Origin of the sequence: Blautia wexlerae DSM 19850, from assembly GCF_025148125.1 — a bacterium.
GTDB classification, from domain to species: Bacteria; Bacillota; Clostridia; order Lachnospirales; family Lachnospiraceae; genus Blautia_A; species Blautia_A wexlerae.
The window spans coordinates 35,001-92,671 of record NZ_CP102267.1 but is presented as its reverse complement, the minus strand read 5'-3'; the positions used below and the strand labels follow the sequence as shown (position 1 = coordinate 92,671).

At 40.9% G+C, this 57,671-nt stretch carries 47 protein-coding genes, 8 tRNA genes, 1 rRNA gene and 2 pseudogenes (1 of these 58 only partly in view); 6 read left to right on the top strand and 52 right to left on the bottom strand.

Annotated elements, in window-relative coordinates; all coding sequences use genetic code 11:
- Positions 1–19 precede the first annotated feature (19 nt).
- On the bottom strand, positions 20–961 hold the full coding sequence (locus tag NQ550_RS00440; protein WP_008707794.1) for an SPFH domain-containing protein: 942 nt from the start codon (positions 959–961) through the stop codon (positions 20–22).
- A 2-nt stretch (positions 962–963) separates the two neighbouring features.
- Entirely contained in the window at positions 964–1,398 is a 435-nt protein-coding gene (locus NQ550_RS00435) for an NfeD family protein (protein ID WP_008707795.1), read from the bottom strand.
- A gap of 284 nt (positions 1,399–1,682) precedes the next feature.
- Here NQ550_RS00435 and NQ550_RS00430 point away from each other — a divergent pair, with 284 nt between their 5' ends.
- The gene (locus tag NQ550_RS00430) at positions 1,683–2,897 is read left to right on the top strand and encodes an IS110 family RNA-guided transposase (RefSeq protein WP_025581337.1); all 1,215 of its coding nucleotides are present in this window, start codon (positions 1,683–1,685) and stop codon (positions 2,895–2,897) included.
- A gap of 133 nt (positions 2,898–3,030) precedes the next feature.
- Here NQ550_RS00430 and NQ550_RS00425 read toward each other — a convergent pair whose 3' ends face one another.
- The 13 genes from NQ550_RS00425 to NQ550_RS00365 form a co-directional block, all read right to left on the bottom strand.
- Positions 3,031–3,804, bottom strand: a complete 774-nt coding sequence (locus NQ550_RS00425) for a TrmH family RNA methyltransferase (RefSeq protein ID WP_025579019.1) — start codon at positions 3,802–3,804, stop codon at positions 3,031–3,033.
- A gap of 9 nt (positions 3,805–3,813) precedes the next feature.
- A complete protein-coding gene (locus tag NQ550_RS00420) occupies positions 3,814–4,467 on the bottom strand; it encodes a potassium channel family protein (protein ID WP_022380134.1) in 654 nt (217 codons plus the stop codon).
- A gap of 74 nt (positions 4,468–4,541) precedes the next feature.
- On the bottom strand, positions 4,542–5,936 hold the full coding sequence (locus NQ550_RS00415) for a TrkH family potassium uptake protein (protein ID WP_025579017.1): 1,395 nt from the start codon (positions 5,934–5,936) through the stop codon (positions 4,542–4,544).
- Positions 5,937–5,939: 3 nt separating this feature from the next.
- Positions 5,940–6,938: a 6-phosphofructokinase gene (gene pfkA, locus NQ550_RS00410; protein WP_025579016.1), complete on the bottom strand. Its 999-nt coding sequence runs from the start codon at positions 6,936–6,938 to the stop codon at positions 5,940–5,942.
- A 72-nt stretch (positions 6,939–7,010) separates the two neighbouring features.
- Complete coding sequence (locus NQ550_RS00405; RefSeq protein ID WP_025579014.1) at positions 7,011–10,478, bottom strand: DNA polymerase III subunit alpha; 3,468 nt, start codon at positions 10,476–10,478, stop codon at positions 7,011–7,013.
- 58 nt (positions 10,479–10,536) lie between these two features.
- Positions 10,537–11,376: a CvfB family protein gene (locus NQ550_RS00400; protein WP_008707806.1), complete on the bottom strand. Its 840-nt coding sequence runs from the start codon at positions 11,374–11,376 to the stop codon at positions 10,537–10,539.
- A 235-nt stretch (positions 11,377–11,611) separates the two neighbouring features.
- A complete protein-coding gene (locus tag NQ550_RS00395; RefSeq protein WP_025579013.1) occupies positions 11,612–12,430 on the bottom strand; it encodes an alpha/beta hydrolase in 819 nt (272 codons plus the stop codon).
- Positions 12,420–13,646, bottom strand: coding sequence for a hypothetical protein (locus tag NQ550_RS00390; protein WP_025579012.1), 1,227 nt, complete (start codon positions 13,644–13,646; stop codon positions 12,420–12,422). Before NQ550_RS00390 ends, NQ550_RS00395 begins: the two co-directional genes overlap by 11 nt.
- Positions 13,647–14,066: 420 nt before the next feature.
- Entirely contained in the window at positions 14,067–14,759 is a 693-nt protein-coding gene (locus tag NQ550_RS00385) for an L-ribulose-5-phosphate 4-epimerase (RefSeq protein WP_008707810.1), read from the bottom strand.
- A gap of 153 nt (positions 14,760–14,912) precedes the next feature.
- Positions 14,913–15,743: a rhamnulose-1-phosphate aldolase gene (rhaD, locus tag NQ550_RS00380; RefSeq protein WP_022380127.1), complete on the bottom strand. Its 831-nt coding sequence runs from the start codon at positions 15,741–15,743 to the stop codon at positions 14,913–14,915.
- A gap of 207 nt (positions 15,744–15,950) precedes the next feature.
- A complete protein-coding gene (locus NQ550_RS00375; protein WP_008707812.1) occupies positions 15,951–16,661 on the bottom strand; it encodes an acyl-[acyl-carrier-protein] thioesterase in 711 nt (236 codons plus the stop codon).
- 135 nt (positions 16,662–16,796) lie between these two features.
- Positions 16,797–19,478 (bottom strand): sensor histidine kinase, encoded by a 2,682-nt coding sequence (locus NQ550_RS00370; protein WP_025579009.1) that lies wholly within the window; start codon positions 19,476–19,478, stop codon positions 16,797–16,799.
- 84 nt (positions 19,479–19,562) lie between these two features.
- Positions 19,563–20,258: a response regulator transcription factor gene (locus tag NQ550_RS00365; protein WP_025579007.1), complete on the bottom strand. Its 696-nt coding sequence runs from the start codon at positions 20,256–20,258 to the stop codon at positions 19,563–19,565.
- A gap of 655 nt (positions 20,259–20,913) precedes the next feature.
- On the opposite strand from NQ550_RS00365, the gene NQ550_RS00360 reads away from it, so the two are divergent.
- The 3 genes and pseudogenes from NQ550_RS00360 (at position 20,914) to NQ550_RS22735 (ending at position 21,984) form a co-directional block, all read left to right on the top strand.
- Positions 20,914–21,558 carry a phosphoribosyltransferase gene (locus NQ550_RS00360; protein WP_022380834.1) on the top strand — a complete coding sequence of 215 codons (645 nt, stop codon included), beginning with the start codon at positions 20,914–20,916 and terminating at the stop codon, positions 21,556–21,558.
- Positions 21,559–21,621: 63 nt separating this feature from the next.
- Positions 21,622–21,867, top strand: a pseudogene (locus NQ550_RS00355) (alanine:cation symporter family protein); the annotation flags it as partial.
- A gap of 27 nt (positions 21,868–21,894) precedes the next feature.
- A complete protein-coding gene (locus tag NQ550_RS22735) occupies positions 21,895–21,984 on the top strand; it encodes a hypothetical protein (RefSeq protein ID WP_242832751.1) in 90 nt (29 codons plus the stop codon).
- A 117-nt stretch (positions 21,985–22,101) separates the two neighbouring features.
- On the opposite strand, the gene NQ550_RS00350 is transcribed toward NQ550_RS22735, so the two are convergent.
- From NQ550_RS00350 to NQ550_RS00320, 7 genes are all read right to left on the bottom strand, one after another.
- On the bottom strand, positions 22,102–23,376 hold the full coding sequence (locus NQ550_RS00350) for an AGE family epimerase/isomerase (protein ID WP_096788337.1): 1,275 nt from the start codon (positions 23,374–23,376) through the stop codon (positions 22,102–22,104).
- A gap of 199 nt (positions 23,377–23,575) precedes the next feature.
- Entirely contained in the window at positions 23,576–24,667 is a 1,092-nt protein-coding gene (locus NQ550_RS00345) for a PD-(D/E)XK nuclease family transposase (RefSeq protein ID WP_025579002.1), read from the bottom strand.
- A gap of 51 nt (positions 24,668–24,718) precedes the next feature.
- Positions 24,719–25,186, bottom strand: coding sequence for a tyrosine-type recombinase/integrase (locus tag NQ550_RS00340; RefSeq protein ID WP_025579000.1), 468 nt, complete (start codon positions 25,184–25,186; stop codon positions 24,719–24,721).
- Between the two features lie 13 nt (positions 25,187–25,199).
- Positions 25,200–25,412, bottom strand: coding sequence for a hypothetical protein (locus tag NQ550_RS00335; protein ID WP_025578998.1), 213 nt, complete (start codon positions 25,410–25,412; stop codon positions 25,200–25,202).
- Positions 25,413–25,491: 79 nt separating this feature from the next.
- Positions 25,492–26,715, bottom strand: coding sequence for a DUF4179 domain-containing protein (locus NQ550_RS00330; RefSeq protein WP_025578996.1), 1,224 nt, complete (start codon positions 26,713–26,715; stop codon positions 25,492–25,494).
- On the bottom strand, positions 26,712–27,266 hold the full coding sequence (locus tag NQ550_RS00325) for an RNA polymerase sigma factor (RefSeq protein ID WP_025578994.1): 555 nt from the start codon (positions 27,264–27,266) through the stop codon (positions 26,712–26,714). The genes NQ550_RS00330 and NQ550_RS00325 overlap by 4 nt, the downstream gene beginning before the upstream one ends.
- 182 nt (positions 27,267–27,448) lie before the next feature.
- Positions 27,449–27,520, bottom strand: a tRNA-Gln gene (locus NQ550_RS00320).
- A 316-nt stretch (positions 27,521–27,836) separates the two neighbouring features.
- Between NQ550_RS00320 and NQ550_RS00315 the strand changes: the two genes are divergently transcribed.
- On the top strand, positions 27,837–29,300 hold the full coding sequence (locus NQ550_RS00315; protein ID WP_025578992.1) for a nicotinate phosphoribosyltransferase: 1,464 nt from the start codon (positions 27,837–27,839) through the stop codon (positions 29,298–29,300).
- A 92-nt stretch (positions 29,301–29,392) separates the two neighbouring features.
- Here NQ550_RS00315 and NQ550_RS00310 read toward each other — a convergent pair whose 3' ends face one another.
- The 13 genes and pseudogenes from NQ550_RS00310 to NQ550_RS22330 all read right to left on the bottom strand — a co-directional run bounded on the left by NQ550_RS00310 (position 29,393) and on the right by NQ550_RS22330 (position 46,155).
- Positions 29,393–30,595, bottom strand: coding sequence for a metallophosphoesterase (locus tag NQ550_RS00310; RefSeq protein WP_025578990.1), 1,203 nt, complete (start codon positions 30,593–30,595; stop codon positions 29,393–29,395).
- A 137-nt stretch (positions 30,596–30,732) separates the two neighbouring features.
- Positions 30,733–31,281, bottom strand: coding sequence for a stage V sporulation protein T (gene spoVT / locus NQ550_RS00305; protein WP_025578988.1), 549 nt, complete (start codon positions 31,279–31,281; stop codon positions 30,733–30,735).
- A gap of 156 nt (positions 31,282–31,437) precedes the next feature.
- On the bottom strand, positions 31,438–34,845 hold the full coding sequence (locus tag NQ550_RS00300) for a DEAD/DEAH box helicase (RefSeq protein WP_243153711.1): 3,408 nt from the start codon (positions 34,843–34,845) through the stop codon (positions 31,438–31,440).
- A 167-nt stretch (positions 34,846–35,012) separates the two neighbouring features.
- Positions 35,013–37,037, bottom strand: a complete 2,025-nt coding sequence (locus NQ550_RS00295; protein WP_025578984.1) for a beta-galactosidase — start codon at positions 37,035–37,037, stop codon at positions 35,013–35,015.
- 195 nt (positions 37,038–37,232) lie between these two features.
- Positions 37,233–38,396, bottom strand: coding sequence for an RNA-guided endonuclease InsQ/TnpB family protein (locus tag NQ550_RS00290; protein ID WP_044996456.1), 1,164 nt, complete (start codon positions 38,394–38,396; stop codon positions 37,233–37,235).
- Complete coding sequence (locus NQ550_RS00285) at positions 38,350–38,982, bottom strand: IS607 family transposase (RefSeq protein ID WP_172680008.1); 633 nt, start codon at positions 38,980–38,982, stop codon at positions 38,350–38,352. The genes NQ550_RS00290 and NQ550_RS00285 overlap by 47 nt, the downstream gene beginning before the upstream one ends.
- A 222-nt stretch (positions 38,983–39,204) precedes the next feature.
- On the bottom strand, positions 39,205–39,981 hold the full coding sequence (locus tag NQ550_RS00280) for a TraX family protein (RefSeq protein WP_025578980.1): 777 nt from the start codon (positions 39,979–39,981) through the stop codon (positions 39,205–39,207).
- Between the two features lie 4 nt (positions 39,982–39,985).
- Positions 39,986–40,840 carry a sugar ABC transporter permease gene (locus NQ550_RS00275; RefSeq protein WP_025578978.1) on the bottom strand — a complete coding sequence of 285 codons (855 nt, stop codon included), beginning with the start codon at positions 40,838–40,840 and terminating at the stop codon, positions 39,986–39,988.
- On the bottom strand, positions 40,840–42,300 hold the full coding sequence (locus tag NQ550_RS00270; RefSeq protein WP_044996454.1) for a carbohydrate ABC transporter permease: 1,461 nt from the start codon (positions 42,298–42,300) through the stop codon (positions 40,840–40,842). Before NQ550_RS00270 ends, NQ550_RS00275 begins: the two co-directional genes overlap by 1 nt.
- A 137-nt stretch (positions 42,301–42,437) precedes the next feature.
- Positions 42,438–43,703 carry an extracellular solute-binding protein gene (locus NQ550_RS00265; RefSeq protein WP_025578975.1) on the bottom strand — a complete coding sequence of 422 codons (1,266 nt, stop codon included), beginning with the start codon at positions 43,701–43,703 and terminating at the stop codon, positions 42,438–42,440.
- Positions 43,704–44,102: 399 nt separating this feature from the next.
- Positions 44,103–45,110, bottom strand: coding sequence for a LacI family DNA-binding transcriptional regulator (locus NQ550_RS00260; RefSeq protein WP_025578973.1), 1,008 nt, complete (start codon positions 45,108–45,110; stop codon positions 44,103–44,105).
- A 78-nt stretch (positions 45,111–45,188) separates the two neighbouring features.
- Entirely contained in the window at positions 45,189–45,374 is a 186-nt protein-coding gene (locus tag NQ550_RS00255; protein ID WP_008707826.1) for a hypothetical protein, read from the bottom strand.
- Positions 45,365–46,155, bottom strand: a pseudogene (locus NQ550_RS22330) (ParA family protein). The gene NQ550_RS00255 and the pseudogene NQ550_RS22330 overlap by 10 nt, the downstream one beginning before the upstream one ends.
- 249 nt (positions 46,156–46,404) lie before the next feature.
- On the opposite strand from NQ550_RS22330, the gene trhA reads away from it, so the two are divergent.
- On the top strand, positions 46,405–47,067 hold the full coding sequence (gene trhA / locus NQ550_RS00245) for a PAQR family membrane homeostasis protein TrhA (RefSeq protein WP_020993331.1): 663 nt from the start codon (positions 46,405–46,407) through the stop codon (positions 47,065–47,067).
- Between the two features lie 120 nt (positions 47,068–47,187).
- Here the strand turns inward: trhA and NQ550_RS00240 are convergent, their stop codons facing one another.
- The 17 genes from NQ550_RS00240 to NQ550_RS00160 form a co-directional block, all read right to left on the bottom strand.
- On the bottom strand, positions 47,188–47,919 hold the full coding sequence (locus tag NQ550_RS00240; RefSeq protein WP_025580984.1) for a transglutaminase domain-containing protein: 732 nt from the start codon (positions 47,917–47,919) through the stop codon (positions 47,188–47,190).
- Between the two features lie 12 nt (positions 47,920–47,931).
- On the bottom strand, positions 47,932–48,159 hold the full coding sequence (locus NQ550_RS00235; RefSeq protein WP_025580985.1) for a hypothetical protein: 228 nt from the start codon (positions 48,157–48,159) through the stop codon (positions 47,932–47,934).
- Positions 48,160–48,187: 28 nt separating this feature from the next.
- Complete coding sequence (locus tag NQ550_RS00230) at positions 48,188–48,430, bottom strand: GIY-YIG nuclease family protein (RefSeq protein WP_025580986.1); 243 nt, start codon at positions 48,428–48,430, stop codon at positions 48,188–48,190.
- Positions 48,431–48,715: 285 nt separating this feature from the next.
- A complete protein-coding gene (locus NQ550_RS00225; protein WP_025580987.1) occupies positions 48,716–50,155 on the bottom strand; it encodes a glycoside hydrolase family 32 protein in 1,440 nt (479 codons plus the stop codon).
- Complete coding sequence (locus tag NQ550_RS00220; protein WP_025580988.1) at positions 50,152–52,056, bottom strand: PTS sucrose transporter subunit IIABC; 1,905 nt, start codon at positions 52,054–52,056, stop codon at positions 50,152–50,154. The genes NQ550_RS00225 and NQ550_RS00220 overlap by 4 nt, the downstream gene beginning before the upstream one ends.
- Positions 52,057–52,477: 421 nt before the next feature.
- A complete protein-coding gene (locus NQ550_RS00215; protein WP_022379868.1) occupies positions 52,478–53,470 on the bottom strand; it encodes a LacI family DNA-binding transcriptional regulator in 993 nt (330 codons plus the stop codon).
- 257 nt (positions 53,471–53,727) lie between these two features.
- On the bottom strand, positions 53,728–54,621 hold the full coding sequence (locus NQ550_RS00210; protein WP_020993335.1) for a M23 family metallopeptidase: 894 nt from the start codon (positions 54,619–54,621) through the stop codon (positions 53,728–53,730).
- Positions 54,622–54,682: 61 nt separating this feature from the next.
- Positions 54,683–55,516: a SpoIID/LytB domain-containing protein gene (locus tag NQ550_RS00205; protein ID WP_025580989.1), complete on the bottom strand. Its 834-nt coding sequence runs from the start codon at positions 55,514–55,516 to the stop codon at positions 54,683–54,685.
- Between the two features lie 203 nt (positions 55,517–55,719).
- Positions 55,720–55,965, bottom strand: coding sequence for a hypothetical protein (locus NQ550_RS00200; protein WP_020993336.1), 246 nt, complete (start codon positions 55,963–55,965; stop codon positions 55,720–55,722).
- A gap of 221 nt (positions 55,966–56,186) precedes the next feature.
- A tRNA-Lys gene (locus NQ550_RS00195) sits at positions 56,187–56,259 on the bottom strand.
- A 30-nt stretch (positions 56,260–56,289) separates the two neighbouring features.
- Positions 56,290–56,362, bottom strand: a tRNA-Phe gene (locus tag NQ550_RS00190).
- 4 nt (positions 56,363–56,366) lie between these two features.
- Positions 56,367–56,440: transfer RNA gene (locus tag NQ550_RS00185), tRNA-Met, on the bottom strand.
- A 21-nt stretch (positions 56,441–56,461) separates the two neighbouring features.
- Positions 56,462–56,534: transfer RNA gene (locus tag NQ550_RS00180), tRNA-Thr, on the bottom strand.
- A 17-nt stretch (positions 56,535–56,551) separates the two neighbouring features.
- Positions 56,552–56,633, bottom strand: a tRNA-Tyr gene (locus NQ550_RS00175).
- A 5-nt stretch (positions 56,634–56,638) separates the two neighbouring features.
- A tRNA-Val gene (locus NQ550_RS00170) sits at positions 56,639–56,711 on the bottom strand.
- 42 nt (positions 56,712–56,753) lie between these two features.
- Positions 56,754–56,827, bottom strand: a tRNA-Asp gene (locus NQ550_RS00165).
- Between the two features lie 71 nt (positions 56,828–56,898).
- Positions 56,899–57,671 (bottom strand): 23S ribosomal RNA (locus NQ550_RS00160) (it continues 2,111 nt past the right edge of the window).

Sequence of the window (57,671 nt, the reverse complement as noted above, 5' to 3'; positions counted from 1 at the left end):
TGTCATTTATTCTCTTTTGTTATTTGTCTGTCTCCGCTTTCGGATCAGTGACGATCTCTTTCAGCGAACTTGCCAGACCTGCGATTCCCTGAATATCCGACGGAATAATGATCTTGGTTGCCTTACCGTCTGCTGCCCTGGCAAATGCTTCCAGACTCTTCAGTGTCAGAACTGCCTCATCTGCTCCTGCCTCTCTGATCATGCGGATACCCTCTGCATTGGCATTCTGAACTTTCAGAACTGCCTCAGCCTGTCCTTCTGCCTCCTTGATCATACGCTCTTTCTGAGCCTCTGCGCGGAGGATTGCTGCCTGTTTCTCAGCTTCTGCATCCAGAATTGCGGATTGCTTCTTACCTTCTGCAACAAGGATCGTAGATTTCTTCTGACCTTCTGCGATCAGGATTGCTTCACGACGTTCACGCTCAGCTTTCATCTGTTTCTCCATTGCATCCTGGATAGCTGCCGGAGGAATAATGTTCTTCAGTTCCACACGATTGACCTTGATTCCCCATGGATCAGTAGCTTCATCAAGAGAAGCTCTCATCTTAGTATTGATCGTCTCACGTGATGTAAGTGTCTCATCCAGTTCCATGTCACCGATAATATTTCTTAATGTTGTTGCGGACAGATTCTCGATTGCCATGATCGGATTCTCCACACCGTAAGTATAAAGCTTCGGATCTGTGATCTGAAAGAATACGACAGTATCGATCTGCATGGTTACGTTATCCTTTGTGATAACCGGCTGCGGTGGAAAATCCACTACCTGTTCCTTCAGATTTACCTTTCTGGCTACTCGTTCAATAAACGGAACCTTGAAGTGAATTCCTGTACTCCAGGTTGCCTGATAAGCTCCCAGACGTTCCAGGATTACTGCATATGCCTGTGGTACAATGCGGACGCAGGATGCAAGGACCCATACCGCAATAACGATAATAACTATCAGAAAAACCACGCCCATAACTAATCCTCCTTATTCTGTTTTACGATAAGTTTCACACCTCGGATCTCTTCGATCGTTACAACGGTGCCTTCGCCGATTTTTTCGTCATCAGCAGAACGTGCAGTCCATTCAATGTCATTGATACGAACCTGGCCTGTCTGCGCCAGATTGTCAATCTCCTGAATCACAACTGCTTTCTTTCCAATCAGACTGTTTGCATTGGTCTGTATGGTTTCTTTGTTGAAGTACTTCATTGCCAGTGGTCTGGTAAAGATGAGAAGTACCAATGAAACACACAGAAACAGCAATATCTGTACAGTGAGGTTCGCTCCTGCATAACATGCAATAGCAGCGACCAGTGCGCCGCCGGCAAACCAGATGGTGGTCAGTCCTGCCGTAATTGCCTCTACAACAAGCAATAACGCAAGAATCCCAAGCCAGATCAAAGGCTGCATGAAACTCCTCCTCCTAATATATAAGTGTAGGGTTTCAGTACCCAACAGCCAGTTGGGACTTAATCCTCTCATTGTTTAAGCTGTATAATGATTAGGCATCGGTCTGACGACACCTCCTAGGACCATTGGCGTCCGTACGAAAGCCTGTCAGCCAGCCTGTCATTGCAGCCGTTCGATTTATGCAGGTTGAACTACTACTTCACGTTCGTTTGATACCCCAGGAGATTGAATAGGCAATGAGAAATGCTGGAATCCATGCAAATTCACTTTTGGAGGTACGTAGAATGTACAACGCAGTAGGTATTGATGTTTCAAAGGGTAAAAGCACCGTTGCAGTCCTGCAGCCTGGCGGCACTGTGATCCGCAAGCCCTTTGATGTCTCCCACACATCCCAAAACCTCAATGAACTGGCAGATTATTTGAGTTCATTAGACGGCACCACAAAGATCGTTATGGAGTGTACGGGTAGATATCATGAGCCTATGATAAAGGCTCTATCCGAGGCTGGATTGTTTATTTCCATTGTAAATCCTCACCTGATTAAAAACTTTGGCAACAACTCCCTGCGCAAGGTGAAATCGGATCCGGCGGATGCCCGCAAAATTGCCCGCTATACGCTTGACAACTGGACGGAACTGCGCCAATATTCAGGTATGGACAATACACGTACTCAGTTAAAAACTTTAAACTCTCAATTCAGCTTCTTTATGAAACAAAAGGTTGCCGCAAAAGCAAATCTGATTGCACTGTTGGATAATACTTATCCTGGTGTAAACAAACTCTTTGACAGCCCCACCCGTGAGGACGGGAGTGAAAAATGGGTTGACTATGCTTATTCTTTCTGGCATGCGGATTGTGTCCGCAAGATTGGGTTAAAGGCATTTACAGAACGCTACATGTCTTTCTGTAAGAAGCACCACTATATCTTTCAGCAGGACAAGCCAGAAAAACTGTTTAATGCCTCGAAGGAGTTGGTTGCCGTCTTTCCAAAGGAGAAGACTTATAAGCTGTTGATCCAGCAAAGCATCCAGCAGTTAAATCTTGCCTCCGAACATGTAGAACGACTCCGCAGGGAAATGAACGAACTGGCATCCACACTTCCAGAATACAGCACCGTAATGGGCATCTATGGCGTTGGGAAAACCTATGGTCCCCAGCTCATCGCTGAGATCGGCGATGTATCCCGGTTTACCCACAGGGAAGCACTGACCGCCTTTGCGGGCGTAGACCCCGGTGTTGATGAATCCGGCCAGCACAAGTCAAAGAGCAACAGGGCTTCAAAGGTCGGATCCGCAAGGCTGCGCAAAACATTGTTTCAGATCATGACAACCTTGTTGCAAAATGCTCCTGAAGCCGATCCGGTGTACCGTTTTCTTGACAAAAAACGGTCTCAGGGAAAGCCTTACTATGTCTACATGACAGCCGGAGCGAATAAGTTCTTACGCATTTACTATGGTAAAGTCAAAGAATGTCTGCGGAACTTAGAACAGACAGAATAACACCCTTTTCTATATCACCACTTTCAAAGCCGGCATTTCTGGCGGCTTAAAAGTTATGCACAAAATATCAAATCGGATTTTTGAAATTTTCTTCAAAAAAACACTTGACTTTTTATTAGCAGGCTTTCGTCTGCTATCGTCTCTGACGAGCAGCTTCATACATGAGAATTCCGGATGCCATGGCAGCATTCAGAGATTCTACTTTTCCACACATAGGAATCCGTATCAGACAATCAGCACTGTCTGCCGCTTCATCTGTCAGTCCTTTTCCCTCATTGCCAATCAGGAAAGCAGTTCCTCCTGTGTAGGATTCCTGATCATAAGAGTTCTTACCATGCAGATGCGCCGCAAATGTGCGGATATTTCTGTCTTTCAGTTCCTGTGCTAATGATACCACACTTTCCACATATAGGAAAGGCATTCTGTAGACAGAACCCATGGTTGATCGTATAACCTTCGGGTTTGTGATATCCACGCAGGTCTTTGTCAGAAGAACTCCGCTTACTCCGGCACCCTCTCCTGTACGGAGAATAGTTCCCGCATTTCCCGGATCCTGCAGATCTTCCAGAATCATAACCAGCGGATTTTTCCCGCCGAGAATATCTTCCATTATATAGGAAGGTTTCTTAAGCACTGTCATAATTCCCTGCGGCGTCTGCGTATCGCTCATCTGTCGAAAAACAGAATCTGTTACTATTTCATATGGAAGTTTCTCCACCTGAGCCATCAGTTCTGCATCACCGCTGAGAGCTTCTGATACATACACCTTCGAGATCCAATCCCTCGGTGCTTCGCCGAACATTTTTCTTCCTTCTGCAACAAAAAGCCCTTGTTCTCTGCGGGCTTTTGTTTTCTGGTTCAGCTGTATGATATTTTTTACCTGTCCGTTATTTACACTGGTGATCATATCTTATCCTCAATTTTCCGAAACCTTATTCAGGTCACTGTTTGCTCCTGCTGCAACAACTGTGCAGTCTGCCGGAAACACTTCATCCGGCGCCACATTCATATTCATCTTGTCGCCATGCTTCAGACCGATCAGATTGATGTTATACTTTTCCCTGACCTTCAGCTCCCGAAGTGTTTTTCCTATCCATTCCCGCGGGATCTTAAATTCTGCCATACTGAAATCAGAAGAAAGCTCAAACATATCGACAAATCCACTGGAGAGAAGATTTCTTGCAACTCTGATACCCATGGAATGTTCAGGATAAATCACCTTATCTGCCCCTATTTTCTCCAGTATCCTGCCATGAAGAGAATTCATTGCCTTTGCCATGACAAAAGGAACTCCAAGTTCTTTCACCTGCATGGTTGCTGTAATACTGGCCTCCATATTCTCGGCTACTGCGATGACCGCAACATCTACGTTCTGAACTCCAAGCGATTCCAGAATTCCCGGATCACGCACATCTGCCTTGACAGCATAGGAAACTTTCTCTGCGATGTCCTGCACATTATCATCTTTATCGTCAATGGCAAGTACATCGCAGTTCGCCTCTGCCAGAGTAAGGGCTACCGTCATCCCGAACTGCCCAAGACCAATCACTGCATAAGATTTGTTCTTCATTTTCTTCCTCATTTCTCTTTCTGAACATGTATTCGTTATCCTCTGCGAATATCCGCCTGACTGCCGAACCGTTACTATCCGATCATAATATCTTCTTCTGCCAGATGTGAATCTGCCGGCATTTTCTGTACACGTACAGTCACTGCAGTTCCCAGAGTCAGCGGACCGATTCTTCCCAGATACATAGTCAGGATCACGATCCATTTGCCTGCTGTATTCAGGCAGGGTGTCAGCCCTCTGCTAAGTCCTACCGTTGCAACCGCAGATGTAATTTCATAAACAACATCTTCTATAGGTGCTTCCGGCATGGCTGCACACAACAGCATACTCATGAGAATAAGTACTGTAAGTACCATACCTGTCACTACGATTGCAGAACGGATATAGCTGTCTCTGATTCTCCTGTGGTGTACTTCCACATCCCGTTTTCCCTGAAGATTGGATTTCAGACTCAGCAGAAGGACCGCAACTGTTGTTGTCTTAATTCCACCTGCTGTTCCCATAGGGGAACCGCCGATCAACATCAATATCAGGCACAGCATATAAGTTGCATTGGAAAATCTCTCCTGGCTTACAGTGAAAAATCCAGCTGTTCTTGTGGTAACTGACTGGAACAAAGATGCCATCCACTTCGTTCCCGGCGAATATGTCCCAATACTTTCCGGATTTCCATGATCAAACAGAAAGATCAGTACTGTACCGCCCACAACAAGTATCAGCGTCATCATCAACACAATCTTACTGTGAAGACGAAGATTTTTAAACACACGTCCCACAGGAAGTTTCCCTCTGATGACTCGTTTGATCTTATCCCAGATATCCCACCAGACCACAAACCCAAGACCTGACATAATGATCAGTCCTACACTTGTAAAGTTTACGATCGGATCAGCAACATACTGAGCCAGGCTGTCCTCTCCCAGCAGATCAATACCAGCATTACAGAATGCAGATACTGCCGTAAAAACAGAGTATCCCAGACCTTTTGCCAGACCGAACTGCGGAATAAATCGAACTGCATAACACACTGCACCGATTCCTTCTGCTCCAAACACACAGATCAGAACTTTCTTCACCAGCCTGACCATCCCACCCATTCTGTCCATATTATAGGACTCCTGGATAACACGCCGGTTCCTCAGCGATATTTTCTTTCTCAGACTTATAAAAATAATACTGCCCAGGGAAATCAGTCCCACACCTCCGATCTGGATCAGGACAAGAATAATAATCTTGCCTGCCAGAGTCCAGTGAGTTGCCGTAACAACTGTCACAAGCCCTGTTACACATATACTTGTGGTTGCGGTAAACATGGCATCTGTAAAAGATGTGTGGTATCCGGGTGCCGTACAAAACGGCAGCCACAGAAGTAATCCCCCTAAGATAATCACCCCCGCAAAACCGAGGGTAATTATCTGAGCAGTATTTAATTTATGCAGTCTGTTATATAACTGCATCTTTTTATTCATTTGTTATTTGTTGTTTTTATCATAGTTATGAGAAAGTGACTGGCATACTTCCCACTGGTAATCAGAGATACCTTTCTGCATAGCAAGTGCTTCATTGATATCGAAGTCTACGAATTCACCGTGACGATATCCGACAACGCGGCATGTCTTGCCTGCAACAAGAAGGTCTACAGCCAGGGCACCCATCATAGATGCATATACACGGTCTTTACATGTCGGGCTTCCACCACGCTGCATGTGTCCAAGGATTGTAGCACGTGTTTCGATACCTGTGGCAGCTTCGATACGTTTTGCCATTGCTTCAGAATGACCGATACCTTCTGCATTGATGATGATGTGATGCTTTTTGCCTTTCTTACGACTCTCGATAATGTTATTGATCAGCTTCTGCTCATCATAGTCATATTTTTCAGGAACCAGAACGTCCTCAGCACCGTTGGCAATACCGCACCACAGAGCAATATATCCTGCACCACGTCCCATAACCTCGATGATACTGCATCTCTCATGAGAAGTGGAAGTATCACGTACTTTATCAATTGCTTCCATTGCTGTGTTTACAGCTGTATCAAATCCGATGGTATATTCTGTACATGCAATGTCAAGGTCGATTGTTCCGGGAAGACCGATTGTATTGATTCCGAGATTCGCAAGCTTCTGAGCACCTGCGAAGGATCCGTCACCACCGATGACAACAAGTCCGTCGATTCCATGTTTTCTGCAGATCTCTGCTCCACGTTTCTGGCCTTCTTCTGTACGGAATTCTGCACAACGTGCTGTATAAAGGATTGTACCTCCACGCTCGATTGTATCAGATACATCTTTTGCGCTCATGTCAATAATCTCTTCGTTTAACAGACCATTGTATCCTTTCAGAATACCTTTTACATTTAATCCATTGCTTAAACCTCTTCTGACAACTGCACGAATTGCAGCATTCATTCCAGGTGCGTCACCACCGCTGGTAAGGACACCAATGGTTTTTATCTTGTTTTCTGCCATCTTTTCTTCCTCCATCTTCTGAATCTATCTCATTTTTACTATACACATATCCGGGTATAGTTTAGCGCATTTCTATAAGTTTTTCAATCCTCTTTCTACAACTTTAACATTGGTTTTACCATATTTTTCGTACATATAATTCAGCCATGAGTCCTGAATTTGTGCATGATATCCAATCGGAAGCTTCTTTATGGCCTTTACGTCTTTCAGGTAGATCACAACAGCACTGTCACCCGGTGAACGTCTGAGGTCTGCAAGCAGTTCCTGAGATTGCTGTGTGTAGCTTTCTTTATTGTCAAACTGTATCCAGATTTCCCTTGGCATATTGTCAAAGGGACGGATTTTTTCAAGGATCAGTTTACTGGCGCGATCGTCCTCTGCAGATACTCTGCCCTGAATAAATACTCTGCCTTCTTCATTCAGGAACTGCTGACTTTTCTCATAATCTCTGGGGAACACAACTACCTCCACTGTTCCTACCAGATCCTCCACTGTGAGGAATGCCATAACCTTATTATTCTTTGTATATTTGATGGTTTTATCCGTAATCATTCCACCGATAATTACTTTCTGACCATCCATGACTTTCGGAAGATTTGTTTCTTCATCCTGCTGAAAATCAGAGGTTTTCGCAGAAATGGTTTTCTCCATCATTTCCCGGTAATTTTCCAGAGGATGACCACTGAGGTAGATTCCCAGAACTTCCTTCTCATATCCCAGAAGTTCCTCTTTTCCGAATTCCTCCACATCGGGCATACGGATTTCAAATTCTTTCTTGTCCTCCTCGCTTACCAGATCAAAAAGACTCATCTGTCCGGCCAGTGAATTCTTCTTCTCCAGACTGATGTTGTCGGAAATCTTCTGATAAACCAGCATTTTCTGGCGGCGGTTACCATCCAGGCAATCCAGCGCACCTGCTTTGATAAAGTTTTCTACTGCTCGCTTATTCATCTGCGGAGAGTTTCGTTCCATAAAATCCTTCAGGGAACGATATTGTCCGTTCTCTTCCCTCTCTCTTACCAGGCTTTCAATAACCGGACGTCCCACACTCTTTATAGCGGACAGACCATATCGGATCGCACCGTTATCTACAGAGAATCCGTACATTCCACAGTTCACATCCGGCGGCAGGATCTTAATCCCCATCTGTCTGCAGACCAGAATATATTCTGCAACCTTATTGGGAAAATCAATAACCGATGTCATTAATGCGGCCATAAATTCCACAGGATAGTAATATTTCAGATATGCAGTCTGATAGGAAACAACTGCATAGGCTGCTGCATGGGACTTATTAAAAGCATATTTGGCAAAATCAATCATTTCATCATATATTTTATTTGCCGTTGCCTCATCAATTCCATTTGCAATACATCCGGGAACTCCCTCCGCTTCATTTCCATAAACAAAGTTCTGGCGCTCCTTTTCCATGACAGAGGCCTTCTTTTTGGACATTGCACGGCGCACCAGGTCGCTTCGGCCCAGAGTATAACCTGCCAGGTTACGAACGATCTGCATAACCTGTTCCTGATAGACAATACACCCATAAGTAGGCTTCAGGATTGGCTCCAGCTGAGGGCAGTCGTAACGGATGGTATCCGGACGGTTTTTGCCCCGGATATACTGAGGGATAAAATCCATGGGGCCCGGGCGGTAAAGAGAAATTCCTGCGATCACATCTTCCAGACTCTGAGGCTTCAGTTCCTTCATGAAGTTTTTCATTCCCGCACTTTCAAGCTGAAATACACCATCAGAACGACCGGTGCCAAGGGAATCCAAAACCTTTTTATCATCATAATTAATCTTCTGCATATCCAGAGTCACTCCTGCATCCTTCTGGATCAGCTTTACTGCATTCTGGATCACAGTCAGAGTACGAAGTCCCAGGAAGTCCATTTTCAAAAGTCCCAATTCTTCCAGTGTTGTCATGGTAAACTGAGTGACAATAGACCCGTCTGATGCTCTGGAAAGCGGTACATATTCTGATACGTCCTTCTGGCTGATAACAACACCTGCCGCATGCATGGAGGTATGTCTGGGAAGTCCCTCCAGACGTCTTGCCATATCAATCAGATAATGAACTTCATCCTGCTCTTCATATGCTTTTTTCAGCTCAGGGTTCATAGTAAGGGCTTTATCTATAGTAATATTTAATTCCTGCGGGATCATTTTCGCAATGGAATCCACCTGTGCATAAGGCATATCCAGTACACGGCCCACATCCCGGATCACACCACGGGCTGCCAGCGTACCAAAAGTAACGATCTGAACCACACAATCATCCCCATATTTACGGCGGACATATTCAATAACCTCCTGCCTTCTTTCGAAGCAGAAGTCAACGTCAATATCAGGCATAGATACTCGTTCCGGATTCAGAAATCGCTCAAAGAGCAGATCATAGCGAATAGGATCAAGCTGTGTGATGCCCAAGGTATAAGCAACCAGACTTCCCGCTGCAGAGCCACGTCCCGGTCCTACCATAATGTCATGATCGCGGGCATATTTAATAAAATCCCATACTATAAGGAAGTAATCCACGTAGCCCATATTTTTTATAGTAGATAATTCGTAATTCAGACGAGCTTTTAATTCCTCTGTAACCGGCTGATAACGTTCCTCCAGTCCCTCGAAGCATAGCTTGTTCAGATATTCCCAGGATGTAAGACCATCCGGCACATCGAATCTTGGAAGCTTGGTCACGCCAAATTCAATCTCAACATGACATCTCTGTGCAATCTTATGAGTATTCTCCAGGGCCTCCAAAGCATATGGGAAAAGTTCTGCCATTTCTTCCGGGGATTTCACATAATACTGGCCGCCCTCATAACGCATTCTGTCCTCGTCTGCCAGTTTCTTGTTTGTCTGCAGACAGAGAAGAATATCATGAGGATCAGCATCCTCCGCCCTTGTATAATGCACATCATTGGTTGTAACAAGGTCAATCCCTGTTTCTTCGTGCATACGGAGAAGTTCCTGATTTACCAGTCTCTGCGCAGGAATTCCATGATCCTGTAACTCCAGGAAGAAATTGCCTTTTCCAAAAATATCCTGATAACGAAGAGCTGCTGCCTTTGCATCCTCATACATGCCTCTCTGAAGATATCTGGCAACCTCACCTGCAAGGCAGGCACTTAAGGCAATAATCCCTTCATGGTACTCTTTTAATACCGCAAGATCTACTCGCGGTTTATAATAGAATCCTTCTGTAAAACCCTTGGACACAATTTTCATCAGATTTGCATAACCCTGATTATTCTCTGCCAGAAGAACCAGGTGGTAATATCTGTCTTCGCCGCTTCCTGCTTCACGGTCAAATCTGGAACCGGGAGCTACATATACCTCACATCCCAAAATAGGATTGATTCCCTCGGCCCTTGCTGCACGATAAAAATCAATCACACCGTACATGACTCCATGATCTGTGATCGCCGCACTGTCCATGCCAAGTTCTTTGACACGGGCTACATATTCTTTTATCTTATTGGAACCATCCAGCAGACTGTATTCTGTATGGACGTGAAGATGTGTAAACTCCAACTCTATTTCTCTCCTGTTCTAATATCTGCAATTTTATCGCAGTATATTTTTACTGTTATTATTTCGCGTAGATTCTCTTGTCCTTAATCTCTACTTTGCCTTCCTTCATCAGATGGCCAATGGCACGTTTAAATGCTCCCTTACTCAGACCAAATTCTCGCTGGATCACTTCCGGTGATGCCTTGTCATCAAATGGAAGAACACCTGCAAATTCATTGATTACTTCAAGGACATTCTCCGCATCCTCATTGATCTGAAGATATGCTTTCTGACGATCTGTGACGTTCATTTTTCCGTCTTCTTTTACTTCGCTGACACGCAGTTCCAGAATCTTGCCCGGACGGTATTTTCCCTTGGCTTCTCTTGCAGGGATCAGTGCAGAATATTTATCATCAACTGCCACAAATACACCGAATCTGTCGCTGATCTCATAAACACGGCCCTTCACCATATCTCCCACTACATAAGGAGTTCTGGTGGAAAGATAATGATAAACCTTCATAGTTGCGCAGAGACGACTGCTCTTGTCAATATAGAGTGCTACCAGCACATCTTCTCCCTCTCTTACTTTCAGAGTCTGTTCATGATATGGAAGCAGAAGGTCTTTCTCCAGTCCCCAGTCAAGGAATGCACCAATCCTTGTTACCTGAGAGACTTTCAGAACTGCTGTCTGACCTACCTGAAGCTTCGGTTCTTTTGTTGTTGCAATAAGACGATCCTGAGAATCCTTGTAGATAAATGCTTCAATGCTGTCGCCTTCCTTTGTTCCTTCCGGAACCTGTCTGGACGGAAGAAGAACACGGTTCTTTGCATCTGCCTGCATATCCTCACCCAGATATACACCAAAATCTACGGACTTCACTACTGTTAATTTCTGTTTTTTTCCTAACTCTATCATATAATCTCCATTTCTGTTGTGATAGTATCTTTTTAAAGAAAATTAAAAATATACTATACTTTCATCATCCTCTGACATTAGCTTTATATTTCAGTATAACATAAATAATAAAGGCGGCACAATGCCGCCTTATTATTTTTTATTATCTTATTTTACGTTACTGTTCACTATAGATCAGAATGTATTTTATTCCAACTCGATTTCACATACACTCAGACAGATTCTTTATCGTGTATTATATATTCTGCATCCACTTGCACGCCAGTTCTATCCAGGACTGGCACTCTTTCTGCACGCAGCCTCCGTCTTCATAGCTTGTCTCTTCATTTGCAAGACTCAGTCCATGTCCGCCAACCGGATAAAGATGCATCTCTACAGGTATTTCCAATTTACGCAGTGCGTTAAAAAACAACAGAGAATTCTCTACAGGAACACAGTCATCCGTCACTGTATGCCACAGGAATGTTGGCGGTGTATCTCTGGATACCTGGAATTCCAGGGACTGTTCTTTTCGTTTATCCAGATCATTATAATCCTCTCCAAGCAGACATTCAAAGGAACCTGTATGTGCAAACTCACCGGAAGTGATCACCGGATAACTTAAGATCATACCATTTGGTTTCACCATATCAGAAGTTACCCCAAGTGTCTGTGCAATAAAATCTTTCTTCCAGAAAACACCCAGACTTGCTGCCAGATGACCACCTGCGGAAAAGCCCTGCAGAACAATTTTATTCGTATCAATATGAAACTCTGCAGCATTTTTTCTTAAAAAAGCAACAGACTTCGCAAGCTGCAAGAGTGCCAGTGGATATCTGGCAGGTTCTACGCTATAGCGCAGGATCACTGCATGATATCCCCTTGCCAGATACTGCATGGCGATTGGTTCTGCTTCTCTGTCAGAAGTCATAGCATACCCGCCTCCCGGGCAGATCACAACTACCGGACGCTTTCTGTTGATATGCATTTCAATGGAATTATCCAGAAAATAAGTGTATAAATCTGCAGTTTCTTTATATCCGTCTACTGCAATTTCAATCTTCTTATAAATCATAAGTTCCTCCTGTATATTTCATCATTTTTTCCATTTCTACTCCCCATTCCGCTAATTTTTGGGGAATATTTACAGCTACTTTTCTCAGTTTTGTTTTGCCATCCTTTGCTGCCAGACGCTTATATAAATGTATATTTCCATCTGCATCAAGAACAATATAAAAACACTCTAAAATATGACCTGATCCTACAATTTCCCGTGTTGTATATATATATCCTGCTTTATTCTTTTTTCTTTTAGAAAAAACAATCCCTCTGCTTCTCCTGTCTCGGAAACTTGGAAAATAATCTTCACGTATAATTTCAAGTTCTTCCCATTTATACATTTTTTTGAAAAACAGATACGATATTTTGCAGCCTTCTTTACTTAATGTTACGACTTTTGAAGAGAAAAACAATAATGGTACATCAATCAAAAACTCAAGAATCAATATTGGAATTCTTTCTCCCTCTTCAGCAGACAGCCCTGTCCAAATAAGCAGTACCGTAATAAGTATTACCATGGTTATCTGCAAAAAATCTCTGATCTTTATTACTTCTTGCTGATATTCTTTTAAATTTGTACAGTCTGCTCCTTTGCTTTGAATTTTTTTTCTTTGTTGCCTCCTCAATTCTATCATTTCATCATATTGTCTTTGTTTTTCTTCTTCTTTTATTCCCTCTCCTTTTTCTGCCTCCACTCCCCATTCCTTCATTTTTTCACGAACATTTACGTACATTTTTCTAATAACTTGCTTTTTTCCTTTTTCTAATTTATAAGAAAAAACATTGCCATGTTCATCAAAAGTAATGTAAAAACAATCTGAAAGCGGAAACGCATCAACGATCATCCTGGTAGTATATTTCTTTTTCTTCTTATTTACTGCATATTTGGAAAATACAATCCCCTGATAACGTATGCTCCCTCCTTTACCATATGTATACCAGACATCCTCTCTGATAACAGCAAGCTCTTCCCATTTATAATTTCTCTTCCAAAACAGCCAGGATACCGTACAGCCTTCTCTGCTCAGCACAACAGTTCTCATATAATACAAGATTAACAGCAACATTAATATTTCCACACTAAAAATTATAAATTCATATCCCTCTGTTCTTATCTCCTTTCTTTCCAGGAAAATCATCAGAATTCCTATGCCGAATACAAACGCTGATATAAATAATATCAGTATTATATGTGGATCTAATACTCTTATTTTTTCCTGCTGCTCTTTCATATGCATTTCCTCCGGTTGTCTGAAATCCTTACTGTTACTATTCCGGTATATCAACCTAATTTCTTGCATTTTCTTATGAGTTCATTATAAGGTAAATATATGTAATTGTTAAGGTGCAAAATAAAATGTTGCTGTCCCGTTTACTGCAAATTAAACGAACCATACAATATTAAAGTTCAGCTGTTATTATCTTTCAAGGATCATGACATCTTTTGCATTCATGCTAACGGTCTGCCCTGAAACGTTCTCCTCCTTCGATAAAGTTGCAGAAAATTGCCCGGACTTTCTGCAATATGGCAGAAGAATTTTCCTTGTTTCTTCTGCTACAAAAAATCTCCCGGATAAGAGAAGCGCTTACTCTTATCCGGGAGATTTTTTATATCTTTAACAAGTTCATATCTTTTATTTTCAGATCAGCAATTATTTATTTCCCTGTCCATAATATGCATTTGCACCATGTTTTCTGAAGTAGTGCTTATCCTGCAGATCCTGTGGTGCAGGTTTTACCTGTGGATTGATCAGTTCACAGCGGGATGCCATCTTGGCAACTTCCTCAAGAACAACTGCATTATGTACTGCTTCATGAGCATCCTTGCCCCATGCAAATGGTCCATGGTTTTTGCAAAGTACTGCAGGTACTGCTTCATAATCTTTGTCCTTAAACAGGTCTACGATCAGAAGTCCTGTGTTTTTCTCATATTCTTCAAATTCCTTGCCTTCCAGGCAGCGTGCACATGGAACTTCACCATAAATATAATCTGCATGTGTGGTTCCATAACATGGGATTGCTCTTCCGGCCTGTGCCCAGCTTGTTGCCCATGAAGAATGTGTATGTACAACTCCTCCGATATTCGGGAATGCTTTGTACAGTTCTACATGAGTTGCTGTATCAGAAGATGGATTGTATTTTCCTTCTACCTTATTTCCATTCAGGTCTACAACAACCATATCATCCGGTGTCAGCAGATCATAATCAACTCCACTTGGTTTGATGACAAAAAGTCCTGATTCTCTGTCGATTCCGCTTACATTTCCCCATGTAAATGTAACAAGTCCGTATTTTGGAAGATCCATGTTTGCTTTGTAAACTTCCTCTTTTAATTTCTCCAGCATGATTCGTACCTCTCCTTTTACTTTTCAGATATTCTTTTACAATAGCTTTCAGATATTCCGGCTTTTTGTGTATATCCCGCCCGGAAAATCTCTTAATATCTGTATTATAGCACTTGTACGGTACATGTACCAACTTGTATGTTGATTATTTTGTTACTGTTTCTCATACAGAAATTCTTCCGGCAGGCTTACTTTGAAATCTTTTGCAAGTGAACGGAAATTGTCCGGTGTAATAGTCTGAAGTTTATTTGGAGTCATAGAAAGAATCTTCACCAGGATCTCTGCAGATTTTTCTACCGTATGGAGCAGACCAAATGTCAGGTCAAAATCTTCACCTGAGCAGAACATTCCATGATGTGCCCAGATAACAACATCATATTTCTTCATTAATTCTGCTGTTCTTATGGCAATTTCTCTTCCACCCGGTACCATCCAGCCGACAACACCTACGCCGTCCGGGAATACAACCGGACACTCTGTAGCAGATTCCCATAACTCTCTTGTAAAGATCTTATCATCCAGTGGCAGAACAAATGTCAGAGCAATTGTATTTGTCGTATGTGCATGATAAATAACACGATGTTTTCCGTTTGTCAGTTTCTTCTTCACTTCATGATTCATCAGATGAGTCGGAAGCTCACTGGTAGGTCTGCCGCCCTCAACCAGGCCCCAGCGGATTCTGTAATTCATTCCTGTCTCATCCAATTCAATGATCGCAAGACATACTTCCGGATCCACGATAATATTTCTGAAATATTTACCGCTTCCCGTTACAAGGAAAAACTCTCCTGCTAATCCCGGAACCTCTACCCCGATCGGTATCCATTCTCCAGGTGCATTCAGACGGGGACGAATCATCTCTACTTCCTCCGGTTTCAGACGATAGCTTAAGTTTCCGCCGTTTCTCTCATGCCATCCCTGAAGATAACCGTCATTTGCCATTTTGATAAATCCCTGTACAAATTTAGATTCCAGAATTTTCATAATATATATACCCTCCGCTTTTTGTGGTTTTGTGTTGTTTGTTTTTAGCAATATGTTGTTTCTTGTTGTTTATGAATGTATTATATATTGTTTCTTGTTGTTTGTAAATAATTTATTCAAAAAATCTCTCACAAAACCACACATCAATTCCGAAATATCTTTGTCAATTCTGTCCTGCTATTCATCCTATTCACAAGATTTTTACCGTTATTTTTGCTGAAATTCTATAATTGCGTATGCTTTTCCGTCTGTATCATCAAGCGATACAATCACCTTTCCTGTTTCTGCTTTTGCTTTCGGGCAGATTATATCTCCAAGTTTTGCCTGCATCTTATACTCTGCACGCATCTGGTATACTTTGAAATCTTCCGGCAGGAAATCTTCTGCCATACAGATATACTGACAGTTGTTTACATGATGATTAGTGTCAAGATGATGCTTCTGCACTGTGAATGATTCCTGTGAAGTCATGTCATCCGGAAGTTTGATTTTCCTCGGTGCATAATCCATTTCCAGCTTTTCGCCGAGTATGTAATTGTCTGTATCTGCAGGTGTCAATCTCACCGGAATCCCTGTACTGATGGCCAGATGTGTCCAGTTGGAGTTCGCCCAGGCAAGCTTCTTCCCATCCATTGTTTCTATGGTGAAATTACGCATACCCATGAATCCTTTGAAATCATAAGGTGCTGTCGTGATCCTGATTTCCGTTCCCATAGCAGGATATTCATCCACAATTACCTGCCAGGAAGAAAGAACCCACGCTCTGTCTCTTGCCTTCAGCACGTCTCCTCCAAGCCCGACCGACTCCGCATGAAATGTACAGCAATCCTGAAAATAATTCAAAACACCCGGTAATGTCAGTTTGCCGTTCTCACCTGTCTCACTGTATCTGACTCTGCTGTTAAAACTATAATTCATTTTTTATATCCCCTTTTCTTATGTCGCTATGATTTTTTAATATACTTCTTTTCTATTATTATAACAAGCCAAAAGTATAAGGCATAAAACAGTTTTTATAAACTGGCCTATGCCTTATCTTTGTTATACGTTATATTATTTACTGTAATTCTTTGCTACAAATGTGATCATTACCTTAAACAGATCCCCATCCAGATACAGCTTAAACTCACCGCCCTGCAGCTCTGTCAGGCTCTTTGCGATAGATAATCCCAATCCGCTTCCTTCTGTATTTCTCGCCACATCTCCTCTGATAAACCGTTCTGTCAGTTCATCCGCAGAGATATTCAAGGGCTGTGCTGAAATATTTTTCAGAGAAAAAGTTACTTTTTTATTTCTGTTGCTGATTTCTGCATAAACTCTGGTACCTTCCATTGCGTACTTCACAACATTACCGAATACATTTTCCAGAACACGCCACATTCTCTGGCCGTCTGCGTAGATAATGGACGGTTCGTCTGTGAAATGTACCATCATAGTCAGATTCTTCTCCTGGAATTTCTCTTCAAATTCTCCGATCACCTGCTGCACCATTTCCACAAAATCAATATCATTCATCTCCAGCTTGATGTTTCCGGTGCTTGCCTTGGATGCCTCTACCACATCCTCTGTGAGCACCTTCAGTCTCTGGGATTTCTCATCCAGGATGCGTAAGTATTCCTGTATTTTCGGATCTGTCGGATTTTCCCGTTTCATCAGATCTACATAATTAATAATGGAAGTCAGAGGCGTTTTCAGGTCATGGGAAACATTTGTGATCAGCTCTGTCTGCATTCTTTCCTTTTTCAGGCTGTTCTCCACAGCAGCATCCAGACCACTGCCAATATTGTTAATATATTCTGCCATCACCTTCTGTTTTCCTGTAAGTGTATCTGTTTTGATCTTATATTGCAGTTCTCCATCGCTTATTTTCTTCAGACCATCCATAATAAGATCCAGCCCATCCGCTTTTCTGATGATAAAAATCACAGCAGCCGCATCTACGATCAGTAATATTATCAGGAATACTCCTGCACCTGTGAATCCGCAACCAATAATCAGGAACTGCAAGAATAAAAATGCTCCTCCCACAAGCAGAACTTTTATTTTTTCTGCTGTATTTCTGGAAAAAGCTCTGGCAAAATCGACAAGCTTCCCACTGCATTTTCCAATCCATTTCAGAACTTTTCTAATCAGACTGTTTTTCCATAAGGTACCTGCTTTTATTCTTCTTATCAGACTGAGATACCCGAGCAGAAACCATGCCATTGTATAAGTTCCACATATGAGACAGGTAACAATCACTGTCACCACCGCATGACTGTAACCCAATGATGAGTTGGCGATCAAAGTTCCCGATATGATCGTTCCTGCCAGCCATATACCGATTACTGTTCCTGCCGCAATTTCTGTATACCATCTGTCAAATCCGTTCAGATGGATTTCTTCATCCTTCGGTTTCCTTCCTGCAGTCACAGTCAGCCACACCATACCGATCAGCCAGAGCACACTTCCGAAGACCGCTCCTGCCAGCATCGGAAACATAAGCTTTGAATATTTCTCATAGTTCTCTGCCTCATCAGCCATGGAATCTGCCACAGAAAATTTCGTATCAACCGAAACTGCAAACACAAAATCCTTTGTGTCAAAGCTCTGATCAATGGTATGATTCCACACCTGCAGATCTGCATCCGGAATATTTGTCACACACTTACTTAATTCCGGGTAAACAACTGCATATGCTTTTTCTTTAAATATTGTCTCAAGGTTCTGCTCCAGCTGTGAATAGCTGCTGTATGCTTTTCTGTTTGTATAGATTGTCTTTTTCTCTTTATCTGCGAAAAGATATGTGAGATTGGTACTCCCTTCCTCATAGTCTCCGGACGTATGGTATACAGACGTAAGTGATATGGCACAGTCACTGACATTTATATCATCCTGAACAGCTCTGATACAGTCCAGGACCTTGGCCAGCTCATTATAGGCATCCTCAAGTTTTCCATTCCATTCCGTACTGGAATTGACTGCATCCGGAAGACTTTCCGCACCCTGAGGCTTGAATTTCTCTGTAAATTCCTCTATCTCACAGAAATAAAACTCCGGATATTCTGTATTATGTTCTTTATCTGTAATACTTCCCAGACTTCGGCTATCCGAATCGCTCCAGTAGCCCAGTTCAATGGCAGCATCTATTTTCTGATTTTCTGTTTTTTCTGCAAATTTTGTCTCATAGGAATCATCATACTCTTCCATGATATCCTGATCGTAATCAACCTTTAATGTTCCATCTGTCACCAGTTTCTTAAAATCACTTAAGGAAAAATAATAACTGCTGCCATCCGAGGCCTTACACTGGATAAACTGCCCTGCATCGTCAAGGCTTACATCATCATATCCCTCTCCAACTCCGGTCCAGTCCTGCGCCCACTCCAGCAGATCTTTTACAGAATATGCCACGCCAGATGTATTCTTAAAAGAAAGCTCACTCAACGAATCACGGTTGATTTCCTTTTCCTTAAATTCTGCCAGATCGATCACTGCCGATGAACCTGCGTTTGTAAGGTAATTTATATCCTCTTTTGCTGACAGACTTTCCAGAATATCCGTACCTCTGGAATTCAGACGCTCCCTGAATCCCTCTGACTGAATGTAACTTTTCCCTCTGTCATCCAGACGGATTCCCGTCTGATAAATCATTACAAAAAATGCTGCACATATCACAGCTGCCACAGCCGCCAGATGTACGATCACGATCCAGACCGCCTTGGCAACATTGCTCCTGTATCCTTTTCCCTTCATAATTTTGTCCCTTTCCTTTGCATTCGCTCCGTTACTTGATTTAGGTCAAGCGGATAAAATCATCCGCTTCGCTACTTGATTCGGTTAAATTTTTTCAATTTTATACCCAAGTCCCCACACAACCTTCAGGTATCTTGGCTCCCTTGGATTAATTTCAATTTTTTCTCTGATATGCCGGATATGCACTGCCACCGTATTATCTGCAGCAACCGCTTCCTCATTCCAGATGTTTTCGTAAATCTGATTAATGGAAAATACCCTTCCCTGATTCTTCATCAGCAGAAGCAGGATATTGTACTCAATGGGTGTCAGCTTCACCACATCACCGTCCACCCTGACTTCCTTCAGGTCATCATTTATACTCAGACCTCCTGTCTCGTAGATATGAGCATTCTCCACAGGTATTGCTGCTCCCAGCCTTGTATATCTGCGAAGCTGTGATTTCACCCTTGCCACCAGTTCCAGCGGATTAAAAGGTTTTGTCACATAATCATCTGCTCCTACATTTAATCCAAGGATCTTATCTGCATCTTCTGATTTTGCAGAAAGAATAATGATCGGAAGAGGATTCTCTTCCCTTATCTTCAAAGTAGCCCGGATGCCATCCAGCTTCGGCATCATAATATCTATGATCAGCAGATCCACCGGCTGACTGCGCAGTATATTGATTGCTTCCAAACCATCATATGCTTTAAAAATCACATACCCTTCCTGCTCCAGATAAATACTGATTGCCTCTACAATGTCTTTATCATCATCGCAGACCAGAATATTCGCCACTTTATACACCTCCCTCATCATCCGAAATGCCTGTCTGAAATCTCTCATGTACAGACACCCCGGCTTCTTATTTTGTATTTCTGATATTAGAATAATCGAAGCTTCTTAATATGAAAGGGACAAATTCTTAAGATTTTCTTATGATTATTCACTTTTCGCAGTCAAAATATCAGGCTGTTAATCTGTCACTTTTATCAGGCTCCTATTTTCATCCAATTCTTCTATTCGTTCTGCTGTATACATTTTTTATCTCATCTTTTCTCTTTTTCTGACAGTCAATAATAGACTGAAAATCATTATATCATTTCACATATATTACTTCTATAGAATATTCTCTTCTGTTTCCCATTTCCACACCCATCACTGTTTATTCCATTCTCCATAACTCACAACCAATCTATAGCAACCCTCGTAAATAATACTTCCATCAACGCACCAGGGGATCATCGTTATATGTTTTTTGGTATTTTATTAACAATCTTCATACATATCGCATAATTTTTTATTGATTTTGTACAATATTATTTATTTTTTGGCAAAACAATGCTACAATGTTTTATAAGATTAGTGTACTGATTTATAACTGTTCAATGGTCTGCTAACCGCAAAGCTACTGAACAGTTACACGTTTTTTTTCAACGAGGGAGGTATTCTTATGAATCTGGAAAACATGACAAAAATCTACGCCCGTGGTGACAGCCGCATTCAGCTGAAGGTAATTCCCGGACATTTCGTCACATCTCAGTCACATATCACTCACTATCTGGATCTTACAACTATGAAATCCAGAACTGCCGAAGCACAGAATATTGCTCACGAACTGGCTGCTAATTATGAAGTATCTACTCCTGTTGATACCATTATCTGTATGGACGGACTGGAAGTAATTGGCGCATATCTTTCTGAAGAACTTACCAAAGCCGGCATTTTTTCCCTGAATGCTCATCAGACGATCTACGTGATTACTCCTGAATCCAGCAATTCCGGACAGATTATCTTCCGTGATAATTTTCAGCCAATGATCAAGGGCAAAAATGTACTGATCCTCAATGGTTCGATTACCACAGGCTCTACTTTGTCCAAAGCAATCGAGAGCATTCTGTATTACGGAGGCACTATCAGAGGTATCGCAGCCATATTCAGCAGCGTAGACAGCGTGGCTTCTCTCCCTGTATATTCTATTTTTAACGCCAAAGATATACCGGACTATCATTCCTATTCATCTACAAAATGTCCAATGTGTCAGAGGCAGCAGAAAATCGATGCCATTGTCAGCAGCTACGGATATTCAGCTCTGTAAATCTTCGAAGTATTTTATAAAGAAATTGTTACCAGAATTGATGACTTTGTCTGGGGACCGGTGATGCTGATCCTGTTGGTCGGAACCGGTATCTTCCTGACTGTGCGCACCAGATTTCTTACATGGCGTAACCTTGGCTATGCACTGAAAAGCACACTCAGCAAGGAAGCCCGCACCAAGAGCCGCGGACAGGGAGATGTATCACCTTTTTCCGCACTGACAACCGCACTGGCAGCCACCATCGGTACCGGAAATATCGTCGGTGTTGCCACAGCCATGGTTTCCGGTGGTCCCGGAGCTCTGGTATGGAACTTCTCCGATATCGCCAACGCACTGATGGCTATCCCGAACCTGATCTGCATGCTCCTGTTAAGCGGCGAGATTGCCAAAGATGTAAAAGAATTCCAGCCGGAGATTAAAAAATAGTTACCCACATCATTCTTTTTATCATCCTGAAGTAAAATGCAGCCAGAACCTTGTTCCGTCAGGTTCTGGCTGCATTTTACAGAAATCTTGTACGCCGGGTACAAATAAACACTTACTTTATTGATGGCATACTTCCATATACTGTTTTACATCTGAAGCAATTGATATATATGGTGTTCCATATGGGATCCAGGTTGACTGAAAAGCATGATATACATCTGATTTTCCCGGCCATACTGTTCCTATCACATTATTATTTTCATCTAACTGATGAAACCAGGAACCATTTTTATGATCCAATACCTTATCATCCAGGTATCTCATAAACTCTTCATAATCTTTTGCATATTTCTGCTTATGAGTTATATGCCATAAGACTGCTGATGTATTGATTGCCTCTGCCAATGTCCAATGCATTCTGTCATGAACAACAGGTTTTCCATCCCAGTCAGTCGTATACACAATTCCAGGATTTCCATCCACATTCCAGGAATCTTCAACTGCTCTGTTGTAGAGTTTCTCTGCAGCTTTTAAATATACTTCTGCAGAATCAGGGGTATCTTTATAAGAAGAATATGCCCACTGCACGATCAATCTGGCCCACTCAATTCCATGGCCCGGTGTTGCTCCATAAGGTTTAAAACGATCAGCAGGACATTCTTTATTGCAATCAAGATCAGCTTTCCATTCCTTTGTAAAATGTTCAGGTATTCTCCAGTCATTTGCGCTTGCCCATCCAATAACATGATCTATAATTCTTCCTGCACGTATTCTGTACTTTTCTTCTTTTATTGCATCTGCTACTGCCAGAAACGCTTCTACTGTATGCATATTTGCGTTAAGACCGCGATAATCATCAAGAACTGTAAATTCTGTATTCCAGGTATCATAAGTAAGTCCCTGTTTCTCATCCCAGAACCGTTTATCAAATAATTCCAATGCATCTTTAAGCAGAGTTTCTGCATCTTTTTCTCCTGCCAGCAAAGCAGAAGAAGCAGCCAGAAGAACAAATGCATGAGCATAACACTGTTTATCTGGCAGGAATTTATTATCCGGTGTAATTCCCGGATACCATCCTCCATTTTCACGATCTTTCAGTTCTTCCAGTAATCCATGTACAGCACCATGGACCAGTGCCGGACTTTCTTTATCCCCAAGCATGATTCCCATACTATATACATGGACCATACGGCATGTGATCCATGTTTCTCTGTTTCTGTCTTTCCATGGTGTTCCATCATCCCCAAGGAAATAAGCACTTCCTCCCGGTGATAAAAATCCTTTTCCAAAATTTAAAAGATTTTTCTGCAATTCACCTAAGAACATTTTATTTTCTTCTGTATCTATCTGATATTTTTTACCCGAATTTTCCATCTTAATCTTACCTTTCACTTCCAAAAAATTTCAGTTTCTCTTATAGCACAAAAAAGCACCTCATACCGAGGTGCCTCATGTAGCAGGGCTACAAGGATTCGAACCTTGAACTGACGGAGTCAGAGTCCGTCAGAACATGCGTCAGAATCCCTGTAAATTCAGGCTTCCTCGCCTTATAATTTTTTAAATTGACCTATAAATTGACCTATCAGATTTCTTATACTGATACAGGTGTTTTCATCTGTTCTGCAATTTCCTTGATTCTGTCAATTCCATATCCTGTATATTTCGCAATCTTATCTATTGGTTCGTTACCTTCAATCATCATTTTTGCCAATGATAAATTTTTCTGTTCGATTCCTTTTCCAATACCTTGTTCGATTCCCCGTTCAATGCCTTGTTCAATGCCCTGCTCAACAAGTGCTTTACTTAAATTACACATATCACGCACCTCACTTTCAAACTCTGCTGTCATTGCAATATCAAACTCATCATTTAAACGTTTCTTCTTTTCTTCTGGTGTTGCAGTTGTTGAAAACAGCACATTTAACAAATCCAGAATTTCCAGATCACTGCTTTCATCCGCATCACCAAGATTAAGTATGACAACTTCCATAAGGTCATATGCTTCTGATTTCACAAACGAGTTACCACGAACAGAATCTTCAACGGTATGATATCTGAATATTCCATTCTTCCTTTTCTTCGCCGGATCAGGACATATCCAGATACTATATACCTTCTGTATCTTCTCATAATGTTCATCTGTAAAGACCGTTCCATACTGCTCTGAAATCATTCTGGCACAATAGTAGAAACCTCTTGTTACCAGTGGATATCCCGGTGTATCATTTAACTGAATCTCCAGATTTATAATAAGCTGTACCGGCTCTTTGCTCTCTGGCAGGGTTGCTTTAAAACGAATATCATAATACACTGTCTGGTCTTTGACAGCATTTGCCTCTGTGTTTAAACCATCCAAACGTTTATCGCCATTTAGTCTTTCATCACGATTCAGCTGATCCTGATGGACTGCATGTTCCGATAACTCCACATTTTCATTCAGACAATTATCGCAGATAAATTTTACGCTATACTGCAAAAACTCTTTTGTACAAGACTTCAAAATCCAGGCAATAACTGCTTTATACGTCAGCAATTTTTTCGCACATTCATCATATCGTGCTCTGTCTGCCGCCAGTTCTATTGTCTGGCTATATCTGTTTGCCGTTCCATAATCATCATCTCCCGCAAGCATGTCTTCTACTTCTTCTATTTTTATGTTACCACAAGCATCTATTTTCAGCAAGTTTCCCTCGAAAAAACATTTCGACAAAAGCTCCTATGCTGAGCAAATCTTTTACGCTACAGTTGTCTCTTCTTTTATTCCGGGAAGTTTAACAACCTGTCGTACCTCTCCATTTGAAACTACCTTTTTACGGATAGCAATATAATATTTTTGAGTTGTTGACTCAAGATCACCAATATAGGCAGCTATCTCCTCTACTCGTGCACCACTTTCATACATTCTGGTTGCAAATGTTTTTCTGAAAATATGCAATCCACCTTTAACTCCCTGTAATTCTACATTTTTCATAATAACTTTCATGCGGTGTTCTAAATTAGAAGCTGTATTAATCTTTCCCGTTTTTGTGGTCACTATAAATTCATCTGGCAGACTGCTGTCCCGACTGTATTTTATTTTCTGTAAGATATATTTTGCTTCTTTATTCAGTTCTATCGTTCTTGCCTTTTGATTCTTAGTGCTACCTTCCAGAGATACATAGTTGTTTTCTTCATCAGATTCTTTATTTCGATTTTTTACCATGGATATACTTTTCTCAATTACCAGATAAGCTCCTTACAACTAAAAATCCCCATTTTTTCCATAGTTTCACCTGTGACAAAAATATTTGCTGAATTTTTATGTGATCCAATATCAGCTCCTGCAAGATATCCTTGAAACTTTCTTTCAGAAGCGTGTATATATCTGCAACGCTATTACTGTTGTTTTCTGAGATGATCTGTCGAATTTGTTCCTTTGCAACTGCCATAAAAAATACAAACTATTTTACACTACCTATCTTTTAGTAACTGTTCAGCATCCTTGCAAGATAATAGACTGCTGAATGGTTACTTAAGATCTATATATGTTGGTTCACCAGCACCACCAATAATTTTATCAGCAATATCTAAATCTTCATCTATTTGGATTCGAAACTTCTCCCCAACCGGTTCCCATCCATAATTATTTTCTTTTGAATATATCTCGTCAGAATCAGTTTTTTCCTGTACATAATATTCATCATCCAGTTGTTCTGCTGATTGTAAATCCCACCGGATTTTTCTCTGATACAATTGTAAATCGAGATATTGACAGTTTTTGTCTGGCAGCGACATCTGGAAGTTATCCTCATCAACTACATCGCCTTCTTCATAGTCACCAAAAACACTGGTTTCGAACCTCAATTCATTTTCCGGTCCAAATCCTGCACCTTCAAAACTCACTGGATTGCCAAAACTATCTGTGCCTTTCAGTTTCAATTCATATTCATTAAGCCATTTATCATCCGGAGTCACCCCAAGTGCCGTAATCCTGGAATGTAAATCGTTCATCGCAAGTTCCTTTAAAATCAGATTACCTCCATCTCCACCTGAAATTTCCATATTCATTTTCTTTCGTATCGTCTGCTCTTTTAATTGCTCTGCTGTAATAGTAAAGTCATAAACAAACTCCGTAATATTCTCAGAACGATTTTTCTCAGAAATTGGCGCGCTACTTCCCACATCCAAAACAAGATGTATCTCTGTTTCTCCAGCTGGCAGTTCCACACCATCATACTCCTGCATCAGAACCATTTCTGTATCCATCTCATATTTTGTATAAGAGTCCAAATCCATTAGCCTTGTCGTGCTGCTAAAACTCTGATATCGCTTACCATTAATCAATGTTTTTTCATCATTAATCCATAAATATAGAGATTCTTTCTTTTTTTCTTCATAGTCAGGTTTTACTGATACAATCAAACTATAATTATCCAAAATTACTTCGTTGATTGTTAATGATATCCCACTCTTTGTCTGTACCTGATTTATCACTTCTGTATAGGCAGACAAATCTTTGGAAAATCCCATCAGCTCTCCTATTTTTGTAGTAAATTCTTTAACTGCCGCCTGAACATGCGAATTACCAGCCACTGTGATAAAAGCCAAAAGGATTGCTGCTGCCTGACCGATTTTTCGCCTGTACAGCCTGAAAATATCGCCTCTCTTTATTGTCCATGGTTTTCCTGCTTCTGCTATCAGTTCTTCATCAACCTTTCCAAACTCTTGTGAAAAGTCTAAGTATTTTTTCATATCAACACCTCACGTTTCAAAATACGATATAGTTTTTTTCGATTACGGCATAAATTTGTTTTAATACACCCTTGGGATACGCCATGTCTTTTCGCAATATCCTTTATGGAATCCAGATACCAATAACGCCTGATAAAAATATCCCTGTCTGAATCTGACAGTTTTCTCAGAAAATTTTCTATGATTTTTATCAGTTCTTTTTCCGCGATTTTTTCATCCACTACATAAGAAAAGCTTAATTCATCCATTTCACCACAAACGTCAGCAACATGCCCATCCATGCGCTTCGCAGCCTGCTTTTTACGAAAACAATCAATTGCAAATCCTCGTGCAATTTTTCCAACATATGCAGATAATACAGACGGCCTCCTGGGTGGTATATATTCCCACGCAGCAAGCCACGTATCATTTAAACATTCTTCCACATCCTCATGATTATTTAAAAGATTCCATACAATTTTATAACAATAACCCGAATACTTATTGCTTAACTCCTGAATTGCCGTTTCATCTCTGTTAAAAAACAACTCGATAATTTTTATATCCTCCACCGCATTTCTCCTTTTATTGTTTCAATAAGATATGATTATTCCTGCAGGATATCATCTTCTTATTATATAAGTCGAAAAAATTATACATAGGTTACAAAATTTTTCAATAAAAAAGGAAAAAGACCCACACTCCTTCAAGTCACACAAAAAAAAGACACCTCATACCGAGATGTCTCATTTAGCAGGGCTACAAGGATTCGAACCTTGAACTGACGGAGTCAGAGTCCGTTGCCTTACCGTTTGGCGATAGCCCTTTATGTTTTGTTTTCGCTACTTCGTTCGCGACAATTGGTATTATATAATAGTCTTCCGGAAAATGCAACCCCTTTTTTGAAATTTTTTTAATTTTTTTTATTTTTCTTCAAAAACATGAAAATACCGCCTATTTCCGGGACTTTTTTTATGTACTCAGAGTGAAATTATGCTATAATCAATAAAAACTTATTGCTGTTTATAATAATGTCTTTCGCAGAACTCTAAAACAGCAGGAAATATTTTTACGAGGAAATTTTAATAATAATTTTGTTCTCATAATGAGATATTATTATTAACCAAAAAGGAGAGCTATATATGAGAGCTAATAATCTTACTCTGCTCACAGACCTTTATGAACTTACTATGATGCAGGGCTATTTTAAGAACCCAACAAACCAGACTGTTATCTTCGATATGTTTTACCGTACCAATCCATGCGGAGGTGCATTTGCCATCACTGCCGGACTGGAACAGATGATTGAATATATTGAGAATCTTAAATTCACAGATGAAGATATCGAATATCTCAGAAGTCTGAATACTTTTGAAGAGGACTTCCTTGAATATTTAAGCAACTTCCGTTTCACAGGTGATATCTATGCAATTCCTGAGGGAACAGTTGTCTTCCCAAGAGAACCGCTTGTCAAAGTTGTAGCACCTATCATGGAAGCTCAGCTTGTAGAGACAGCAATCCTGAATATCATCAATCACCAGAGCCTCATTGCTACCAAAGCAGCCCGTGTTTGCTATGCTGCAAAAGGTGATGCGATCATGGAATTTGGTCTGCGTCGTGCCCAGGGACCGGATGCAGGTATCTTTGGCGCACGTGCCGCAGTCATCGGTGGATGTGCCGGTACTTCCTGTGTTCTCACAGGCAAAATGTTCGACGTACCGGTCCTTGGAACTCACGCACACAGCTGGATCATGAGCTTCCCGGATGAATATACCGCATTCAAAACCTATGCCAAACTTTATCCCAATGCCTGCACCTTACTGGTAGATACCTATGATGTCCTGAAATCCGGTGTTCCAAATGCAATTCGTGTATTTGAGGAAATGCGCGAAGAAGGTATTCCGCTTACCAAATACGGTATCCGTATCGACAGTGGTGATCTTGCCTACCTTTCCAAAGAAGCATATAAGATGCTTGCTGCTGCCGGATTTGACGATGCAGTTATTTCCGCTTCCAGCGATCTGGACGAATATCTCATTGAGAGCCTGAAGGCTCAGGATGCCAAGATTAATTCCTGGGGTGTCGGAACACGGCTGATCACCGCCAACGATAATCCTGCATTCGGCGGTGTATACAAACTTGCTGCTGTCAAAGATGCAGACAGTACCGAATTTACACCTAAGATCAAGCTTTCCGAAAACACAGAGAAAGTAACCAACCCTGGAAATAAAACCGTATATCGTCTCTATAATAAGAAAACCGGAAAAATCAGGGCAGATCTTATCTGCCTTGCTGATGAAAAGCTTGATGCAGACCAGAACATGGTTCTCTTTGATCCAATCGATACCTGGAAAAAGACAAAAGTTCTCGGCGGAACCTATGAAGTACGCGAACTTCTCGTTCCTGTCATCAGAGAAGGTAAACGGGTCTATGAATCTCCATCTGTTATGGAACTTCGCGAATACTGCCAGAAAGAGCAGAATACTCTCTGGGATGAATCCAGACGTTTCGTAAATCCTCAGAAAGTATATGTAGACCTTTCTCAGAAACTCTGGGATCTGAAAAAAGATCTTCTGGAAGAAATGAGTGAGAAAGCTCTCGACTGAGCATAAACTCAGATTAAGAGTAACAAAACAGACAAGTCCCCGGCTCCAACCGCAAAAATCAACAGGCAGTTGAAGCCGGGGACTTACTTGATTCAGTTAAAACATATGCTGACATCACAAATTTCGCTTTTAGTCCCAACTCTCATATTCGGTCCAAAAAGCCCTACACCGGATGTAACGATATTATGCATATTTCCTTTTTTCAGATAACCACAGGGATTTTCCCAGAAGAATCTGATCACAATATTTCCCGGAAATACCTGTCCGTCATGGGTATGTCCGCAGAGATCTACGTCCACACCTGTATCCGCCAGTTCCTGAAGTTCTCTCGGCTCATGATCGATAACCAACACTGGCAGTGACACATCCATACCCTCTGTGATTTCCTGCGGAGTCTTTCGTTTATCAATCCCCCGTCCCGGACGCTCATAATCCGGTCTTCCATACAGATAAAAAGAATCATCAATGAGCACATACTCATCTCTCAGAAGCGTAATCCCCGCTTTCTCCAGAAACTCATCCATCTCCGGGGTACTCTCTTTCTTTTCCTTACTGCCAAAGGTGAAGCCTGCCAGGATCTTTTCCTGAATATCATGATTTCCGTAACATGCATACACACCATACTTCGACCGAATTCCTCTCAATATCTCTGCCAGTTTTTCCGGATCATCCAGTGCCTCATATTCATTGTCAAAAATATCTCCTGCCACTACCACCAAATCCGGATTCTGCTCATTGATCTTCTCTGTCATCTGCTCCATCTGCTTGCATCCAATATTATATCCCAGATGAAGATCTGCGATCAGAACCACATTTAATTCCTTCATATTTCCTGCCTTTTTATCAACAGAAATATTGTACTTCGTTGTATGTATATTTCCGGCACTGAGCACTCCGTAAATACTGACTGTTGAAATGATCACCGCACAGACAGCTCCCACAACAGCAGTTCCCATATTACTGAAAAGCAATTCTCTCCCCGGAAAGGCAAAATTTCTAAGAGGATATTTCAGTAACAGTCTCAATCCATCCGCGATTCCCAGAGTCATAAGTGTATACATCAAAACACCGAGCCAGTAATTACTCAGAAGCTTCATAAATCTCCTGAATCCTGATGCAGGTGCCATAAATGCGATCAGTATACTAAACACTACAAATAAATATACAAGTCCAATCCCCCTGCACACCCACACATTCCGAAAAACCGTATGCAGTACCTGAAACCAGTGCAGGCTGCGAAGCAGGATATACACGCATACCAACAGATAAAACGGTGCCAGATATATTGCAGCCATATAATATGTCTCCTTTCCAACTCTCATTGCCATAACAATTTTATTACTATAACAATTCCAGAAAATCATAACTGCTTCTTATTATACAAAAAAGAATCCTCAGCCGCCACTATAAGCTGCTGAAGATTCTATTAATTTTACTGTTCCATCTGTCTTCCCAGAAATCCGCTTGCTGTTCTGATGAGCATCTTCTCTGATTCACCCATCACATCTCTTTCATTCTTTCCCAGTAAAAGAACCGAACCTACTGTATCTCCTGCACTGATAATAGGCTGCATGATCTGGGAATACAAAGGTTCTCTCTGTTCCTGAGTCACAGGTATCCTGCCTCTGTCATTTCCGTTGGCAAACACAGAGCTTCTCTCCGTAATTGCATCTTCCAGAGCTTTGCTGATAGGTTTTCCCATATATTCCCTGCTTCCCTGTCCCGCAGCAGCCACTACCTGATCGTGATCTGTGATACACGCTACCATCCCGCTTGACTGCGCCAGCGCCTCTGCATATTCCTTTGCAAAAACATTCAGTTCTCCGATAGGGGAATACTTTTTCAGAATAATCTCCCCCTCCCGGTCAGTAAAAATCTCCAGTGGTGTCCCCTCTTTTATCCGCAGCGTTTTTCTGATCTCCTTAGGAATGACCACACGCCCCAGATCATCTATGCGCCGAACAATTCCTGTCGCTTTCATGCACTTTTCTTCCTCCTGTTTTTCCTTTTATCGAAGTTTACTGTCTTTGTACCCTTCAGTTTCCATATCATGTGTTGTATGGTTATTATGTGGAAAAACAGGGAGAATATACATTTCTGTATTTACAAAAAATGCCATTTAACTGCAATCAAGCGGTTATTTCCCGGAAAGTAATTCCATCAGTTCCTCTTTTGTGAAGCTGCCTCCGTTAAGCCCTTCGCCCTCCAGGATCTGATCTGCCAGTTCACGTTTCTTTTCCTGCAGTTTCAAAATATTTTCTTCAATCGTATCCTTCACGATCAGCTTGTATACATTCACTACATTCTTCTGACCAATTCTGTGTGCTCTGTCCGTTGCCTGATTCTGCACTGCCAGATTCCACCATGGGTCAAAATGGATTACAATATCTGCTGCCGTCAGATTCAGACCGGTTCCTCCTGCCTTCAGAGAAATACAGAATACCTGTGTGTTATCTGTGTTAAAGTTCTCTACCATCTGTGCACGCTTCTCCTTACTTGTAGAACCAGTCAGCATATAGTAACTGATCTTCTCCTCTTCAAGGCGCTTCGCAAGATGGTCAAGCATTGTCGTAAACTGCGAAAACAACAGAATCTTATGTCCGCTCTCCACTGCATTACTGATCATATTCAGGCACATATCCACTTTTGCAGAATCAGCTTTATAATCTGCAAAAATAAGAGACGGATCACAACAGATCTGGCGCAATTTTGTCAGCTCTGCCAGAATTGTAATCTTTGAGGTCTTAAATTCTTCTTCGGACTGCTTATCCAGCATCAGCATCATCCGTTTCACATGTGCATCATAAAGCTTCTGCTGCTCTCCTGTTAGCTGTACAAACATATTCTCTTCCAGCTTATCCGGCAGATCTGTAAGCACTTCCTTCTTCAATCTTCGGAGTACAAACGGCCGGATCATTTTCTGCAGACGTTTCATTGCATCTTCATCTGAATTCTGAACTGCCGGAATTTCAACTTCTTCCCTGAACTTCTTATAACTGTAAAGGAAACCGGGCATCAGATAATCAAATATACTCCACAATTCACTCAGGCGGTTTTCCACCGGAGTTCCTGTAAGAGCCAGCCTGAAGTCTGCCTGAACCTCTTTTACTGCTTTCGCAGCCTGAGTGTTTGCATTCTTGATATACTGAGCTTCATCAATAATCTCACATCTGAACTTATATCCTTCATATTCGCTGATATCCCTTTTCAGCAAATCATAGGAAGTCAGAAGAATATCCTCAGAATCTGCTTCTGCCAGGATCTGTCTTCTCTCTGCTGCAGTCCCTGTCACCATCTTTGCTGTAAGCTCCGGTGCAAAACGTTGAATTTCACTGCTCCAGTTATATACCAATGATGCAGGAGCTATAATTAATGTATTTCTTTGCAGCTTTCCAGTTTGTCCATCTGCCTTCTTTCCATCAGCTTTCTGCGCCTCTGCTGCCTTGCACGCCTGTTCCACTGTCTCAATTTCACTCTGCATATTTAACATTGCAGTTTCTTTTACTGCTATATTTTCAACAACAGTATTCCTTCTTTCCAGAAATTCTGACAGTAGAAATGCAATCACCTGCAACGTTTTTCCAAGTCCCATATCATCTGCAAGTATTCCGCCGAATCCATTATAATTCAATGTCTTAATCCACAGAAATCCCCGTTTCTGATACTCCCGCAGAACTTTATCCAGGCTCTCCGGCACCTCAAAATCATTATCCTCAATGGTCTTCATATTTCTTACCAGCGACTTAAAAGATTTATCCTTTACTGCCGAAACAACCGGATTCTCTTTCAACTGTGCATCCAAATACAACGCACGGTACTTCTGTACTTCAATCTTATCCTGCTTCATCTGCTTATCCGTCAGCTGAAGCCCTGCCCTGAGTTCTTCCACTGTATCCAGACCCGAGTCTGCTGCATTTACAAAAGCTCCGTTTTTCAGACGATAGAACTTTTTCTTCTTATTATATCTGGAAAGAATGTCAATCAGTTCTTCCTTTGAAATATCTCCTGCTGTCATACTCAGCTCCAGCAGATTTCCACTCAGGGAAACACCTACTGTAACCTTTGGCGAATTCCGGACTTCAATCCGTCTCAGCGCATCAGAAATAAATACTTCTCCCACTGCCTGCAGTGCCTGAATTCCTTCTGTCAGAAATTCATATTCCATCTCTTCATCATCCGCAATTACCGCACACTGTTCAAATGGATTAAAAGCATTCGAATATTTATGAATCACATTTCTGACAACTGTTTCTCTATTCATATCCCTTGCTGCAATATCGTCCGTTGTATATAAAGAAAATTCCCTGTCTCCATACTTAACAGTCGCCTTACATGTAACCATATTTTCCTGCGGTGCATCCAGATAAAATCGAAACTCCGGTTTAACCATTCCATAATTTTCCGGATGAAATTCAACCATTCTGCATTTAAAAAACTTCTGGATCACCGGTAAAAGTTCCTGACAGAATGCCGGTACATCTTTATTTTCTATAAACGCTTTCTCACCGGGGATCAAAGACAAACTGTCCAGAAAATCCTTAACAGGTAAAAGCTCTTCTACATTCTCAATATAAATCTTTTTATCATAAAAGCAAATTTTATACTGTTCCGTATTTGCCGCACACGTAAATTTGCTTACCTTCAGTTCAATTCCCTGCTTTGCACCTGTTATGGTCATTTTTCTCGGAAGATGTTCTCTGGTTATTTCCCAGGTTGTGTTTCTGGTTCCTATGGATTCTCCCTGCAATGTCTTTCCTTCCATCAAAAGCAAAAATTCTGCCAGTTCATTTCCTGACAGCTCCAGATGCCTTACCTTTTCCAGAGTTCCCATATAGTATCCATAATAGGAAGAGGATCTGTGAAATTGCCTGTTGTTGTCTGCCCATTTACAGATAAATTTCGCAAGCGGTCTGGATTCCTCGGCAAAGGATTCTATTGTATGGACAAACTGAAGATTTTTCCCATATTTATAATCATCCTGATTTGCTATATGAACATCAAAGGAAAATGCATCCTTCAGTACGTACATTTTATTAATTCCTATTTTAAATTCTACTGTAAATGTTCTTCCGTCAAAATTAAAATATGGTTCCAGCCTTACTTTTCCATAAGTGCTTCCCTGAATCAGTGGAAGAGACTTCGCAACTGCCTGCTTCTGCAATAATGAAGCCAATTCCGGCGTGGTATGCATCTGCACTCCTTTTCTGATCGTATGGGTCAGACCACCTTTTACAATTTTTTCTACAGATTGTCCGTAATCATAACTATCCATATCATTTTCATAATCATTATATTGCAGAAGAACCGCTACACAATGTTTACAAAGTCCACCATATTCTGCATATGCCCGACATTCACAATAGCAGGTATCAACTTCATCATTCTCTGTATCGATTGATACATCTACTTCATAGATATTTCTTCCACTGCCTTTTACAGATGCAACAATTTCATCAGACGCACCCATATTTTTTACATCCATATCCAAAACTTTTCCTGTTGCATAAAGTTCTGCACCTTTACTGTATGATGAAGAATTTGCCATATATCTGATCTGAGTTTTTGAAATCATATTTCTATACCTTTCCTGATACAATTAAAAACTTTTTGTATCATTTTCCCGGTTCAACCTGAGTAAAAAAGAATCCCTTCACCAGGCAGTCTCAATCTCTGCTTAAAGTGAAGGGATTTCCTCATCCATCGTTATTTATTTTACACGATAACCTTCGCAACTACAAGACCATAAACTTTAAGTTTATCACTGCCATTGCCATAAATCCAGCTGATCTCGCCTTCCGGTACGGGAATGCTTACAGCTTCTGTTCCGAAATTCTGATAAATATAATATTTCTCATTTTCATTCTCTCTCACTGTGATCTCCAGTGCATCCGGGATTTCTTCTTTGATTCCGCAGGAAACGCCGCTGTCTTTGAGCACTTTTTCAAGGAAGTCTCCATAGAATTCTTTATCAGCATCTGCTGCCACATACCATGCCTTACCTTTGCCATATTCATTCACTGTCAGGCAGGAATAGCCTTCATAGAAATCACTTCCGTAGGTCATTAAAGTACGTGCTCCGCGAAGCTCCACAAGGTCGCACAGATATTTACATGTATAAGTCTTATCCAGTCCAAGTTCATTGCCAGCCACAGGAACAAAAGAATTTTCTTCCCAGTCATAAAGGCCGTCAATTTCTGTGCTTCTGATTCCCAGTACATCCATCAGTCCATGTGGTGTTCCTTCCAGATAACACCTGTCTGTATCATCTGCAATTCCGGACCAGTAACTTGTGATCAATGTACCGCCGTTTTCCACGAACGCACGAACCTTTTTGGCAAAACCTTCCTTGAACATATAAACCATTGGAAGAGCCAGTACTTTATATTTATCCAGTTCACAGGTCATATCGATCACATCCACATTCACGCCTTGCTTACGGAAACCTCTGTAGAATTTCAGCATTGCTTCCAGATAATGAAGCCCTTTATTTCTGGGTCCCTGGCTGTCCTCCATTGCCCACTGGCTGTCCCAGTCATAAAGCATGGCAACCGAGCTGTTCACAGTTGTTCCTGCCAGTTCTTTTAACTCTTTCAGAACTTCTCCAACCCTGGAAACTTCTTTAAACACTCTTGTATCATTTCCACCGTAATGATCGATCACTGCTCCGTGGAACTTCTCAGAAGCACCTCTGCTCTGGCGAATCTGGAAATAGAGAGCACCTTCTCCGCCATGTGCAATTGCCTGCATGGACTGTGCAAAAAGCATTCCCGGTTTCTTTAATTTGCTCACACTCTGCCAGTTTGTAGAAGTCGGGCAGGATTCCATCTGGAAGAACGGCTTTCCTTTCAGAGAACGCATCAGATCATGGCACATACCATTGTCATAAGCTGTATCGATCACTGCTTCTTTATGCCATGTCGGATAAGTATCCCAGGAAACCACATCAATCTCTTTTGCAATCTTAAAATAATCTAAACCGCCAAAATAATGCATCAGATTAGCAGTAGTCGGAAGTGTGCTTCCTCCCTCTCTCAATGCTGCAATCTCATGATGAATGAAATTCGCTGTCTGATGAGTAACAAATCGTTTCCAGTCCAGATTCAGTGCATGAAGCTGTGTCTCACCAATCTTAGACGGACTCTCGATCTGGTCAAAGCTGTTATAAGTATGACTCCAGAAAGTGGTGCACCACTTATCATTCAGATTTTCAATAGTCTGATATTTCTCTTTCAGCCAGTTACGAAATGCTTCCTGGCACAGCGGACAATGACATTCTCCGCCATACTCATTGGAAATATGCCACAGGATCACACCCGGATGTGTGGCAACCTCCTGTGCCAGCTTTTTGTTAATAATATGTACCTTCTCTCTGTAAACAGGAGAAGTATAACAATGATTATGTCTGAATCCAAATAAGGCTCTGTGGCGTGTTTCATCTACACGAAGTACCTCCGGATACTTGTCTGCCATCCATTTGGGTCTTGCACCTGACGGTGTAGCCAGAATTGTAGAAATTCCTCTTTTATAAAGCTTATCAATGATTTCCTGCAGCCATTCAAAATGAAATACACCTTCTTCCGGTTCCAGTGTAGACCAGGAAAAAATCCCAAGGCTTACTACATTACAGCCAGACTCCTCCAGCATATCAATATCTTTTGCCAGAATATCCGGCCTCTTTAACCACTGTTCCGGGTTGTAATCACCGCCATGGAGCAGTTTATCTGTTCTAAAGTCCATACTTGTTCTGCCACTCCAAATGTGTTTAAATATACCCAAACACATCGAGAAATTGAAGTCCTTACGAATACTTCTTACTGCTTCATTGTGTATGTTTTGACGATTGCAGGCAATACGCTACTCACAGGTTTTTGTACACTCCACAGTCGTTAATTCCCGAAATAGCCTTCGGTACATACTTACATTTGCTTTTAATCATGCAATCCTGTAAGTTTTAGCATCTTTTAAATTAAGTGCCGCATTGAGATCCCTGTCTGCAACATAGCCACATTCACATCTGTAAATTCTATCTGAAAGCTTTAAGTTTTTCCTGACAGAACCACAATGGTGACAGGTCTTTGAAGACGGATAAAATCTATCTGCTACCCTTAATTCAATGCCGTTTTCATCACACTTGGCTTTAAGCCTTGTTCTAAATTCATAAAACTTCTGAGATGCAACAGCTTTTGAAAGACACCTGTTTTTCATCATTCCTTTTACATTTAAATCTTCAATCGTTATGTAAGACGGTTTGGTTTTCACTATCTCAGCGATTGTCTTGTTAATGTAATCCGTACGGATATTATCCATTTTATGATGAAGTTTTTGTACCTTAAGCCTTTGTTTCTGTATATTTGCTCTTTGAGTGGACTCTCCTTTCTTTAAATTTTCATACTTTCGGGAAAGACTTCTCTGTTCCCGGATCAGTTGTTTTTCAAGTTTCTTTAATCCTGCCGATTTGTTGATGTTCCTGTATGTCTTTCCATTTGAGACAATGGCAAGATCTTTTAGTCCAAGGTCTATACCGATTCCCTCGTTTGAGTTATTGTCGATATTGACATCAGGGATCTCTACAAGAACAGAAACATAAAATCTGCCAGCCTTAACAGACACTGTACCACTTCTGATCATATATCCATCCTTTGTTGTTGGGATATATCCTTTTTCTTTGATACGGACCCAGCCCAGAGTTGGGATCTTAAGTCTGTGCCTTTCGCATTGACAATCCTTTGGGTTATTTCTGACGAAATACATTTTCACATCAGATTTACCTTTCTTTTTAAATTTAGGAAAATCACTCTGATGTTTAAAAAATCTTGTAAAAGCAGTACATCCATCTTCGATAGACTTTTTTACGGCTTTTGAATACACTTCCCTGATCCATGTTTTGTCAGGATTATCTGGAATGTATTCGTTGTTAAGCCATAGACTAAAGCTCTTACCAGTCATAAACTTTTCACCATTATCATGCAGGGCTTTGTTGTGACCAAGGTAGAAGTTATAGACATATCGGCAAGTGCCTATCGTCCTGCGGATCCTGGCTTTCTGTTCTTCAGTTGGATTGATTTCCGTCTTGAAGCTCTTTAGCAATCTCTTCATCCCTTTCTATTTGTTTTTTATACTTACGAAATCCGTACAATCTGCAGGAAAAAACATGAAGTATAGATACAATATCCTGTACAAGTTCTTCTTGCGGTGATAGTTCTTCATTGTTCACTATCACCATAGTTGTGTTGAACTTCATACAGAATTTTTCAAACCAGTCATATCCAAATCTGATAAATCTGTCTTTATGTGTAACTATGATGGTTTTAATTTTTTGTTCCATTACTTCATCTAACAGCTGATTCCACTTTTTGCGGTTATAGTTTAAACCACTGCCATACTCTTCAATACATTGGTCTACAATCATTCCTCTTGCATTACAGAATTGACGTGAAAACGATACCTGATTCTGTAAATCATCCTTTTGATTTCTTATAGAAACTCTTGCATAAATAACAACCTGTCGAGTGTCATTCTCTGTATCTATGCCTTTAAATTGAAGATATTGGTTGTAAGTATAATAACGCCTGTCAGTTGGAGTTCGATTTGCTTTTAGCGTTCCTTCCCTGTCCCAACGCTGTAATGTTTTCACAGAGACACCTAATAATTCAGCAAAATCTTTTGGTTTATAATTAGTGATATTCGATGTGTTCATAGCAATACCTCCATGAGCATATTTCAACACATTTAATCACTAATATCAATATTATTAATCATTTAAAAACATTTCTCTTAATTCTCTATTCTCAGTCGTTTTCTTTTTCACTATCATATTTAATACTCTATCCAATTTCAAAACACACTATTCTCGCTGCTTATTACTTTTCTCAGTCAAAGCAGACGGGATTTGATTTCATTCTTCTTACAGGATATAGTTTGCAATTACTCCAAGCACCAGCAAATGCAAAGGATAAAAAGCATAATAGACATATTTATTGATGTAATCCTTTCTCTCTCCAGTGCAGCACCAGATTCCATAGAACGCAATCGGTCCGGTCACATACATCAGACTGATAATACATCCCAGCACTGTTTTCAGCACATTTCTTGTCTCAAACACATAGAACACAAACACAAGCAGAACAATACAAAGTCCATACTCTGCCCGGAAAATGCTCACCCAGACAATAGCTGCGATCAGGATCAGTACCTTTAACATACCACCTGTAAATCCGGAAGTTTCTTTAAACAGATCTAAGCATTTCAGCATAATCAGGCAGATACACATCGTGATCATTGCGTTCTGACTGGAAAAGTCCCATACTTTTCCGCAGATTGCCAGATCATATGGAATCTCACTGACCAGTGCAGTAACAGCCATCATGATCAGATACTTCTTATAATCCGATGTATTACGAAATCCCTCTACCAGCAGAAACGCAAATACGGGAATCGCCATCCCGCCTATAAGCTGCATAATGGATCCGACTCCCGCAAGTGTCATCAAACGGGAATCCTGAGACATCGCCTGGTTCAGACTCTCCTGAGTATACTGGTCTAAATGGATCAGGCCTTTTTCAATAATGGCAATTCCAACTGTCTGGATCAGCATAGTGATACATGCAAACATCTTCAGCCCATCAGCTGTGATATCCGGAGTTTTCCAGACGATTCCTCTTCTTCCCGTTGTCATATTCATAATATCAACCTTTTACAGCACCGCCTGTAATTCCTTCCACATAGAATTTCTGCATGATCATAAACAGAATAGAAATCGGTATGGATACCAGTACACCACCTGCGCAGAACTGAGTAAAATAAGAATTGATAAGGCTCTTATCCAGCATCTTGTACAGACCAATGGCAACTGTATATTTGGAAGAAATACCGGCATTCAGGATCATCTTTGCATATACGAAATCCATCCATGGCACCAGGAAACTGCTGATAACTGTATAAACAACAATCGGGCGGCTCATGGGCAGAACCATCTGGAAGAAGATTCTTGCCTCACTGCATCCATCAATTCTGGCAGCCTCGCAGAGTGCTCTCGGAACTGTATCAAAGAATCCTTTCGCAATCAAATAACCAAGACCTGAAGAAGCAGAGTAAACCATGATCAGACCGGCATAGCTGTTTGTCAGATTAAAAGATTTCAGTGTGAAGTAAACTGCAATCATTGCCAGCATACCAGGAAACAGATTCAGGATAACTGCCATGTTCATCAGCGGTTTTCTCATCTTGAATCTCATAACAGATGTTGCATATGCAACCATCAGTACGAACATAGTGGAAATCACACATGTAAAGCATGCAATGATAAATGTATTCAGAAACCACTGCGGAAACTGAGATACAGAATCTGAATGAAACAGCTTCATGTAATTGCTGATGCTCCATTCCTTCGGAAAAAATGTACTGGTATTCATTCCTGAATATGCACTGAAGGAAGTACATAACAGCCAGATGATCGGAATCAGCCAGATAAATGCCAGCACTGCGATCAATAAATTATGTAATACTATAGAAGAAGTACGACTGTCTTTCATCTTTTTCATTATTGATATGTTCCCTCCTTATCTCCCTTGATCATCCTGTTAAATGCAACCAGGGTGAATACTGCACAGATAATAAACACGATAATACCGATTGCTGATGCCATCTTATAGTTGTAGTAATCCTGAGTCAGACGGAACAGCCAGGTAACCAGAAGGTCAACCTCTTTTGCCTGTGAGCTTGCCATTGCCTGATTAGTTGTTGTATAAACATCCTGTGTGAGCAGATAAATAACATTAAAGTTATTAATATTTTTTACAAAGTCTGTGATCAGAGCAGGTCCTGTTACAAAGAGCAGATATGGCATTGTAATCTTTCTGAATATCTGGAAGTTTGTTGCACCGTCTACTCTTGCACTCTCAAGCTGGTCAGAAGGAAGGTTCATCAGAACACCTGTTGCGATCAGCATCTGATACGGAACACCAATCCAGATATTAATGAGAATGATCATTACATGTGCCCAGCCCGGAGCAGAAAGAAACGGAATATAGCTTGTGGACACAAGTCCTATGCTTCTTAAGAATCCGGTCAGTCCAATGCTGTGACAGATTGTGTTGACGATACCACCATTGGAGAAGAAATTACGCACCAGCAGAAGTGATACAAACTGCGGGACTGCAATCGTTACGATAAATAAAGTACGCCACATCTTCGACAGTCTTGTCTTCTTGCTGTTAAGAAGCAGTGAAAGCAGGATACCTCCGATATAAGTTGTAAATGTTGCGAAGAAAGCCCATACAAGTGTCCATCCCAGAACCCGCACAAATGCATATCCGAACGTAGATGTAAGACCGCCGCCGCCAAACAAACTGATAAAGTTACTGAAACCTACCCATGAGAACAACTCAGTAGGAGGCATATGCTGCTGATCATAATTTGTAAATGCTACAAAGATCAGAAGTAAGATTGGGATTAATGTGAAAATCACAACTCCAAGTACCGGAAGTGTCAGTAATGTAATATGAAACTTCTCTTCTGTCAGTGATCTGAGATCTTCTTTAAAAGTATTGATATGCTTTCCCGCTTCTTCCATTTTCTGAAGTGTATAAGCATTGATCACGTTCTTAAACCACACAACAGCTGCCGCAAACCATACAACAAAGCTGAACAATGAAAACAACAGGATCGTAAAGGAATTATCATAATCATTAAATTCACTTTTCATTGTTTTCATGTTAAAGACTTTTTCCATCTTTACAGTACCAAGGGTACTGAATTTTGGTACATACTGCATTGCAAATTTCACTGAAAAAACGATCACTGCGATCTCCAGCAATGTCATCAGTACTGCTTTCACATACTGTTTACGCTTTGCATAGCCTGCGCCCATCCAGATCAGGGACAGCTTTACAAAGGCATCACCTTTCACTACAGCAGTACCAAAGTCAGCAAAAAATCCACCGATGGATTTAAAGAATCCACTCACTGCCGCTGCAGCAGAATTATTGTCCTGTGCTGCCATATCTCTCCTCCTCGTCATTTCATTTTTGTTACTATCTTTTCTCAGACAGCATCTGCCGTTTCCTTAAAACAGCTCACATGCCGTTATGCATATGGGCCATTTTTTAAAATCTGTTATATAATTTTTTTATTTTACAATTATTCTACAGAAGCAGCAGCACCCTCTACCAGATTATCAAGTGCTTCCTGGATTGCATTATCATCATCTGCAGATAATGTTCCCTGTGCAATCAGTTCTCCGAATGTCTTTGCAGGATCCCAATATTTTCCGCCAACCTTCTGAGCCTGTGCATATTCAGACTGAGCTGCAAGTGCTGCAAGTGCTACATTTTCCTGAACAGAATCAGATGCTGCTACATTCTTGTTTGAAGGACCACTTTCTCTCTGATCAAAGAACATCTGCTGGGATTCTTCGTTTGTAAGGTACTCAGCAAGAAGAACTGCCCATCCGGAATTCTCAGAATAGCCGTTTACACCAACATATTTGTAACCGGCAACAGATCCCTGCTGAACCTGTTTGTCACCAACTGTGAATGTAGGAAGCTTTGTTGCTGCATATCCGTCACCAAATATCTCCTTTGCTGTGATTGCATCCCATGTACCGGAAACGCATGCTGCCAGATTACCGGATGCAAGCTGATTAGACATATCACCATCAGCAACTGCCATAAATGCCGGATTAGATGTAATATCAAGCATTCCTTTTACTACATCAACACCTGTATATCCATCAGCACTTGTTCCGTTCCAGTCCATAGTTGTTGTTCCGTCATCATTAAGTCCTGTTGTAAATCCTGCTCCATAGAAGAAAGAAGCATTGTACCATCCGGAAGCAAGTGTCATACCAACTTTCTTTCCGGCCTTATCAGCTGCTTCAAGAAGGCTGTCCCAGCTTGCTGCATCTTCCTCGGAAATTACAGATGAATCATAGTAAAGAAAATATCCGTTGTCAGCTGCTCTTGGAAATGCATACAGACTGCCATCAATTGTTGCTGCATCAATAGCGCCTTCAACGTTTGCAGCTTTTACATCATCAAGTGTTGTATCTGCAAGCTGAAGTGCTTCTGCATAATCATCAAGTTTCAGAAGTGCTCCTGCTTTTACAAGATCCGGAAGCTGATCATCTGCGAATGCATATACATCTGCACCAGCCTCTACGTCTGTCAGAATAGTATCTTTTGCAGTAGACTCAGATTCTACGCCAATCTGAATATCAAATTTCTGATCTGCATACTTCTCCTGGAATTTATCTGTCAGTTCTTTTAATAAATTCTGGTCTTCTTCAGCTCCCCATACAGTCAGTTTAATTGTCTCATCCTCTGCTGCACTTACACATACTGTGCAGGAAAGTGCCATAGCTGCTGCCAGTAACGGTGCAATCACCTTTTTTACATTTTTTCTCATTTTCTCTTCCTCCTGTTTTTGATGGTTATGCCTAAACAGCCCGCATCCGATTTGCGTAATAAACGCCCTCAGTTTTGTTTGCGCAACCGTTTGTTCATATTTTTAGTATATTCCTTTATATTTATAAAGTCAATTAGCCATTATTATCTAATTTCAAAACTCTTTTTTTGTCATATTGCACAATTCAGTTTGATTTTTTCGTTTTTTCATACAATGATATACTTGATTTGTGCAACCGTTTTCATTTTGATAAAATCAGATTGTCCAGAGAATTTCAACCGATTTTTTTATACACAAAAAGTTCTCTGCTTATTGATCCTTACAATAAATACAGAGAACTTTCTAATCCTGCCATTCATTTTCAATTTCTATAATCTGATCGGATTTTACCTCCATATACTACTGTGTCGACTCCCGCAACACTACCTGGTAGTTCAGAGGCACTGTATCCTCCAGTGGCTTCTCCCCGAGGATGTTCAGTAATTTCGCACATGCCATCTTTCCCAGTCTTACCGTATCAAAGCGTATACTGGTAATCGGTGGATTATTATATTCCAGATTCTTACTGTCATACATACTGGCTATTTTTATTTCTGCAGGAACCGATATTTTCTTTTCCCTCAGACTGCTCAGACACATGCTGCAGATCACATCATCCATGCAGACAATACCATCCGCGCCTTCTTCAAGCAGTCTCTTCACAGCATCAGATACTGCTGCCTGATTATCCGTATCCATGAAGATCAGATTTTCGTTAACAGAAACTCCCATTTCCTCATGTGCTTCCAGAAAACCCTGATATCTGCTTCCGGTAACATTGTAGGACTGATTTCCACCCAGAAGTGCCAGATTCCGAAAACCTTTCATCAACATAATACTTGTCAGTTCTTTTCCGGCTTCCTGGTTCTTGTTATCTACAAACGGAACTTCCGGATCTGAAGACGGGCCGATCAATATATATGGTTCCTTACAGTTCTTCAGATATTTCTGTACCTTGGAACTTACCACTGCTCTGCTTACAATGATCCCGTCAACTTTTCGATTTGCCTCCAGTCTCTGTATCTGCGATACATCTGCTCCATCAATCATAGAAATAATAATATCATAATCATAGGAGGAAGCCATCTCACAGATTCCATTCATACAGTCTTTAAAAAAAAGAAACTCTGTGGCAACATAATCCTTCGGCATCAGCAGTGCAATATTATAAGTTTTACGCTGTGCCAACCCCTTTGCCACAACATTGGGTCTGTAATCATGTTCTTTTATAAATGCCCGTACTCTGTCTCTTGTAGCCTGACTGATTCTTCCCTTTCCTGAAATAGCACGTGATACCGTAGTCTTACTTACCCCAAGCTCCCGGGCGATATCTTCTATTGTATATATCTTCTTTTCTTCTGTTTCCATAAAATACCCCACTTTTTGCGCAACCACTTGATTATATTCTATAAAATAACAAAATACTCAAGCACTTACAAGTAACTTTTAAAGAAGATATACCGGCAGTTCCTCATTAATATGAACAGAACCTTTTGCTGTTTTTTTCTTTTCTTCTGTAACAGATATTGTTTCCGGTTTCTCTGCCTCTTTTGTGGATACAACGGGCTTCTTTACGGTTTTCCCGGCACCTGCATTTGCTGCACGCCGAATACTCTCCCTGCCTACTGACATAATTCCATGACCTCCTCTGCCAATCTCGTATATTCCCTGGCACTTCTGCTTGATTTTTTATATTCCACAACCGGAATACTGTTATCCTGTGACCATTCTACAGAGCTGTCCACTCTGATGATCTGCTCAAATACATGAATATCCTCAAGTTCATGCAGTGTTTCCATTGTCTGTTTATAATAACTCTTTCTTGTATCTACCTTTGTCACTGCAATTCCGGCAACTTCCAGTTCCGGAGTAATCTGCTTTACTTCATTAAGAAATTCAAACATATTCGCAAGTCCGAACATTCCCCATGGACTTGCCTCAACAGGAATAATTACCCGGTCTGATGCACAAAGGATATTCATCACCCACCCCCCCCCAGCGTAGGAGGTGCATCAATCAGAATATAGTCATAATTTCCTGCATCCTTTATCTTCTGAATGCATTTTCGCAGGATAAATTCTCTCTGCCATTTTGTAAAAAGTTCATATTCTATAGAACTCATCAATGTAGATGATGGTATCAGATCCAGATTTTCGTAGGGAGTATGTACCACATAACCGCTGAGCTCTTCCTGTTTTCCGATTGCGCAATACAGATTCTTCTCTCCTTTCGCCTGCTCCAGCACCCAGTGCTCCGGAAAAAAGGCAAGAGAAAGATTTAACTGCATATCTCCATCGATCAGAAGAACCTTTTTCCCTGCCTGAGCCATCGCCGCTCCAAGGTTTGAACAGGTTGTGGTTTTTCCACTTCCACCCTTATTATTTGTAAAACATATCGTTATGGTTTTTCCCATGGAACTGTCTCCTTTACCACTTACTTTACTTGTATTATAGGAGATTTATCATATAGATTCAACTGTTTTCCTCATCTTCGCAACCCTGTAACTCATTTGCATTGCCGGACAAACATTTCTTTGATTTCCAAAATAAGCCCTTGATTTTTTGTTTTTTTGTGTTATAGTATTTATATACTTGATATATAGTTTTTAAAACTATGTTATATTGTTTTCATTGTATTTATCTGAATGAATGGAGGCGTTTTTATGAAATTTAAATTAAAAGATCCCGGAAGTGCAATCACTCATGGTATTGCCCTTCTTCTCGCTGCAGTCGGAGCAGTTCCTCTTATTATCAAGGCAGCGCGTTCTTATGATGTGCTCCATATTGTTGCTTTAAGTATTTTTATCCTTACCATGGTTCTGCTCTATGCAGCCAGTACCATTTACCATTCTGTAGATTCTACAGAGAAGGTCAATCGACGGCTGCGAAAAATGGATCACATGATGATTTTTGTGATGATCGCCGGAAGCTATACTCCTGTATGCCTGATTGTTCTTCATAACCGCATTGGATATATTCTGTGCGCGCTGGTATGGAGTATTGCAGTCCTCGGCATTATCTTAAAGGGCTGTTGGATTACCTGTCCCAAATGGTTGTCCTCTGTACTGTATATCGCCATGGGTTGGCTGTGTGTACTAGCATTTGTTCCAATCTTCCATGCACTCCCACGTGCAGGATTTGACTGGCTTCTTGCAGGCGGAATCATTTATACCATCGGTGGTGTGATCTATGCATTAAAAGTTCCGCTTTTTAATTCCAGACATAAGAATTTTGGTTCCCATGAGATCTTTCACATCTTCGTTATGCTTGGAAGTGCCTGCCATTTCATTGTCATGTACTTTTTTGTTGCTCCACTACCTGTATAACCGTCAATTTGCCAATAAACAAAACAAGGGGTTGCAGCACCGGATTTTTTCCGGTGCTACAACCCCTTAACAATACAATTTTCTCTGCTGCAGCATAATCCCTGCAGGAAAGCTTTTATATTACACAGCTACTCTTCTTTCCGGATACAATCCATAGGATCCATATCCCACGCCAAAATATCCATAATAGCTCTTCGCCTCTGCGAACAGCGGATCATATACTCTGCCTCCGATTTCAGCCCAGCAATGACCGCTTCCGTCAGTTGCCGTTGTATCTACGCAGACATAAACATTCTTATATCCAAGAGCCTTTGCAAGATAGGCAAACGAACAGGCATCTGAGAAACAGTCCCCGCCTTTTCCGCTCAGTATCAGATAATCGTTTGCATATAACGCAGGCCATGCAGTCTGATTATAAAATATTCTTCTGGTATCGTAATAATGCTGATACATTACCCATCTGAAACAGGTTTCAAATTTCTCACTTTTTGACATACTCGGTTTTGTGATCTTGCTGACAACATCCTTTGCTCTCTGCAAAGTCTCATACTCATACGCTTTGGTGGAATTCATTTTCTTTCCATTTGGATAATAAATCGTATTTCCTTTTTTCCAGGCTTCCAGAATTCCCTTTTCTGTACAATAATAAATTGTATTTCCAACTTTAACTGTTTTCGTTCTCAGAACACCCTTGTCACTGAAATAGTAATATTTTCCGCTGATTTTCTTAACGCCACTGTAACGTATTCCATTGGAACCAAAATAATATTTCTTGTTATTGTATTTGATCCATCCGGTTTTCATAAATCCTTTGGGACTGAAATAATAAACTCCACCATGGATTTTACGCATTCCTGTAAGATACTATCCATCTTTAAAATATTTCTTATTTTTTGTTCCATACTCATACCAGCCATTTTTCACCTCCGGTATGGGTGTTGGTGCAGGTGTCTCGATTGGTGTTACATCCGGAGCCGGTGTTTCAATCGGGATCGGTGTTACAGTAACATCCGGTACTTCTGCTGCCATGGCCGGGACACTGCCCATCACACATACTGCACATACTGCAAGCCATTTTGTCATCTTTTTCATTTTCTCTTATTCTCCTTATCTGACGGGTTCAGAAGCTCAGCAACTCCAGTTTTTTATTTCTGGTAAATTGTTTAATCTCATATTCACGTCTCATCGCTTCTTCTTTTGTTGAAAATCCTTCATAATATACAAGTGTAACCGGTCTTTTGGTCCTTGTATATTTCGCGCCGTTCTTTCCCTCGTTGTGTGCTTTCATACGTTTTTGTAGACAGTTTGTCCACCCTGTATAAAGAGTCCCATCTGCACATTTAACAATGTAAGTATAATTCATCATAATCACCCGACAGTCATATATTATAATCAAGCAACTGTCTTATTGTCTGGAATTGCATTATTTGAAATTTTTTATAATTTATGTAAAGGACAACTGCTATCTTTTGCGGTCGTCCCTGTTTCTATAATAAACAGTCGGTTTAAAACACGTATATCATCCGGACACATATTCTTTCTGACAGCCAGATCTCTCAGCACCAGAAATACCAATATGTCAAAAAAGCAGGCAGGGAAACCGACTGCGGATTTTCTTTCCCACCTGCTTTATTATACGTTTATTTTCTTATTTTGTGAATATCATTTTTCGAAGATTCCAGAGATTTCCCCTGAATTTTCCGCCTTTTACCTTTAGCTGCAGATCTTCACGATCCGGATAATATCTGGTTGAGAATACAATCTCTCCATCATTCAGATAAAGTTCCACTGCAGAAGTATCTGCAAGAATCCGGATATTGTTCAGTTCACTGACTTTCGCTTTCCGCTTATTTCTTCCTGCACCCGCAATTTCAGAAAATCCAATCTCCGCAATTTCATTTTCATATTTAAAGAGCATCTGTCCGCCCATACTGATCTGAAAACTTCTGTCTGTCACTGCAATATCTTCAATTAACAGATCAAAACCTTCATTTACTTCTACACGAACCTCAACAATTGATTTTTCATCATCAAGAATTGTTTTCTCTTTTCGGAGTCTCTCCAGTTCTTTTGCCGGATACTGGAATATTTTTCCATCCTTTACCCTCAGTTCCCGCGGTACGGTAAGACAATGCTGCCAGCCTTCATCAATGGTTTTATTGGTATATTCCTCCTCTGCATCCGGCATTCCCATCCATCCTATCAGAAGTCGCCTTCCGCTGTTATCTGTAAAGGTCTGTGGAGCATAAAAGTCAAATCCCATATCCCACTCACGAAAGTCTCTTTCATCTACAGAGCCATCCTCTTTTACCGGAAAATAGCCTGACTGATAGATATTCTGAAAACGAAATTCTTCCCTCTTCAAGCCCTGTGGTGATACAGACAGAAATTTCTTCCCGTCCAGTTCGAAATAGTCCGGGCATTCCCACATATAGCCAAAAGCTTCCGGTGTGGTTATTATATGTTTAAATTTCCATTCTTTCAGATTTTCTGATTCATAAACCAGAACTGCACCTTTATCTCCCTTAAGACGTCCACCAAGAACCATAAAATACCTGTCGTTTTCTTTCCAGACTTTCGGGTCTCTGATATGACAGGTAAACTCTTCCGGATATTTTTCAAAAGAAATTATCTCTTCTTTATCTCCGAAATGAATTCCGTCCTCACTTTCTACATGAAGCGTACTGGTCTCACGTCCTTCATTAATATAATCATAATCACCGTCAATCTTTACATTCCCGGTGAAAAACAAATGAAGTTTTTCACTCTCTGCCAATGCAGATCCGGAATAGACACCATGACAGTCATAAGGAGAATCCGGATAAAGAGCTGTCCCTTCGTATTTCCAGTCTACCAGATCTTCGCTTGTATAATGTCCCCAGAATTTCAGTCCGCCTTCCACATCAAAGGGAGCGTATTGAAAAAACACATGATATCTGCCTTTATACCAGCATAGTCCATTCGGATCATTGAGCCATCCGACCGGCGGCATCAGATGATGTCCAAGCCGGAATCTTCCTTCTGTCAGATCTGCGTTCTTTTCAATTACTTTTATATTTCTTTCAAGAACTTTAGTTAGCGTACTCATTTCACAATCTCCAATACTTTATCTGATGGTGTTACCGAATCTTCCGACAGAATTTTCACATCTTTATAATCATCCGAATTCGTTACAATAAGAGGCGTCGTCACATCGTATCCTGCTGCCTTAACTTTCTCCATATCAAAGGAAACCAGAAGCTGGCCTTTCTTTACGTGATCTCCATTCTTTACATGAGATGTAAAATATTTTCCATTCAATTCCACTGTATTGATCCCGATATGGATCAGAAGCTCCATACCACTTTCCGTACTTAAACCAACTGCATGCTTTGTATCAAAAACAGTCTCAACCACAGCATCACATGGAGCAACAACTTCACCCTTCGATGGAATTACGGCAATTCCTTTTCCAAGTACTTCCGAAGCAAATGTAGCGTCATTTACCTGGGAAAGCAAAATCGCAGTTCCTTCTGATACACTATAAAGCACAGAATCATCTGCATTGCTTTTTTCTGTTGTTGATTTATCTCCCACAGCTTCAACACTTTCTGTCTTTTCAGAAACATTAGTGTCCTTATATCCAAACAACCAGGTAAGTACAAAGGCAGCACCAAATGCAATCACAAACATAAGAATATAAGAAACCGGATTATTCAGACAAAGAAGAATTCCAAAGATACCGGTTACGCCAGTTCCCGTAGCCCCCAGTCCTGTAACAGATGCAAACAGTGCACCAAATGCACCACCAATACATCCCATCACAAATGGTTTTCCAAAGCGAAGGTTAACACCAAAGATCGCAGGTTCAGTAATTCCCATACAGGCACTTAATGCAGACGGAACTGCCATTGATTTAATCTTCTGATCCTTTGTCTTAAGTGCTACTGCAAGAGTGGCTCCACCCTGTGCAATATTCGCTGCAGAAGCAAGAGGCAGCCAGTAAGTAACTCCAAATTTAGACAACTGTCCAAGATCAATGATCGTGTACATATGGTGAACACCGGCAACCACCGTCGGTGCATAAAACGCACCCATAATAAAACTTCCGATACCAAATGGCAATGCGATCAGCCACTGAATCCCATTCAGAAGTCCGTTCTCAACAGTGACAAAGATAGGTCCGATAATGGATAATGTCAGATATCCTGTTACAAAGACACTTACAAGCGGAGTAACAAACAGATCAAACATTGCCGGCACTACTTTGTGAAGTCTCTTCTCAATCTGAGCCAGTACCCATACTGCAATGATAACCGGAATTACATGCCCCTGATATCCGACCATATCAATAGAGTAAAGTCCAAACCATACTTTCTGAGTTGCTTTAACACCTTCTGTGGCAACTGTCCATGCATTCTGGAGATTCGGATGAATCATGATCATACCGATAACTGCACCCAGATACGGGTTTGCACCAAACACTTTAGCACCGCTGTATGCGATGAGGATTGGCAGGAACGTATATGCCGTATTACTGAAAAGCTGTGCAAATGTATAAATAGAACCGCTGGTATCAATATTCAAAAATCCATTGTTTACCATGAAGTTCAGTGCTTCCATAATTCCCATCAGGAAACCGCTTGCAACAATTGCAGGAATAATCGGCACAAAAATATCTCCAAGTGTCTTGATCAGTCTCTGTACCGGATTTGCCCTGGAAGCCGCAACTTTTTTCAGCTCTTCTTTACTGCTCTCAGAAACTCCTGCAATCCGGATGAACTCATCATATACTTTATTAACTACACCTGTTCCCAGAATGATCTGCATCTGTCCCTGCGCAAAGAAAACACCTTTTACACCTTCAATGTTCTCAACATATTCCTTATCAGCCTTTGAATTATCACTGATAACCAGGCGAAGACGTGTGGCACAATGAGCTGCGGAAATAATATTTTCTTTTTTACCGATATGGTCATATATCTCCTGTGCTGTTTTTCTGTAATCCATAATATCCTCCTTTTATGGAATCGTTCTCATATAAATGTACACTTTGAAGTTCTCACATATTGAACAAATTTCACTTGTTAATCTTATAAAAATACCTTTTAACCTTAATATCATCTTATACCATTCCAAATTTACTCTGATATCTGATTATAACTCAGCAGATGTCTTGCACTCTCACGATATTTCTTATCTGATCACCAATATGTATTTCCTATGGATTGTATGTACTTTTATGGAATCGTTCTCATATATGCTATTATATCTGGGCGTTTTTTATTTGTAAATATGTAACATATCACAAATATTATATCCATTTTTTATATATTATTTCCAAAACACTCCCTTTAATATATATGTAAATCCAATTATTCAGAAAAAAAGAACTCTGATGATTGCCTCAGAGTTCCTTTTTCATGTTCAGTCATATATTTCGGTGAGACTCTCTGAGTACCACCTTACATCCCATTTTTATTTCTTTATGTACAGATGATGTTTCCTTAGATTCTATCAAATCTACCAGCACTTTTGCTGATTCCATTCCACTTGTCTTATAAAAAAAATGTACAGTAGTTAGCTTTGGTTCTATGATCTTTCCCAGAAAACTGTCTCCCATTCCGGCAATCTGAACCTGTTGAGGAATCTGATATCCGTTCTCCTTCAGCCAATTTGCCGCTCCAACTGCCATGGTATCTGTTGCACAGATCAATGTATCTACATCGGGATGCTCCGTAAAAAGTTCTTTCGCTTTCTCATATCCTGACTCTAATGTGAAATTTCCGCATTTTACACATCCACTTTCCAATGTGATCTGATTTTCTCCAAGAACCTTCTCCACACCTGATTTTCGCTGCCTGCCAACTGCCTCATCTTTATCCGTAACTGTAATATATCCAAACTTCTTTCCTGTCTTCACCATCTGTTCAGTAAGATTTACAGCAGCCTTATAATCGTCCTGAAAAATACATGGATAACCATCCAGCTGTTGTCCAAGTAAAACAATCGGAACTTTAAATCCCTTCATCATTTCCCTGTGCTGTTTTGTCAATATGGTGGCAATAAAAATAACACCATCGACCTGATTATCCCTAAACAGTGAAAGATATTTCAATTCTTCTTCAACACTGTTATTTGTATTTGCCAGTATCAGCTGATATCCTTTTTTGGTAAGTATGTCACTGATTCCGGCAACTTCCCGGCTGATCGTATTGGAATCTATCTTTGGCAGAATTACTCCGACCAGTTTTGTCTTCTTAGTACGCAGCCTCTGCGCCTGTGAAGAAGGCTGATACCCGGTTTCTTCAATAACTCTGCTGATATTTTTTTTCTTTTCCTCACTGACATAACCATTGTTCAGATACCTGGATACGGTAGCTCTGGAGACCCCTGCCAGTTTGGCAATCTCATTAATATTCATATAAAAAGCTCCTCTTTCATGCTGTCTGTATAATTTCCAAAAGTATTTTTATAACCAGCAGTATTTTATGATGCTAGTGTGCCCCTAACCTGATATCCACGAATTGTTAACTGCTGAATCACTACATATTTTGTATTATACTACACATATCATTTCTGTTGCAAATATCAAAGTACTGTTTATACGTTACTGTCTCGGCCCTATACCAAATTAAGGGCTGCCGATCTACGGCAGCCCTGTTTTTTTCTTCTATTTCATTATGGAAGATATTCAATCGGATCTATTGGTTCTCCATCCTTTTTCATTGCAAAATAAAGATTGGTTCCTTCTGTGCTGTAATATTTTGTAGGCTGTGCAATATATCCTATCGTCGTTCCCTTTTTAATTGTATCTCCTTCTGACACTGTCAGATCTGTAAGCTGTCCATAAACAGCCTGATATCCATTTCCAAGTTCCATTGTCAGTGTAGTACCCGTCTGCGCATTCTGCTCTATAGAATAAACCTTGCCATTAACAGCAGCTACCACAGGTGCTCCCTCTACTGCACCGACAGCAATAGCCGGACTCAATTTATACTGATCAAGCGTCGGAAAATAAGTAGTCTGATCCATACTGTAATCAAGGAGAACATTTCCATTCACCGGCCACTCCATTAATGTATCTTCCGAAAAATTTACTGTCGCAAGATTCAGGGCCGATGCCGAAACATCTGTTGCTTCATCTGCCTGATCTTCTGATATCGTCTGGGATTTCATATTTGCATTTACTGATGATTCTTCTGCTTGCTGAGAATTTACAGCATTGTCAGTCTTATCCACATCTGCAGTATTATCTGATTCATTATTATCCACAGTATTCTGAGCTGTTTCCCCATACATTCCTTGTTTTTGGAATGTAACCTTTGTATCATCCAAATCTTCCCCGTCATCGGATATCCACTGATTTTCTGACTCCACATGATTCGTTCCTGCATCTTCACTCAATTGTTCTTCCGTATCCTGTGTACTTTCACCGACATTTTCTGTTTTTTCTTCAGGAGTTTTCTCTTTGACCGGGGAGGTACCTAACTGATAAACTGTAATTCCCAATGCTGCTACAGCGGCCAGTCCAACGGAATTGGCAATGATTCTTGTCACTTTGTTATTCATCATATTCCTTTCACCTCTGTTTTCATCTTCATATCTATAGGGTGTCCAGAATATTCGTATCTATTCAGCAATTTACAGATTTTATGTTCAGCACATCCATCTCAGGAAAATAATATTGTAAGATCTCTTTTGCATTCGCAGACTCCTTTGCCATCTCATTCCCTCCATATTGTGAGAATCCTAATCCATGACCTTTTCCTCTACATAAAAATCGTACTTCCTTTCCAGACTTCTGAATTGTAAAATTTGAGGACGTGAGTCCCATTCCTTTTCTGAATGCCTCGCCTTCCAACACTTTCCCGTCAGCCAGAATTTCTGTAACATAACCGGCACTGTCCCTGGATTTTATTTCAATTCTTTCCGGAAGGATATTTTTATTTATGTATACACTATTCAAATAATCTTTTGCATTTTTATCCACAAGACTGTGTACGGATCTGAGATACGAATCATCTTCGTTGTGGAAAACTTCCATTCCATCTCTTGTCTGTCCTGCACTTAATTCATGATAGGGAACTAACTTTAATTCTTTATTCCATACAATGACTTTTCCTTCTGTTTCTGTTACTGCTTTTTCGTACTTATTCTGTAAAATTACACAAGCCAGGGATTTCCCCTCCATCTCTTCCTTTATCTGACATAAAGTTATTGCCAGATTTTTCTCCTCTTTCATTGTCCGGTAAAAATTTGATCTTGCTATGATTGTTTGTGCTTTTATAGTCTCAAGTTCATATTTGTCTTCAATCTGCGATGAAACGATCACCGGCAGAAGCATTTCCACATTAAATTTTTTATTGATCAATGTAGTGTTGGCACCATTAAAAATAATTGTAACTATATAGGGAACAAAAAACAGAGCAAAGATTCCCGTTGTTCCAGGGAAAAAAGACTTTCTCATATCAGACCATCATTATAAACTTCTTCTTTTTAGTATATACATATATATTTATCTGTATGTATATTATTTATAACACTTCTGTTATATAGCAATTCTCGTAAATAATGCATATTGATCCTGCTCATCAGAACATAAAATCCTGCTGAACTGTCTCAAATTCATTAATTGAGAGGACTGCGATAGTTTCTGCATACGGGGCTTCATTACCCCGTATTAAAATATACAGCCCTATTTATTCTATTCTGGATTCGTGGTTCATTCCAGTAAATGATTTTATTTTTTCTGTTGTTCTTTTTATCATCCGGACGCAAAACAGTTCTGTCTTTTTTAGAATCTGTATCTTTTATGCAGATTCTTTTCTTGTCTTCAATGACTCCCATTACAAAGCAAATAAGAGCAGTCATGATTAACTGAAAATATTTTTTCAGATTCTTTAAAGGACTCTTCATAAAAACTCCTCCTGTTCTGCATTACATCTACTGACTTCAAACAGCCTGTCCACCGTTAAGACTGCGCACTTCCTACGGTTAATGGTATCAGGTACTAATAATATATGAAAAAGCATAAAACTTTAGAACTTTTTTATTTCTCTATAGTAATTCCATAAAATGATGTTAGGGTTAAAAAAACACAAAAAAACTTCTGTGATATTCTCACAGAAGTTTTAAAGTGAAGCATCGGGGATTCGAACCCCGGACAACTTGATTAAAAGTCAAGTGCTCTACCGACTGAGCTAATGCTCCATATTATTTAATTATCACTTTCAAAGTGAATGCCCAGAGCCGGAATCGAACCAGCGACACGAGGATTTTCAGTCCTCTGCTCTACCAACTGAGCTATCTGGGCAAAATAGCGGGGACAGGATTTGAACCTATGACCTTCGGGTTATGAGCCCGACGAGCTTCCAGACTGCTCCACCCCGCGATATTAATTTTTAAAATCAAAAGCCGATGATCGGACTCGAACCGATAACCTGCTGATTACAAATCAGCTGCTCTGCCAATTGAGCCACATCGGCTTAGCTGTTAAGCTAAGTGGATGGAGAAGGATTCGAACCTTCGAAAGCGTTGCTAACAGATTTACAGTCTGCCCCCTTTGGCCACTCGGGAATCCATCCAAGTATGGAACCTATAGGGCTCGAACCTATGACCCTCTGCTTGTAAGGCAGATGCTCTCCCAGCTGAGCTAAGATTCCATATCCATATGCAATTTACCAAACTCGTCAGCTCATTGCTAACGACCCAGAAGAGACTCGAACTCTCGACCTTCGCCGTGACAGGGCGACGCTCTAACCAACTGAGCCACTGGGCCATTTAAAGGTTTGCACCTTCAAAACTACATACATGTTGACATTTCCTTGAGATTCATTCTTCCTGCGATTCTTGGTCAAGCCCTCACCCGATTAGTAACAGTCAGCTCCATGCATTGCTGCACTTCCACCTCTGCCCTATCTACCTCGTCGTCTTCAAGGGGGTTTACTTCTTAACGAATGGGATATCTCATCTTAAGGGGGGCTTCACGCTTAGATGCCTTCAGCGTTTATCCCTTCCGGGCTTGGCTACTCGGCCGTAGACTTGGCAGTCTAACCGATGCACCAGCGGCCCGTCCATCCCGGTCCTCTCGTACTAAGGACAGCTCCTCTCAGATATCCTACGCCCACGCCGGATAGGGACCGAACTGTCTCACGACGTTCTGAACCCAGCTCGCGTACCGCTTTAATGGGCGAACAGCCCAACCCTTGGGACCTACTACAGCCCCAGGATGCGATGAGCCGACATCGAGGTGCCAAACCACTCCGTCGATGTGAACTCTTGGGAGTGATAAGCCTGTTATCCCCAGGGTAGCTTTTATCCGTTGAGCGATGGCATTCCCACTTAATACCACCGGATCACTAAGCCCTACTTTCGTACCTGCTCCACCCGTCGGTGTCGCAGTCAAGCTCCCTTCTGCCTTTGCACTCTTCGAATGGTTTCCGTCCATTCTGAGGGAACCTTTGGGCGCCTCCGATACCCTTTCGGAGGCGACCGCCCCAGTCAAACTCCCCGTCTGGCATTGTCCCACCGCCGGGTCACGGCGGCTGGTTAGAAACCCAATACTGCAAGGGTGGTATCCCAACAGCGGCTCCATGGCAACTGGCGTTACCATCTCCTAGCCT

Excerpts from the sequence above, each read along its gene's own strand:
- NQ550_RS00440 (WP_008707794.1), bottom strand. The coding sequence starts at position 961 with ATGGGCGTGGTTTTTCTGATAGTTATTATCGTTATTGCGGTATGGGTC.
- NQ550_RS00435 (WP_008707795.1), bottom strand. The coding sequence starts at position 1,398 with ATGCAGCCTTTGATCTGGCTTGGGATTCTTGCGTTATTGCTTGTTGTA.
- NQ550_RS00430 (WP_025581337.1), top strand. The coding sequence starts at position 1,683 with ATGTACAACGCAGTAGGTATTGATGTTTCAAAGGGTAAAAGCACCGTT.
- NQ550_RS00425 (WP_025579019.1), bottom strand. The coding sequence starts at position 3,804 with ATGATCACCAGTGTAAATAACGGACAGGTAAAAAATATCATACAGCTG.
- NQ550_RS00420 (WP_022380134.1), bottom strand. The coding sequence starts at position 4,467 with ATGAAGAACAAATCTTATGCAGTGATTGGTCTTGGGCAGTTCGGGATG.
- NQ550_RS00415 (WP_025579017.1), bottom strand. The coding sequence starts at position 5,936 with ATGAATAAAAAGATGCAGTTATATAACAGACTGCATAAATTAAATACT.
- pfkA (WP_025579016.1), bottom strand. The coding sequence starts at position 6,938 with ATGGCAGAAAACAAGATAAAAACCATTGGTGTCCTTACCAGCGGTGGT.
- NQ550_RS00400 (WP_008707806.1), bottom strand. The coding sequence starts at position 11,376 with ATGATAGAGTTAGGAAAAAAACAGAAATTAACAGTAGTGAAGTCCGTA.
- NQ550_RS00395 (WP_025579013.1), bottom strand. The coding sequence starts at position 12,430 with ATGATTTATAAGAAGATTGAAATTGCAGTAGACGGATATAAAGAAACT.
- NQ550_RS00390 (WP_025579012.1), bottom strand. The coding sequence starts at position 13,646 with ATGAAAGAGCAGCAGGAAAAAATAAGAGTATTAGATCCACATATAATA.
- NQ550_RS00385 (WP_008707810.1), bottom strand. The coding sequence starts at position 14,759 with ATGCTGGAGAAATTAAAAGAGGAAGTTTACAAAGCAAACATGGATCTT.
- rhaD (WP_022380127.1), bottom strand. The coding sequence starts at position 15,743 with ATGAAAATTCTGGAATCTAAATTTGTACAGGGATTTATCAAAATGGCA.
- NQ550_RS00375 (WP_008707812.1), bottom strand. The coding sequence starts at position 16,661 with ATGAATTATAGTTTTAACAGCAGAGTCAGATACAGTGAGACAGGTGAG.
- NQ550_RS00370 (WP_025579009.1), bottom strand. The coding sequence starts at position 19,478 with ATGAAGGGAAAAGGATACAGGAGCAATGTTGCCAAGGCGGTCTGGATC.
- NQ550_RS00360 (WP_022380834.1), top strand. The coding sequence starts at position 20,914 with ATGAATCTGGAAAACATGACAAAAATCTACGCCCGTGGTGACAGCCGC.
- NQ550_RS22735 (WP_242832751.1), top strand. The coding sequence starts at position 21,895 with ATGGCTATCCCGAACCTGATCTGCATGCTCCTGTTAAGCGGCGAGATT.
- NQ550_RS00340 (WP_025579000.1), bottom strand. The coding sequence starts at position 25,186 with ATGGTAAAAAATCGAAATAAAGAATCTGATGAAGAAAACAACTATGTA.
- NQ550_RS00335 (WP_025578998.1), bottom strand. The coding sequence starts at position 25,412 with ATGGCAGTTGCAAAGGAACAAATTCGACAGATCATCTCAGAAAACAAC.
- NQ550_RS00330 (WP_025578996.1), bottom strand. The coding sequence starts at position 26,715 with ATGAAAAAATACTTAGACTTTTCACAAGAGTTTGGAAAGGTTGATGAA.
- NQ550_RS00315 (WP_025578992.1), top strand. The coding sequence starts at position 27,837 with ATGAGAGCTAATAATCTTACTCTGCTCACAGACCTTTATGAACTTACT.
- NQ550_RS00310 (WP_025578990.1), bottom strand. The coding sequence starts at position 30,595 with ATGGCTGCAATATATCTGGCACCGTTTTATCTGTTGGTATGCGTGTAT.
- spoVT (WP_025578988.1), bottom strand. The coding sequence starts at position 31,281 with ATGAAAGCGACAGGAATTGTTCGGCGCATAGATGATCTGGGGCGTGTG.
- NQ550_RS00300 (WP_243153711.1), bottom strand. The coding sequence starts at position 34,845 with ATGGCAAATTCTTCATCATACAGTAAAGGTGCAGAACTTTATGCAACA.
- NQ550_RS00295 (WP_025578984.1), bottom strand. The coding sequence starts at position 37,037 with ATGGACTTTAGAACAGATAAACTGCTCCATGGCGGTGATTACAACCCG.
- NQ550_RS00290 (WP_044996456.1), bottom strand. The coding sequence starts at position 38,396 with ATGAAGAGATTGCTAAAGAGCTTCAAGACGGAAATCAATCCAACTGAA.
- NQ550_RS00280 (WP_025578980.1), bottom strand. The coding sequence starts at position 39,981 with ATGAATATGACAACGGGAAGAAGAGGAATCGTCTGGAAAACTCCGGAT.
- NQ550_RS00275 (WP_025578978.1), bottom strand. The coding sequence starts at position 40,840 with ATGAAAAAGATGAAAGACAGTCGTACTTCTTCTATAGTATTACATAAT.
- NQ550_RS00270 (WP_044996454.1), bottom strand. The coding sequence starts at position 42,300 with ATGGCAGCACAGGACAATAATTCTGCTGCAGCGGCAGTGAGTGGATTC.
- NQ550_RS00265 (WP_025578975.1), bottom strand. The coding sequence starts at position 43,703 with ATGAGAAAAAATGTAAAAAAGGTGATTGCACCGTTACTGGCAGCAGCT.
- NQ550_RS00260 (WP_025578973.1), bottom strand. The coding sequence starts at position 45,110 with ATGGAAACAGAAGAAAAGAAGATATATACAATAGAAGATATCGCCCGG.
- NQ550_RS00255 (WP_008707826.1), bottom strand. The coding sequence starts at position 45,374 with ATGTCAGTAGGCAGGGAGAGTATTCGGCGTGCAGCAAATGCAGGTGCC.
- trhA (WP_020993331.1), top strand. The coding sequence starts at position 46,405 with ATGAAATTTAAATTAAAAGATCCCGGAAGTGCAATCACTCATGGTATT.
- NQ550_RS00240 (WP_025580984.1), bottom strand. The coding sequence starts at position 47,919 with ATGCGTAAAATCCATGGTGGAGTTTATTATTTCAGTCCCAAAGGATTT.
- NQ550_RS00235 (WP_025580985.1), bottom strand. The coding sequence starts at position 48,159 with ATGAAAAAGATGACAAAATGGCTTGCAGTATGTGCAGTATGTGTGATG.
- NQ550_RS00230 (WP_025580986.1), bottom strand. The coding sequence starts at position 48,430 with ATGAATTATACTTACATTGTTAAATGTGCAGATGGGACTCTTTATACA.
- NQ550_RS00225 (WP_025580987.1), bottom strand. The coding sequence starts at position 50,155 with ATGAGTACGCTAACTAAAGTTCTTGAAAGAAATATAAAAGTAATTGAA.
- NQ550_RS00220 (WP_025580988.1), bottom strand. The coding sequence starts at position 52,056 with ATGGATTACAGAAAAACAGCACAGGAGATATATGACCATATCGGTAAA.
- NQ550_RS00215 (WP_022379868.1), bottom strand. The coding sequence starts at position 53,470 with ATGAATATTAATGAGATTGCCAAACTGGCAGGGGTCTCCAGAGCTACC.
- NQ550_RS00210 (WP_020993335.1), bottom strand. The coding sequence starts at position 54,621 with ATGATGAATAACAAAGTGACAAGAATCATTGCCAATTCCGTTGGACTG.
- NQ550_RS00205 (WP_025580989.1), bottom strand. The coding sequence starts at position 55,516 with ATGAGAAAGTCTTTTTTCCCTGGAACAACGGGAATCTTTGCTCTGTTT.
- NQ550_RS00200 (WP_020993336.1), bottom strand. The coding sequence starts at position 55,965 with ATGAAGAGTCCTTTAAAGAATCTGAAAAAATATTTTCAGTTAATCATG.